Source organism: Flaviflexus sp. (assembly GCF_052087705.1).
Lineage (GTDB): Bacteria > Actinomycetota > Actinomycetes > Actinomycetales > Actinomycetaceae > Flaviflexus > Flaviflexus ciconiae.
Genome location: NZ_JBQCYC010000003.1, coordinates 115,344 through 157,003 on the forward strand (window position 1 = coordinate 115,344; position 41,660 = coordinate 157,003).

Here is a 41,660-nt window from a genome sequence, read left to right on the forward strand (position 1 = left end):
GGCGGCGTTGATAATGCCGACCATCTGGTCGCCCGGCAAAATCGGCCCGCGGCCCAACCAGTGATTCGCACCCGCAGACAACACACCGGTACCCAGGCTCTCATCCCACACCGCTGAATGAACGACCGGCAGATCCGCCGGATCATCACCCGGCACGGCAATGATTCCGCCAGCATCCGGAGCCCTGCCGTTCACGAACTTGGCGCTCGCGGATCCCATCGTCACAAGCGAAGACTGCATGCGGTCATTGGTTGTCCGCACCTGCTCCGTCACCGGACCGGATTCTGTTTGCGCCTTGAACGACACAACCTCGACGGACCAGGAGATCTCATCGTTGTCGAGAACCGGATCGGAAACCGGATAGTCGAAGCTCAGCGCGAAGGAGGCAACCGGAACCGTGTCAAGAGCATTGCCCGCCCCGTCCACGGTCGGTGCGACAACCGCTTCCGGCACCGGGAACGTCAGAGTTACTTGGGTCCCGTCTTCAACGACCGTCACGTCCGGAACCTCGTAGTTCTCGCCGTTTGCCGCCACGCCCGTGACGGTCGCACCGGCCGTCACGGGAACAATTGACATCGAAGCCTTGTTCTCCATGACATCCGGTCCCACGAACGTGTCGACATCAAGGGTGAGCGAGACATTGCCGGTCAGAGGTTCAGCCCCGAACGGCACCGACACCATGATCGGGACCGCTGAGGTTGCCTCAATGGTCTCGTGGAACACGTAGTTGGTTGCGTGGATCGCGGCCGGGACCAACGAAATGTCAATTCCCGACTCTGCCGTGATGTCGAGCTTCCGTGTCGAAGCAACGTTCCCGTGCGGATCGGTGACCGTCAGCGACACTTGGTCACCGGTCGATCCCTGCGCGCGAACAGCAACGGGGAGAGAACCCGCGATTCCATTATCGTCCGGAGTTTCAAGAACGCATTCGATTCGTGTCGGGGTGAGCGAGGAGCCATCCCCACACTGATCCGGCAGCGCCATGAACGCACCCGAATCCACCGTGATGAGGAACGTCGCGGAGGTGGGTTCCGCCTCGTCAATGAACCCGTGGGCGTAGTTCGCGTCCCACTCGACGTTCGCCATGAGGCCGTCACCGGAATGGACAGTATCCGGGGGCCGGTCCCACCTCGCGTTCAGAGTCGCGCTCAGGTCCGCCTGAGCTACGGGAATACCGGCAGCTGACATGAGACCGATCAGTGCCGCCACCGCTAGCGGTTTCTTCATTTGCCCCTCCTTGCTAGGAGAAGGGCGAGCGACGCGATGCCGATGACGAGGAGCGCCACCGGGATCCAGATGCTATCCATGGCTCCACCTCCCGCTGACGGCACTTGCCGCGATTGGTCGACGTGGTTGAAACACGATGAACATGGTTGTCCTCTCTTCTATTTCGGGCACAGCCCGCGAGAACAATCTGCCGATTGGACAACCGCCCCTAAGAGACAGGATCGCCCCCTGTGGAACAGGGGGCGTAGAGAGGAAAGTGGACTAGCGGCCCTTGTGGGCCTCTTCCCAGGCTTCTTCTAATAGTTCGTGGGGCGTGAGCCCGAAACCGCGGGCAATCGCAAGAATGGTCCGCATTTGAGGGTTCGTCATTGCACCCTTTGAGTTAACCCCGTACTCGATGCACTGATAGTTCTTGGGGTCCATCCCAACTTTTAGTGCGAATGCCTGCTGGCTGAGTCCAAGATCGTTACGATTCTCGGCACAAACTACACCGAAAGCTTTAGCGAAGCTGGCATCGGTAATCGGGGAATTATTCACCCTTCTAACCCACCACGAAGCACCCCGGTGGGCAACCGGTTATAACCGGTGCCAGGTGTGACCTTTCACCTAGGAAACCGCGGTATCTTCCCGTTCCTGAGCATCTGCGCAGGTGGGACGCGCACAGGCTAGATAGGCTCCCGGAAAGCCTGCTTCATCTCTTGCGCTATCGCAGGAACTCTCACGAAAATGCTAGGAGATCGTGGCGGCTGACAGTGCGCCGTTGACGGCGTAAATGGCGACAGCGGAGGCGGCTGCCACGTTGAGGGAATCAACTCCTCCCGCCATTGGAATCGTCACTGTCGCCGTGGACTGGGAGGTGGCACGGTGGGATAGCCCGTCGCCTTCCGTTCCAAACAGGAGGGCAACCTTCGAATCGGAACCGAGCCCGTTGCAGAATTCCCGCAGGCTCACCGCGCTATCGGATAGGGCCATGGCCGCGACATCCCAACCGTTTTCGGCAAGTGTGGACAGTCCGCCCGGCCACTGCGTCATCCTGGTCCACGGCACCTGGAAGACAGTTCCCATGGATACTCGGACGGACCTGCGATAGAGCGGGTCGGCACATCCGGGGCTCACAAGAACCGCATCGACACCGAGGGCCGCACACGATCGGAAGATCGCTCCCACGTTCGTGTGGTCAACGAGGTTCTCAATGATTGCGATAAGGCGGGCGTCTTCTAGCAGGTCAAGCGGCTCGGCCAGAACCGGCCTATTCATGGCCGCCATAGCGCCCCTGTGAAGGTGGAACCCGGTAATTGCTTCAAGGACTTCCTCGTCCGCGACGTAGACGGGGGTGTCTCCCCCGTCTGGACTGCCGCAGGCGGCCTCCACCCACGGGGTGATGGAGTCCAGCCACTTGGGCGCGGTGAGGAATGAGCGGGGCTTGTGGCCAGCCTGAACGGCTCTCATGATGACGTTCGTGGACTCCGCCATGTACAGTCCGCGCTCGGTCTCGAGTTTCTTTCGGAGCGCCACATCGGTGAGCGATGTGTAGTCGACAAGCCGATCGTCGGCCGCTGTCAGTTCCACGTACACGGTGGTCCTTCCATGGTGAAGCGGCGGGTACCGAGGCACCCGCCGCTTCACACGGTATTGCTATCTGTTGATAATTTTGGGTCTACTTGTTCTCGTCCGGGTGCGGGCGATCCGGGTCCTGACCCTTGAGGTCGTCGCGGCCTGCCCGGCGGCCGGAGGTTTCGCCGGCCTCGGACGCTTCATCCGTGGCCCGTGCGGCTTCACCCTTCGCGGCTGCTAGAGCATCGTCGATGTCCGGCAGTGCCGTGTTGCGGAGCGCGTCGGCGACGTCGTCCTCGTCCTCGCCAAAGTCGACCTTCGGCTGGTACCCGTTGTCGTCAGTGTCGACGGTGGGCCCGTTCGGCTTGCCGCCGAAGCCCTGGGTAACGGAATTGAGTGCCTCGGTGAGCTCGGTCGGGATGATCCACATCTTCGACGACTCGGAGTCGGCGATCTTCGGGAGCATCTGAATGTACTCGTAGGCGAGTAGCTTGGGATCGGCGTTACCGCGGTGGATAGCGTCAAAGACCTGGAGGATAGCGCGGGATTCGCCCTGTGCGCGGAGAATGGTGGACTGGGCGTCACCTTCGGCGCGGAGAATCGCGGACTGCTTCTCACCCTCGGCGGTGAGGATAGCGGACTGCTTGATGCCTTCGGCGGTGAGGATGGCGGCACGGCGGTCACGCTCGGCCTTCATCTGCTGCTCCATGGCCGACTGGACCGTCGCCGGCGGGTCAATGGCCTTGAGCTCAACGCGATTAACGCGGATACCCCAGCGGCCGGTTGCCTCATCGAGGACGCCGCGGAGCTGACCGTTGATCTGGTCGCGTCCGGTGAGCGCCTGCTCCATGTCCATCGAACCGATGATGTTACGCAGGGTCGTAACAGCAAGCTGTTCAATACCGGCCATGGGGTTCGCGATCTCGTAGGTCGCGGCCTCCGGTCCGGTCACCTGGTAGTAAATGACGGTGTCGATGTTGACAACAATGTTGTCGGACGTAATAACGGGCTGGGGCGGGAACGGAACGACCTGTTCACGAAGGTCGACGCGCTGGCGGATCTGATCGATGAAGGGCACGAGAAAGTGCATGCCCGGCGTCAGTGTCCTGTGGTACTTGCCGAGCCTTTCCACAATCTGGGCCTCGCCCTGCGAGACAATCCGGACGGCCTTGAAGAGGGCCGCGCCGATGAAAAGAATAATAACAAGGAGCAGGATCCAGAGGATGATCTGTCCGGGTTCGAAGTTCTCGGGCATGATTCCTTACCTAGGGTGGACGATGGCGTGGGCACCGTCGATTTTTTGGACAATGACGATCGAGCCAGCCGGGATGACAGCCCCGTAGGTCCGAGCGGACCACACTTCACCGTCAAGCTTGATGCGGCCACCGCGCGCCGTCACATCGGACAGGGCCTCTGCCGGCATGCCGAGCAGAGCAGACGCGTTGGTCGCGGTGTCAGGAGTGGACCGCTGAAGGTGGTTCCTCGCCCACGGGCGCACCGTGAAAAGAAGGAGCACCGAAACTGCGGCAAAGACGAGGACTTGGATCGCCAGATTTTCTGTCAGACCAGCGGCACCCGCAGCGGCGAGTGCGCCGCCCGCCAGCATGAGGAATGTGAAATCGACCGTCAGAATCTCGATGATTCCGAGGACGATAGCGATAATCAGCCAGGCCATCCAGCTCATACTTTTCTCCTCCTGCTTGGGGCACTCCCAGTATAGAGCGACAAAGGTGACCCTCAGGCTACGACAGGTGCGCTCGAGCGGTGTAGCGCTCCCCAGTTTTCTCTAGATCAAGTTTGATGCCGAAGCAGTCTGACAGGTTCTCGCTGGTCAGCACATCGTCGATCGCTCCCGACTCGAGAACCGTGCCGTCCTTGATGAGCAGAACGTGAGTGAATCCTGCCGGGATTTCCTCCACGTGGTGTGTCACGAGAACCATCGAGGGAGCAAAATCGCCGTGAGCAAGCGTCTTCAACGAGCCCATGAGCTCCTCCCTGCCACCCAGGTCAAGACCGGCGGCGGGCTCGTCGAGAAGGAGGATCTCCGGGTCGGGCATGAGAGCGCGGGCAATACCAACGCGCTTCTTTTCTCCGGAGGAAATCGAAACAAACGTGCGGTCCGCGAGTTCCCCGACGCCCATGGTCGCAAGCAAGCCCCTGGCCCTCATGTCATCTTCCTCGTCGTACTTCTCCCGCCAGTGCACGGTCACGCCGTAAGCCCCGGTCCGCACGACGTCGTGGAGGCGCTCGGAACCGGGAATCCTGGAGTCGAGGGCCGAGGAGGCAAGGCCGATCAGAGGATGAAGTTCGGAGGCATTCGTCTTGCCGACCGTCTCCCCGAGGATTGTCACATTCCCCGTGGTCGGGAACAGGCGTGCGCCAGCGAGCTGGATGAGCGAGGTCTTTCCCGCACCGTTAGGGCCGAGAATGACCCAGCGCTCACCCTCGCTCACGGACCAGTCCACGTGGTCCACAATGTTGCGGCCACCACGCCGCACCGTTACCTGCTGAAGTTCTAGAACATCTCCCATGGGCACGAGTTTAGTGCACCTCAGAAACGCTCGAGGACACGGGTGTAGAAGTCCATCGTCTTGACGGCGATCGACTCCCAAGAGAAGTGCTCTTCCACGCGCTTACGTCCGGCGGCTCCCATGCGGGCGGCGAGCTCCTGATCGGAGCAGACCTCGGTGAGCGCCGCTGCAAGATCAGCTTCGAAACGTTCCGGATCCTTCGGGGTGCCCGTACCGTCATCCACCTGGTCAATCGGAACGAGAAGGCCCGTTTCGTCGTGGACGATGCAGTCGGGAATACCACCGGTGTCGGAGCCAACCACGGGAAGCCCACATGCCATGGCTTCGAGGTTCACGATGCCGAGGGGCTCGTAAACAGACGGGGTGACAAAGGTTGTCGACATGGACTGGAGGAAGACCATTTTCTCGTGGCTGAGGTGCTCTTCGATCCAGACGATTCCGTCGCGGTCCTTCTGGAGGTCCTCGACGAGGCCGCGAACTTCATCCGCGATCTCCTTTGTGTCGGGGCGGCCGGCACAGAGAATGACCTGGATTCCCTCGGGAAGCTGGGCGACGGCGCGGAGGAAGTGCGGCACACCCTTCTGGCGGGTGATGCGGCCAACGAAGATGACCGTTGGACGCTCCGGGTCCAGACCGTAGGAACGGAAGTACTCTTCTGCCTCATCCATGGAATCGGGCCGCTTCCAGGCATCGAGGTCGATGCCGTTGTGAATGACCTCGACCTTGTCAGGGTCCACGTTCGGGTAGCTACGGAGAATGTCTTCCCTCATTGCACGGGAAACGGCGACGAGCCCCGCCGCCCCCTCGTAGGCGGTCTTCTCAGCAAAGGACGAGAGTTCGTAGCCGCCACCGAGCTGCTCGCGCTTCCACGGGCGCAGAGGCTCGAGCGAGTGGGCGGAAATGATGTGCGGGATTTCGTACATGAGTCCAGACAGGTGACCCGCAAGGTTCGCGTACCAGGTGTGAGAGTGGGCGATATCGGCACCTTCGACGCCCCCGACCATTTGCAGGTCAACACCGAAGGTCTTGATGGCATCATTGCCTTCCAGCCCGTCGAGATAGTCGTAGCCGTTGACCGTGACGCCGTCGACCAGCCCCGCTTCGCGCGGCCCGTCAAAAGCATGGACGTGGACATCGGCGTGCGCCGCAAGCACCTTGGAGAGCTCAGCAACGTGGACACCGGCTCCACCGTAAATATTGGGCGGGTATTCGCGCGATAGTAAATCAACCCTCATTGGATGCACCTTTCTAGATGTCTGCAACTCCCTCCCCATCGTACCGATGGAAGATAAGAATTTCTGCAAACTCGGTGGTCCCCATCACTGTCTTGGGTATAGTTGTGGTTATGAGATCTAATCCCCGTGTCCTCGCCATTGTCCTCGCCGGTGGGGAAGGAAAACGCCTCATGCCGCTCACAGCTGAGCGCGCAAAACCGGCAGTTCCCTTCGGCGGCATCTACCGACTAATCGACTTCTCGCTATCCAATCTGGTGAACTCCGGGTACCTGAAGATCGTTGTCCTGACCCAGTACAAGTCGCACTCCCTCGACCGTCACGTCGCTAAGACCTGGCCCATGTCGAACCTCCTGGGTAACTATGTCGCCCCCGTCCCCGCCCAGCAGCGCAAGGGCAAGAACTGGTTCCTCGGCTCTGCGGATGCCATCTACCAGTCACTCAACACCATTGAGGACGAACGCCCCGATATTGTTGCCATTCTTGGCGCTGACAACATCTTCCGCATGGACTTCTCCCAGATGATTGAGTCCCACATTGATTCGGGCTTCCCCATGACCGTGGCCGGCATCCGTCAGCCCCTGTCGCTCGCGGACCAGTTCGGTGTCATCGACGCCGATCCGAACAACCCGGTCAAGATGAGGGCCTTCCTGGAGAAGCCGACGGATGCCACCGGTCTTAAGGATTCCCCGAACGAGGTGCTCGCTTCGATGGGCAACTACGTGTTCAACACCGACGTCCTCATCGATGTCCTCAAGGCGGACGCCGAAGATGACAATTCGTCGCACGACATGGGCGGTTCGATCGTTCCGAAGTTCGTGGAAGCCGGCCAGGCCGGTCTCTACGATTTCACCTTCAACGACGTCCCGGGTTCGACCGACAAGGACCGCAACTACTGGCGCGACGTGGGAACGATCGACGCGTTCTACGACTCAAACATGGATCTCATTGCCGTGTCCCCGGTCTTCAACCTGTACAACGACAAGTGGCCGCTCTTCACCGGCTACACGGGCCTTCCCCCCGCCAAGTTTGTGTACGGGCACCACGAGCGGCTCGGGCACGCGCTGGACTCCCTGATCTCCCCCGGTGTCATCATCTCCGGCGGTGAGGTTATGGGCTCTGTCCTATCGCCCCACGTCCGGATTAACTCCTGGTCCTCGGTCCGCAACTCGATCCTGTTCGACAACGTCAACATCGGTCGTAATGCAACGATTTCGAAGGCCATTCTTGACAAGAACGTCAGGGTGGAAGAGGGCGCACAGCTTGGCATCGATCCCGAAGAGGACAAGGCGCGCGGCTACCACGTGACCGAGTCGGGTATCGTCGTCGTTCCGAAAAACACTATTGTGAAGAAATGACGTATCCCAACGAAGGGGACACGGTCCGTCTCGGGCTCGTGTCCCCTCGCCCTTTGTCCCAGGCCTATGTGAGCCACGCCCAGAACTACCTGGCATCCCGCACAACCGGGCTTCGCTTCGAGGAGGTGCCGGTCGAAGGCTTTGCCGCAGCAACCTTCTTCGGTACCGTCACAGGCTCCTTCGAGGGCTGGGAAGATGAGCTTGTTTCCCCTGCCACAGCCCTCCTCATCGACACCGCCCTCACGTGGGGTGATCTCGCCGAGCACGGCCCCGCCCTGATCGTCACCGATGTCGACTCCACCTTTATTCGCGACGAAGTGATCGAGCTCCTTGCCCGCCGGGCGGGCACCGAGGACGAGGTTGCGGCCGTCACCGACCGCGCCATGCGAGGCGAACTGGACTTCGGCGAGTCCCTACGTGATCGCGTGGCAACCCTCAAGGACCTACCGGTCACCGTGATCGATGACGTGGCCAAGGACGTTGTCCTCACCCCGGGCGCCGACACGCTTGTCGAACTCGCCCACGCACGCGGCGCCACATTCGGCCTCGTCTCCGGCGGTTTCACCAAGGTCCTCGACCCGCTTGCGACAAGACTCAAAGTCGACCAGTGGATCGCCAACGAACTTGAAGTAGAAGACAGTCTCCTCACCGGGCGCACCATCGGCCCCGTTGTGGACCGCGAAGCAAAAACCGCGCAGGTTCAGGAATGGGCGGACAGGCAGGGCATCCCGCTCTCCCGCGTTGTCTGCGTCGGTGACGGTGCCAACGATTTGGGGATGCTGGGAGTTGCCGGGCTCGGCATTGCCTTCCAGGCCAAGCCGGTCGTCCGTGAACAGGCCGACGCCAACATTTCCTTCAACCGCCTCGATGCCGTCGGCGCTCTCTTCGGGTGGGCGTAGGCCTCTCACACGCGAGGTCCCACTGAAGCACGCCACGGGCTGCTGACGACAGACATACCGGAACCGGCTCTTCTCTGGGGCCGGTTCCGCTTTCGGTAAGTATCCGAACTAGCGATCATGCTCAGTTCTTGGGCAATTCACGACCGGTTGCCGCCAGTCGTTGGTTCGCGGACCACCGGTTCATGCCGGGATTGTTTGGCGAACGGGAACGAATCTAGTTCGCGAAGATTTCGACGATCTCGGCGGGGCCGTTCCAGTTCTTGAATTCGAGGACGATTGCGGTTGAGGGAGATACTCCCCCGCGGATTTCTTGGGCCCGCTCGCTCTCCGCTCCAAAGATTGCAGCTGCCTGGGAGATCGTGGGTTCGTGACCGACGACAAGAACGGTTTCGGCAGTGTCGGGAAGGGAATTGAGGAGCAGCAGGATTGTCTCGTGGGAACCGAAGTACAGATCGGATTCTTCCCTCACGTCCTCAACGTCGAGCTGGAGGAGTCGGAACGTTTCCTTGGTTCGGGATGCTGCGGAAACAAGCGCAACATCGAATTCGAAGCTGGCGAGGTCCTTGCCTCGGGCCTTGGCCTGTGCCCTCCCCTCGTCATCGAGACGGCGAGCAATGTCGGGCGAGCCACCTGCCGCATTGGCGTGGCGCATGAGAACAAGTTTCATGGGTTCAGCCTAGCGCTTCTCATACCTGCGCTTCTCTCGTTCTCATCGAGGTGGCGTAACCTAGTGGTATGCGTAAACGTGCCGCCAAGATCGTGTCTGTGACATCGGTCCGGCGTGCCCTCGAGGAGGACATTAAGGGCCGGAGCCGACGCTACCTGTTCTCCATGATCGTTCGCATGGTCTGCTTCATTCTTTTCCTGATCATTCCGAGCTGGCCGGTGCGCATTGTTCTTGCGGCCGCCGCCGTTATCATCCCCGCTATCGCCGTCCTCGTAGCAAACGCGGGTCGTGAGAAGGGGCCCGCCCCAACCGTTGTTGAGCAGCAGGGACAGATCGAGCTCTATCGGAACACATCATTGGGGGAAGGAGAGTTCCTCCGATAATGAGCAAATACTCCTTCTTGGCCTCGCCTCGGTGGATCGGCCTCATCATCCTCATGATCCTTGCGTCAATAGTCTGCTACTTCCTTGGTGAGTGGCAGATGGGTCGCTACCACGAGAAGGTTGCGGCAGCCGAGCAGATCAAAGGAACCTGGCACCAGCCCACAACGACGATCGAGCAGGTTGAGGCTGACGAGGACGAGTGGCAGCTGGTGGAGATGACCGGGGAATTCGTACCGGATTCTCAGCTCCTGTTGCGTGGCCGTTCGGTGAGCGGCTCAGCCGCCTACCAAGTCATCAATCTCTTCGTTACCGAGAGTAACGGCGAACCAATCACCGTTATTGTGGATCGCGGATGGATTCCCCGCGTCCAAGCCGACGGCGATGCTGGAGTGGAAGGATTCGTTCCCGAAGCTCCGACCGGAGAGGTGACGATCCAAGCCCGCACTCGACCCTCCGAGGAACCTCATGACAGGGTTCCCGCAGAGGGATACCTATACACGGTCACGCCTGAGAAAGTGGTGGAGGCACTACCGGATTCGGTGACTGCCGGCCTGCCGGAGTTCTTTGATGGTCGGTTCGAACTGTCAGCGGATCAGCCGGGTAGCAATGCCGCGGGTGCACCCCAGCCCTATCCGAAGCCGTCAACCTCGCTTGGCTCCCACCTGGCATACACCTGGGAGTGGCGGTTCTTTGCGGTCGCAGCCCTGGCCGTTGTCCCAATCCTTGCCCGCCGCGAGTCTAAGGAGAACTCGTGGGTGGTTGACGGAGTCGATCTTTCCGAACTTGACCTCACCGATGAGGAGCTGCGGGACCTGGGGCTTCTCAAGGAAACCGAGAGGCCCTCACGCCGCCGTTCCGGCCCGACCGACGAAGAGATCGAGGACAGCATTCTCGACGAGGCCGGTAGCATCGGACGCTGACGACCGCGGCCCCGTCTTTCCACCGTCGTTCTCGACGTCCACGACATCCTCACCACCCACCCCGAGTAACCAGCGCAGTTTCGCGCAACGTTTACTGGTTTTTCGTGCGGGCGGCCCGCTACGTGGCACGGTCAACTATGTAGGAGGGTCGGTCTGTGGCGGACGGAATCAGGCGAGGGCGATGAGTTCCAGGTAGTCGTCCGACCAGAGATCCTCGTCCCCGTCGGGTAGCAGCAGGACCCGTTCAGGGTTGAGAGCTTCCACGGCGCCTTCGTCGTGGCTGACGAGAACAACCGCCCCCTCATACGTGCGTAGCGCACGGAGGATTTCCTCGCGCGAGGCCGGGTCGAGGTTGTTCGTCGGCTCGTCGAGCAGGAGAACATTCGCGGCCGACACGACGAGGGTTGCGAGGGCCAGACGGGTCTTTTCGCCACCGGACAGGACGCCCGCCGGTTTGTTGGCATCATCCCCGGAGAACAGGAACGAACCAAGAACGTTACGAACGTTTGTGTCATCGAGATCGGGGGCGGCTCGCCTCATGTTCTCGTATACGGTCGCACCCGTGTCGATCGTCTCGTGTTCCTGTGCGTAGTAGCCAAGTTTGAGGCCGTGGCCGGGTTGAACCACTCCGGTATCGGCCTCTTCAATGCCTGCCATGATCCGCAGGAGCGTTGTTTTACCTGCACCATTGAGGCCGAGGATGACGACCTTGGAGCCGCGGTCGATCGCCAGGTCCACGCCGGCGAAGACCTCGAGCGAGCCATAGCTCTTCGACAGCTCGTGGCCGGTGAGCGGCGTTTTTCCGCAGGGAGCCGGGGTGGGGAACCGGAGCGCTGCCACCTTGTCGGCAGACCGTTCCGCCTCGAGTCCCTGCAGCATCTTCTGGGCTCGCCTCGCCATGTTCTGGGCAGCCACGGCCTTCGTGGCCTTCGCCCTCATCTTGTCGGCCTGCGCCATGAGGGTTGAGGCCTTCTTCTCGGCGTTGGCCCGTTCTCGGCGGCGTCTCTTCTCGTCCGTCTCGCGCTGTTTGAGGTAGAGCTTCCAGCCCATGGAGTAAACGTCGAGCTCCGCCCTGTTTGCGTCCAGGTGCCACACGTTGTTGACGGTTTCATCGAGCAGTTCGACGGAGTGGGAGATGACAACGAAGCCACCCGAGTAGTTCCTCAGGTAGTCGCGAAGCCACAGGATCGAGTCGTGATCGAGGTGGTTTGTTGGCTCATCGAGGAGGAGCGTTTCGGCCTGGGAGAAGAGGATCCTGGCAAGTTCAACGCGGCGGCGCTGACCGCCGGACAGGGTTTCGAGCGGCTGGTTGATAACGCGGTCGGGAAGACCAAGGGCAGCCATGATCGATGCTGCTTCGGAGTTAGCCGCCCATCCGCCTGCCGCAGTGAACTCTGCATCGAGGCGGACATAGCGTTCCATGGCCTTTTGTTGCTTCGCTCCCGTCATGGTTCCCATGTCGGTTTCGGCCTTGCGAATCCTGCGGATCGTCTCGTCGATCCCGCGGGCGGACAGGACCCTGTCGCGGGTCAGTATGCTCAGGTCGCCGGTGCGGGGATCCTGCGGAAGGTAGCCGATCTCGCCAGAGCGAGTGATGTGCCCCGTGTGTTCAATAACGTCGGAGGTAACGCCCTCCCCGGCGAGGAGGCGGGTCAGGGTGGTCTTGCCTGCACCGTTGCGGCCGACAAGACCAATCCGCATACCCTTGTCGATGCGGAAGTTCGCATCCGTCAGGAGTTCGCGGGTACCGATTCGCATCGAGACGTTCTGGCCAATAATCACCGTGACAGTGTATCCGTAACACCCATCATCCCGCGATCAGGATGCTGGTGATGTGCCGTACCTGTCGGCGGCAGGAACGAGCGCTTCGGTGTTTCAGTACATGGCGGGGGTGATCGCACCGGGGTCGGTGATAGTGGCGTACATGAGTGCCCAGTCGGTGTCTTCGGAGACGGTGAGGACGGCGTAGGGTCGGTCAACGTTGATGATAACGGGCTCTTCCTGGCCCGGTGCAGCACCGGCCTCGCCGATAATTTCGGTGACGGCCGAGGCGGCAATCCCCTCATCGTCAAGCTTGAACGTTGCTTTCTGAACAACGATCTCAACCGAATGCTGCTCCGACTTCGAGAATCCAGCCAGGCCACAACTTTCTTCCTTCGCGTCGATGTTCGGTAAGCCAATATCATCCTTGTACTTAAGGACATCGGTTTGGGCGTCGAAGTCAACCGCGGGAATACGCAGGTGCACATCCGTAGGCTCTCCGGCGTCCTCCAGGTCCCAGTCATCGGCGGTCAGGTCGGCGGGATCGATGACTTCATCCGGGTAGAACACGTAGGTTGTATCGGGTGAGTCCGTTGGCAGTTCCAGGATCGTGCCGCGGTCCGCCTCCCGGGCAGTAACGTTTCCCGGCAGGTAAACTCCGCGCACATCTTCCACCTGACCATCTGAGCTGGTGAACTCGAACGTCGTCTTCGTCGCATCACCCTGCCATTCGGTCTCGTAGTGCATGGCGGTGATGAAACCCGTCGCAGTATTTTCGGGTAGCGGAACGGGTAGCTGGGTTTGGAGGCCGCCGGTTGACTCCTCAACCCACGAGTCAAGGGCAGGCTGGAGATTGGTGAGGGAATCCGAGAACAGGTCCGCATCATAGGATTCGGCAACATTCTCGAGAACGTCCAGCCTCGTATCGGGCACCCCCGTATTGTGTGCAACGGCAGCGCTGAACCCCGTCACGTATTCCTCGCCGCTCTTATTGGCAGGCCGCAAAAGACCCGGATAGATAGTCGACCGCGAGCCGTCCTCCACGCCCAGGAATTCGTTGATTTCGGTGAGTGTCTCGCACTGGGCGCCCTCCCCCGCCATTGCCAACGCATAGCTGAGCGACGCAGGTGAAATGAGGCCGTTGTCCGCGTCTTGCGCCCGCAGGACGTCAATCGAAGATTCCAGCGAGGCATCGGTCGCCCGCTCGTACTCTTCATCAGTGACAACGTGACTGGTTTCGCTATCCGGCGTCGTTGTCTCCTCGCCTTCGGGTTCGTCTGCCGAGGTGCCACATGCGGCAATGGTCAGCAACAGTGCCGTTGGGAGTGCTGTCTTCTTCATCATCTGCTCGTTCCTTTTCGGTCGATCTCGTCTGCTGGTGCCGCGCCCATGCATTGTCCAAACACGGTGCTTGCACGCCCAACGGGTCTGCTTTTGACGTGAGGTATGCCGACTTACGGCAATGCTACCGGCGCGATTTGTTGTTGCGACCTCGATGCGATCTAGTTCCGCACCGTCGGGTCACCGATCATTCCGTAGAGAATCGCCCATCCAGTTTCCTCATCGGCCGTCATCACGGCAAAAGCGCGGTCCACGGCAATGATCTTCGCATTCGTCCCCGACCTATCTGGTGTGAGCGTTTCTCTCCCCGGCTCCACCACATCGCCCACGTGATCGGCTGCGATTCCGTCCACCCCGAACTCGTAGGAAGCATGCTGGCTGGCAAGGCTTCCTACGGCCGAAGCTCCAAAGCCAGGATTCTCGCAACCGGAGGCGAGAAACGATTGGTCCCCAAGATTTTCAACGTTGGTTGTCTCACTTGCGGAAAGGGTCGGGACGGTCAACACAACCTCCTGGCCCTTGCCGGGAATTGCCCAATCGTCGGCCGTCAGATCCCCAAGAGTTCCTGCAACATCCGGATAGTACAGATAGGTGCTGTCGGGTGATGTGGTGGGAAGCTCGAGGATCGTGCCACTATCCGCCTCCCAAGCCAGGGCCGGCAACTCCAGAGCCGGAACCGGCTCCCGCCTGCCGTCCTCAAACTCGAAGTCCAGGGTTGTCACGTCTGCACTCACGCTCCACGTACTCCAGTAAGAAAGATTGAGTAGAACTGAATAGTCGGCAGAAGCCGACAGCGGTGCCGCCAAACCATCGCGACGACCGTCCGACGCATCCAGGGCCCACATGTCAGCCGTTATCCCGATCTCGCTCTCAGGGACCGTCATATGGGATAGGGCGTAGCGTTCCGCGAGATCCGACAGTGCTTCGTTGTCGGCACGTCCCGTCGTCGAATTCGACAGGATCAGCCCGGAGAGCCGTGTCGCATAATCGGCCTCTTCTCGCCCAGCCAGGTCAGCTGCGAGAGACAGGTAGGTGTTTTCCCGCCCTTCAGCGGGTACTCCCAAGGCACTCACCAACGCTTCCTCATTCGTGCAGACCGCACCGGTTCCCGCGATCACCATCGAATAGCTGATCGAAGCTGGTGACACAACGGCATTGCCGCCCTCCTGCCTTCTCTCGTCCACCACTTTCATCGCGTAGTCGAGCGAAGCACGACTAGCGTCGTCCCTAAAGTCTGAGGGGACCTCGGGGTCAGTCGAAGGCGCAACCGTTTCCACAGTCACCGTGACGGTCGGCTCCGGGTCATTGCCACCCGAGCACGCGGATAGGACGACTGTGCTCGCGGCGATCGCCCACACTGCTTGTTTCTTCGACATACCCCTATCTTCACCGCGACAGTCCACTATCGCGACTTGTAACACGTGGACATCTCCCCCGTCCGGTTAGCTGACCGGCGGACGTGGCGGCTCTACTTAGCTGCCACCCACGAAGCAGCACCCTCGCGAAGCCGCAAGGAGAAGCGAGAAGACGACCCTGCGGCCACGCGTGAAGTCTGCACAGGGAAGATGAGCAGTGACCTGATGCTCACCGCGGGCACATTTCCCCGTGTCGCATCACGTTACGAGGGAAAACGGTGCGCACTGTAGCACCTTTGACCTGCGCGACCCACATGCAACCCGTTTTTGCACTTACCCGCAAGGTCGATCCTTCGCACCCAAATCACTGCTTCATACTCGGATCTTTTCGAGGGAAGAAGACACCCAAGCGAGACCCCCCTCCGTTAGCGCGGGTGTTTCGGCCTCGAGCTATTCACCGGTTGGCACGAGACGCGGCACCAGCCGGACAAGGAAGACCATGGCAACGAGTTCGACAAGCGTCTGGGTGACCACGACCAGCGACGCTAGGTCCAAAGCCGGAGGAAGGGCGAGCACAAGCGGAAGTACGACCAGCGAGTTGCGAGTCACCCCGCTGAATACGAGAGCACGCCGACCGGCCACATCCAGACCGGCGACCCTGCCAACGACGGTCCCAACTGCGACCATGATCGCGGCGAAAAGGACAAAGACCGGAACGACGAGAAGGAGGGACCCGAGCCTCTCACTCACCCGCGCTATTTGGGAGGCAACCACGGTGGCTAGCGTGACAACCATCAGCGGCACCATCAAGCCCATGACAGTTGCTCGAACCTTCCCTGCAATCCGCAAGCGGGCCGCAGCAAATTGAGTGAAAGCGGCGGCCGTGAGGGGCAGGGCGATCATGAGGACGAATGCCTCAACGAAAGGCTCGAACTCTACGGAGCCGACAAAGTCCGAGCCAACGAAATGCCACAAATACAGTGGTAGCAGGAACATCTGGGCAATCATGAGTAACGGAGTGGCCGCCAAGAGCCGCTCCGCGTCGCCGCCCGCAAGGCCAGCAAAGACAATAACGTAATCGATGCAGGGGGTTAGGAGCACGAAAAGTACGCCGACAAGGAGGACCTGGTCATTCGCGACAATCTGCGTCAGTGGCCACACAAGGAGCGGAACGAATGCGAAGTTCGTGACGAGAATAGTCGACAGGAAACGCCAGTCTCTGAATGCTCGGCCGATCCGTCCAAATGGAATGCCGAGAAACGTGGCGTAGAGCAACAGCGCCAACACAGGATGGATCGCGAGCTCTGCCGGGTATGCAACCTCGGGCCAGGCCAGCCCGACCAAACCACCGAGAACGAGCCCGGTAATGTAGAGCACAACCTGATGCTCCTCCATCCAGTTCACGACCGGCCGCATGCGCATCCCATCCGATTCTCACTGTATTTACTTGACACTGGTCAATTAAACACTAGGCCTAAGCGTCGATTGCCGGCCATGCCGAGAGCCCTCGCGTTGCCGAACGAACAACGAAGTCACGCAACAAATCTGACTCCGGCACATCCTTTGCGCTCTTATTAACCGGCCCGCGCCCGCTCATCGCAGTAACGTCACAACTCAATCGAGCTCCATGATCCGATCAAGGCCCACGACCCGATCAAGCTCCGCGATCCAATCGAGCACGGCACCCCGGCGACTCCTTGCAGCGCATCCCCCTATCGAAGCTGGCCACCCAGCCCACGCCCGTTCGAAGCACACACCTGCCTCGCCAGGAACCTGCACTGTGGCATGGCGCAAAACCGCAAAGGAAAGGTGGGCAGTGACCTGACGATCGCTGCCCACCCAGGGTACTTTTACCTGCGTCTCGTTACTTCACGAGGGAACGCAGCACGTACTGGAGGATGCCTCCGTGACGGAAGTAGTCGGCCTCGCCGGGGGTATCGATGCGGACAACAGCGTCGAAGGTAACCTCTTCGCCGTTCTCCTTGACTGCGACAACCTTGACGGTCTTCGGGGTCGGGCCATCGTTGATGGCGGTGATGCCCGAGATTGAGAAGGTCTCGGTGCCGTCCAGTCCGAGCGAGTCGGCGGTCTTGCCAGCCGGGTACTCGAGGGGCAGGACACCCATGCCGATGAGGTTCGAGCGGTGAATGCGCTCAAACGACTCGGTGATGACTGCCTTGACGCCGAGGAGGGACGTGCCCTTCGCGGCCCAGTCGCGGGACGAACCGGAACCGTATTCCTTGCCGCCGAGAACGACGAGCGGAACACCGGCCTCGCGGTATGCCTCGGAGGCGTCGAAGATCGACTCCTGCTCACCGGTCAGCAAGTTCTTCGTGTAGCCGCCCTCAACGTTGTCGAGAAGTTGGTTACGCAGGCGGATGTTCGCGAACGTACCGCGAATCATGACCTCGTGGTTACCGCGGCGCGAGCCGTAGGAGTTGAAATCCTTGCGCGCAATGCCGTGGTCCGTCAGGTAGCGACCCGCGGGCGAGTCAGCCTTAATTGCACCTGCCGGGGAGATGTGGTCGGTTGTGACCGAGTCACCCAACTTGGCAAGAACCCGCGCACCGACGATGTCCTCAACCGGCTCGGGCTCGAGGCCCATGCCGTCAAAGAACGGTGCCTTGCGGACGTAGGTGGAGTCGTCTTCCCACACGAAGGTGTTGCCCTCCGGGGTGTCGAGCGAGCGCCAGCGCTCGTCGCCGTCGAAGACCGAACCGTAGTTGCGGGTGAACATGTCGGAGTCGATCGTGGCGTCGATCGTCTGCTGAACTTCTTCCTGGTTCGGCCACACGTCGGCGAGGAACACGTCGTTGCCGAGGTGGTCCTGACCGAGGGGCTCGTTGTCGAAGTCGAAGTCCATCGTGCCGGCCAGTGCGTAGGCAATGACGAGCGGCGGGGACGCCAGGTAGTTCATCTTGACGTCGGGGTTGATGCGACCCTCGAAGTTACGGTTACCGGACAGCACCGACACAACCGTGAGATCTTCCTCGTTGACAACGCGGGAGATGTCCTCGGGGAGCGGGCCGGAGTTACCGATGCAGGTGGTGCAACCGTAGCCAACAAGGTTGAAGCCGAGCGCTTCGAGCGACGGCCACAGGCCGGCCTTTTCGTAGTAATCGGTGACAACCTTCGAGCCGGGAGCCATCGAGGTCTTCACCCAGGGCTTCGACTTCAGGCCCAGGTCAGCGGCCTTCTTAGCAAGCAGCGCCGCCGCCATCATGACCTCGGGGTTCGAGGTGTTCGTGCAGGACGTGATCGAGGCAATGACAACATCGCCGTGATCGAGGGTCGTCTTCGTGCCATCGGGCATCGTAATTGACACCGTGCGGTGCGGACGGGTCGCTGCCTTAACTGCGACCTCGCGGGAGTCACCCTCAACGGAGTGGCCCTCGGGCGAAATTGGATCGGACGCATCCATCGTCGACGCGATCTCGCGGTCGAGCTCGGTCGGCTCCACGCCCTTGCCCGAAATGTAGTCGGGCAAGGTGCCCGCGAAGGATTCCTTCGACTCGGACAGCGGGACGCGGTCCTGGGGACGCTTCGGGCCGGCAATCGACGGAACAACCGTCGACAGGTCCAGTTCGAGGTACTCCGAGTACTCGGACTCAACCGACGGATCGTGCCAAAGGCCCTGCTCCTTCGAGTAGGACTCGACGAGAGCAATCTGCTCTTCGCTACGGCCGGTTAGGCGCATGTACGACAGGGTGACGTCGTCAACCGGGAAGATTGCGGCCGTGCAGCCAAACTCGGGCGACATGTTGCCGATCGTGGCGCGGTTGGCGAGCGGAACCTCGGCCACGCCCTCGCCGTAGAACTCAACGAACTTGCCGACAACGCCGTGCTCACGGAGCTTCTCGGTGATCGTCAGAACAACGTCGGTTGCGGTTGCACCGGTGGGGATCTCGCCCTTGAGCTTAAAGCCAACAACGCGCGGGATCAGCATGGAAATGGGCTGGCCGAGCATCGCTGCCTCGGCCTCGATGCCACCAACGCCCCAACCGAGCACGCCGAGGCCGTTAACCATCGTCGTGTGCGAGTCGGTGCCGACACAGGTGTCCGGGTAGGCAACGGTCTTGCCGTCTTCCTCGGATGCCATCGTCACGCGTGCCAGGTACTCGATATTGACCTGGTGGACGATACCGGTGCCGGGCGGGACGACCTTAAAGTTCTCGAAGGCTCCCTGGCCCCAGCGCAGGAACTGGTAGCGCTCACCGTTACGCTCGTACTCGCGCTCCATGTTGAGCTCGAGAGCCTGATTGGTGCCGAACACGTCAATCTGGACCGAGTGGTCGATGACCAACTCGGCCGGGTTCAGCGGGTTAATCGACTCGGGGTTACCACCGAGCTCGACGACTGCCTCGCGCATGGTTGCCAGGTCGACGACACAGGGAACACCGGTGAAGTCCTGCATGACAACGCGGGCCGGGGTGAACTGAATCTCGTCGGACGGCTCAGCATTCGGGTCCCAGTTTGCCAGGGCATTGATGTGGTCCTTGGTGACGTTCGCACCGTCCTCGGTGCGCAGCAGGTTCTCGCCGAGAACCTTCAGGCTGTAGGGCAGCTTGTCAAGACCGGGAACCGCGTCGAGACGGTAAATATCGTATTCCTTCTCCCCGACGCTCAGGGAGGCTTTTGCTCCAAAACTGTCAACGCTCACGTTAACTCCTCAATCCAAGCGGCCGAAACCGCGATATCTCGATTTCAAGATATCTCATTTGGAGCCCTACGACAACCGAAGACCCGCCGCACTTTGCTCAAGTTACGACATAATCCAGTACTCAAATTGTGCCGGAGGGCCGCTCCTGCCAGTGTTTCACGAGGCTCCCAATGTCGGACACCCTTTGCACAAAACGTGCAGGTACTCCCCCAGTCAATCGCACGTGACCAGACATCAGGAACCGCCTGCCTTTCAGCAACATTGAGCGCACTAATTCAGCTTCGGTGCCCGCCCCGGCTGGGACCGAAGCCCGTCCCAGGTTGGGGCCGATGCCGCGGTTCTACACAGTTCACGCGCACAGTTCACCTAGCCTCAGACCTGTCCGCTTGCCGGGGCCCGCTCATGAGCTTCTGTCTCATGAGTGGACTCCGCGGCTAGCTGAGAATCGTTACCGCCTCGATGTGCATGGTGTGCGGGAATAGGTCGTAGGAGGCAAGCGACTGGACGGTTCGACCTTCTTCGACCATCGCGGAGACGTCGCGTGCCAGGGCTGCGGGATCGCAAGACACAAGAGCAATGGCTTGAGCATCCGATGCTGCGAGTGCCTTGGCCCCTGGAATGCCGAGCCCGGACCGGGACGGATCGGCAATGACAACGTCGGCTCCCCTGGAGCCTTCGGCCAATACCTTGGCATTGATCGGGCTCTGCGTGATCTTCGCATCGGGCGCGTTGCGCTTGGCGTCCCTCACAGCGCCGGCATTGCCTTCCCACATGCGGACCGCACGCGCCTGCTTCGTAAGCGGCAGCGTAAAGAGGCCGGCTCCACCGTAGAACTCGGCAACGCGATCGCTCTTGCGCAGGCGGGCGCCCTTGATGACGGCGTCGAGCAGAGTGACGGGGGCCTTCTCGTGGGTTTGCCAGAAGCCTGTGGCGGTTACTTCCCACGTGTAACCGGCGGCCCTCTCCATCACGCGGGAGGAGGTCTTCTGCCCCGGGGCCCGGTAGACGTCCTTACCGACGGCTACGGCGGGGCCCTGCCCGCTCGGTGCAAGGATGCGGACGCTATCGCCGGGCTGCCAGGTCCCCGTCCAGGCTTCCTGGTCGGCAATAATGTCGTTGATTGCGGGAGCCGCAAGCGGCATGGAATCGATCGGGACCAGGGTGTTGGTGCCGTGCGCATACATGGCGAGCTTGCCGGACTCGTCCACCTCGAGGTCAAGCCGGGTTCTCGTGCCAAGGCCCGGGCCGACCTCGTTGACCTTGACGGTCAGGCCACCCTGCTTGAGGTGGTCTGCGAGGCCTCCCCCAAGGTGGTCGATCGCGTCGTTGAGGACCGCGGTCTTCCAATCGAGTTGCGCGGAGCGCTTGAGGTAGCCAAGCTCGGCGCCGCCGGCAACGTCCCAGATATGAGGGACACGATCGGCGGACGGCTCGTGCACGGCGGTTACCGTGCCGCGCCAGGGCTTTTGGGTGTCATCGATTTCTATTTCGACTTTCTCTCCGGGGGCTGCGCCCTCGACGAGAACGATGCGTCCGTCGATTCTTGCCAGGGTGTATCCCCCGTGAACCGGCTGGCCTGCCTCGATGTCAATTCTCACTGTTCTTCCACGTCTTCCAGCTGGTAGGGGACCTCGGCCACGATCACTCCGGGCTCGAGCTTAAGTTCTGACAATAGCGCCGGAGTCGAGTGCCGCACAAAGAACCGTTGCCAAGCGGCGGATGAGGACACGACTCTCGGGGCATAGATGATGACAATATCGCGCGGAGAGCCCGCGCGGAGCGAGCGAACATGCTCAATGACCGGTCGGCGTGCCGCGCCCCTGGGGGTGCCAAGAATCCTGAGCTCCACCGGCATCTCCGCCTCTGTCCAGTCCCGACTCAATGCCTCGGTCGTTGCCGGGTCAACGTCAACCACAAGACCGGTTAGCGTCGACGGACGGGTGGCGCGGGCGTAGGTGATGGCCTGCAGCGTGGGCCTGTCGAGTCGCTCAACGAGGACGATGGCGTGGACGCGTGTTGGGAGGGTCCTACCTTCGGTCAGGTCGCTGGCCGCAAGGGTTTTGCCGATCTTGCCCCGACCCCGGCGCTGTGCGAGTAGGACAACACTGGGAACCGCAAGAACGAGAACGGCAATGAGTGTGTGCCCCGGTTGCACAACGGCCGAGATGAGGATGATAACAAGCGCCATGACACCGAGGAGCAGGCCCCAGCGGATTGATGCCTTCGCGCCATTGCGTTCGGCGAGAACAGTCGAGTCCCGCCGAACTTTCCGACCCCGTGCCACCAGCGCCGCCATGGTCATCACGAAGCAGGCAAAAAGGATAAGGACGAGGCTCGTTGAAACGCCAAGAGAGGTCTCGGCAAAGTATGCGGCACCGGCACAGAGAACCGCGATGATGGAGACCACGAAGCGCCTCGGCGCCCTCGCATCCGCCGCCGCCATTTGCCTTGGCAGAATCCCGTCGGTAGCCAGGGAACGCAGGAGCAGATTCACTTGCGAGTATGCGGCAAGCCCGATAGCGAGCCCTCCCGCACAGAACGCAATTCCCGCAACGGCAGCCGCCACCCCGCCAAGGAACATCTCCGCCATCACCAGGATCGGTGAAAGCCGGGTCGTGGGTGACAGTGTGGCAATCTGGACGAGGTAGATCGTTGCCGTGATGAGAAGCAGCGTCGGAATAAGGACCTTGAGGAGGGCTCGGACCTCGATCCTTCTCGTGGTCGCCTCACCGAAGGATCGCTCCGTCATAAGCCCAATAAGCGCCGCCGGTAGGCAAGCGCCCAGGGCGGCCTCTCCGAGCGGCCACGACACCCCAGCATTCGTCGACGTCACCGCTATACCGCCCGCGGCGTGGCCTGCGCTATCGATCCCGTCAACGAGCTCGAGGAAGAGCCCGGCAACGAGAACAGCAACGATCGCAAGCGCTGCCGGGACCATGGCAAAAAACAGGGTTCGCGACCGGGGTTGCCAGCCAGCGAAGGACGGGACCGCGAGAACAAGAATGACAATCGACTGAATTACTGGAACCGACGCGGTTTCAAGGTTCAGCAGGTGAACGAACGAGGTCACCGCGAATCCGACGGCCAGCACAACAACGAGAACGTAGCCGACAAGCTTGGCGGCTGCGGCGACGACCGAGAGGTTGTCGGAGACGTAGCGAGCAACCAGCTGGTGGTCGGCGGTGCGCTGCACAACCTTTGTCAGCAGATGGTAGCCGGCACCTATACCGATGAGGACAACCAGTCCGATAGCGAGGGCGCCCCAGTACCGTTCCGACATGGTCGCGCCAAGCCCCGCACGCGTGATCGACAGCGGGGTCTGAATAAGAGCGAGGAAGGCGAGACCGATCGTGGTGACGATCCGGAGCCGCCGGAATTCACTCGGTGCGGATGCGACATTCATAATGGATTCAGGCTACGCCACGCGGCCCGGTGCGGTAGCGTAACATACCGTGCACTACGTCATTATGGGATGTGGTCGGGTGGGTGCCACGCTCGCAATTGAGCTGAGCGAACGCGGTCACTCCGTCTCCATCATTGATCAGGACTCCGAGGCCTTCTCCCGGCTCCCGGACGATTTCTCGGGCCAGCAGGTTACCGGGGTTGGCTTCGACCGCGAAGCTCTCGAAGAGGCTGGTATTGCGGAAGCTGAAGGCTTCGCCGCCGTCTCCTCGGGCGACAATTCGAACATCATCGCTGCCCGCGTGGTACGCGAGACATTCGGCGTATCCAACGTTGTTGCCCGCATCTACGATCCCGAACGAGCCGCCATCTACGAACGGTTCGGAGTGCCAACTGTTCCCACCGTGTCGTGGACAACCGATCAGGTCATGCGCAGGCTTATCCCCCTGCCCGCACAGGTTGAGCTCCGCAATTCCACGGCCGACCTATCCGTCTACCACGTCCAGGTCGGCGAGTCGTGGCTTGGTCGGTCCATCGGAGAGCTCGAAGACCTGCTACCGCTCAGGGTGGCTTTCCTCGTACGCGGCGGCGAGGGAGTTCTCCCCCGCTACGACACCGTTATCCAGCAGGGCGACGAAGTGAGAGTGGCCGCCTCCCCCACTCATATTCGCAGGATCGAAGCGGTCCTCGCGGACGGCCCGTCGGAGGTGACCGAATGAAAGTCATCATTGCCGGAGCCGGATCCGTCGGTCGTTCAATTGCTCGCGAGCTATCCTCCCAGACTCATGACATCACCCTGATTGATAAAGAACGCTCCGCAATGAGAGTGGCCTCCGTTCCTGACGTCGAGTGGCTCCTCGCCGATGCCTGCGATCCGAAGGCGCTCTCGGAAGCCGGGATCGACGAATGCGATGTCATTGTCGCGGCTACCGGAGACGACAAGTCGAATCTTGTGGTCTCCATGCTCTCCAAGCTTGTTTACGGGGTTCCGCGGGTCATTGCTCGCGTCAACAACCCCCGTAACGAGTGGTTGTTCGACGAGAACTGGGGCGTCGACGTACCGGTGTCAACGCCCCGCATCATGACGTCGCTCGTTGAGGAAGCCGTCTCCGAAGGCAACCTGGTGAAGATGGCGAACTTCCACCGGTCGGGGGCTTCTCTTTTCCAGACTAACCTGCCGGACAGCGCACCCGTGGTAGGCCTATCAATCGGTGAAGTAGTCCTCCCGCCGGGAGCCGTTCTCACCACGGTTGTGCGCGACGGTCAGCCGCTCCCAGCCGAACGAGACCTCACCCTGGAAGCCGGCGACCAGGTCCTCATCCTGCTATCCGAAGAGGCCGAGCTCGACCTCGACCTCATCGGTGAACTCATGGGCTCCGGCGGCCCCGACGACGAAGACATCGACGACGAGTAAAGCCCCACCCCGTAGCAACAAGCTCAAGCAATTAAGAACGGCATTGACCCCACGGGACAGAAGACCTGTGGGGTCAATGCGCTGCGTATGGTGTCAATCGTTGGCAGAGCCATGCAGACGACGGTGAAACTTAGCGGTCTCTACGAATTCGGTGCGGAGGATGAATCCGGGTGGTTCGCCGGGTCGCGCGGGGCCTCTTCGACTCGCTCCGAGGCACGATCACCGCGCTCGACGTGCCGAGTATCTGACCCCGCCTCGCGGTGCTCGCCTTCTGCCCGGCCTGCCGTGGGTGCCAGGACCTCGGAAGGTTCGCGACAGAGCATCCAGGTAAGCCAGGCGACGATGGCGAAGAGGAAGGGGCCCATGACGATACGGGCGATGCCGAGGGCACCGACCTGATCGTCAGCAAGGTAAAGCGGTAGCTGCACGGCGAGGCGGAGCCCGAAGAGTCCGACCCAGAGCCAGGTGGCCGTATAGTAGCGGCGCTTCCGGGAGGCCTGTTCGGGGTCCGTGCGCCACGACTGATCCTCGCCACGCAGCAGTGCCACGGCAACGCCGATGAGTGGCCAGGTGGCAATGAGGGAAATGAGAAAGACGGCAAGGTAGGCGCCGTTGGTCCACAGTCCCATCGCAAAATAGTTCTCGGCCTCTCCGGAACGCCACGCCCAAATACCCGAGATGGCAACACCGAAGGCACCGCCAAGAGCGGGCGTGATGTCGATGCGCTGGATCAGGCGGATCGCGAGGCAGATAACGACGACGGCAATGGCCGTGCCAACGGCGGGAACAATTTCACTGGTGACCAGGAAAACGATGACAAAGAGAACGGAAGGCAGGACGGCCTCCGCGAGGCCGCGGACACCGCCGACGGCCTGCCATACCGAGAAGTCCTCGGCAACGACGGAAGCTATGCCCGTCTTTTTGGCCGGCGTTTCATCCGGGACGGTGTTGTCCGGGTTATCTCGCTCGCTCATGAGGCATCCGCTTTCAGCCAGTAGATGGGGTTGTAGATAACGGGGTGGTCACCCGCGACGATCTTGCCACGCGCAGTCATGTGCCGGCCGACCCGGAAGCCCGGGAGGGACCGGTGGCCGACGAAGACGAGGTCGACGGTCAGTTCGTCATTGGCGAGCCGCACTTTGAAGGTGGGATGGAAACCCACTGCCGGGAGTGTCAGCGCCTGGATCCTGCCCGTGATCTCGACCTCACCGGCGATCCTCACGCAAGCTCCGGAAGCTCCGGCCCGCGCGGCTTCTTCACTGGAACCTTGCCGAGCTTCTCTTCGACACGCTGCTGAGCTGCCTCCGGCATATCCAAAGCCAGAAGATCCCGGACGGGATGAGCCTCGGAGCCGCGATCGACCACGACCTTGCGCAGGTAGTCGTAGATGGCTTCGCGAGTCTCGGTGTTCATGACGGCTTGGCCTTCCACCGCAGCGCGGAGGAACCAGCGGGGGCCGTCGACGCCAATGTAGCGGACGTGTCGGACTTCGTTGACGTCCTTCTTTGGAATGGTGGCCTCCACCTCGGGACCAAACGGGCCCTCGCGGAAGTTCGCGCTGCCGCCATCCTTGGTAATGGAGTCAACCATTTCGTCGCGCACGTCGGGCCACAGGCCAGCGGTCTTCGGTGCCGCATAAACGTTGAGGGTCAGCGAGGAGCCGAGCATTTGAACAAGTGCTCCCATGGCTGCACGGGTTCTCTTGTTGATCGTGAACTGGACGCGGACGCCCTGTTGCTTCGGGAGGTAAAGCACGCCGAAATTGTGCATTCCCTCAACGGAGGGTGCCTCCGCAATGTCGAAGGGGCCGTCGGTTGCTGGAGTTTCTACCGCCGACTCCGCCGATTCCTGAGCCGAGTCCGCCACTGCGGGCTCAGCGCTCTGCCTCTTCTTACGAGAGAAAAGTCCCAATGGTCGCGCCTTTCAGTCTTGAACGGTACTACCCTACCAATCAGATAGGTTTGTTGGTGATGCCCGGAGGTGGGATCCTGGAAAGGTGACGTACTTTTCAGAGAAGCTAACCCCGAAGGCTTCCGTTCTTATTTCCGCTGCCGTTATTGCCGGGATGCTCGGCCTTCTTGGGCTCCCGTTTTCGCTGACCGCCACCTACATTGCGATCGTGGCACTCGCCATCATTGTCCCGTTTGTCCTGTGGGCCATGTCCCCCAAGGTCCGGATCGTCCAGGCGGGCAATGGACCGACCGGGATTGCGTTGCAGTGCGGCCGGGCACACATTGACCTCGCCCATCTGGGCGAGGCCTATGTACTAGATGAGGATGGGATGCACGAACGGCTCGGAGTCGAATCCTCCGGCCGGGACTTTGTCTGCTACTCCCCCTGGGTTAAAACCGGGGTCGTGATCGACAACATTGACGACGCAGATCCCATTGAATCCTGGGTGATCTGCTCCCGCCGTCCCGACCGGCTTGTCGAATCTCTTAAGACGCACACTCCGAGCAGATAAGCATTCCGTCCTTCTCGTAAGCCAGCTGGCTACGGTGGTGGACGAGGAAGCACTCTGAGCACGTGAACTCATCGGCCTGTGCCGGGAGAACCGAGACGGACAGCTCAACGTTCGACAGGTCAGCGCCCGGAAGCTCATAGGAATCCGCGGCCTCGGCCTCGTCAACATCAACCGAACCGGACTGCGAGCCCGAGCGGCTGGTCTTCAGCTGCTGGAGGGAATCCTCCTCCATGTCTTCGTCGCGCTTGCGAGGTTCATCGTAATCTGTCGCCATTATCTACGCTTCCAAACCCTAGGTACGCTACCTACTTGGTAGCGGGGACATTATTGCCCCATTGGTGCGAATTATGCAAGTCCCGAAATGGCGGAGTCAAGACAGCCCGCTAGAATGGTGAACACTCCGTGAAGATTGCCCGCTTTTTATGTCCTGAGCTGGCACTCTAGGAGGAGATGTCATCTAGGAGGCCACATATGCTCGAGCTCGAGTTCCTCGGGATTCAGCCCGACGGAAACACCATGACGCTGAACGACTCGGACGGGAACAGGTACTCGTTGCCCATTACCGACGAGCTTCGCGGAGCCCTGCGCCGCGACCGCGTCCCGAGCCCGACGGAGGAGCCAAAGCCCATGTCCCCCAGGGATATCCAGGCCCACTTCCGGGCGGGCCGGTCCCTCGAAGAGCTGTCCGAACTAACAAACATGCCGATCTCCCAGCTCTCCCCCTACGAGTATCCGATTCTCGCCGAACGCGAATACGCGGCGAACCAGGCCCGCGCCTATCGGATCGGTCACGAGATCGGCTCCCTCACCGTCGAGGAACTCGTCACATCTCGCCTCAAGTCTCGCGATGTGAACCCCGAAGCGATCGAATGGGACGCCAAACGCGAAGTTGGAAAGAACTGGGAGCTGACCGCCACGTACACCGTTGCGGGCCGCGAAACAAGGTCCGTGTGGACCATCAACCAGTCGACAAGCTCCCTGACGGCTCTCAACGACGAAGCCCGCTGGCTCTCTGAAACCGAGATCCCCGTCAAGGATTCCCCGTGGCGCCCCCTGGCACCCTCCCCCGCTTCCTCACCTTCCCGCGTGGAAGACGAGGACGTTGTCCTGCAGAGCGCAGAGACCTCACCCGAGGCGAAGGACGACCCCGGAGAGTCCATCGTTTCCATGCTTGACACGCTGTCCGCCCGCCGCGGAACAAAGCAACCGATTGTCATGGAAGATGACGAGTTCCCACCCGCCGCTCATCCCCCGGCTTCCCGCCCTGAGGAAGCGACGGACGCAACCATACTTTCCCTGCCACCGCGCCCGAGCAGAGCCTCTCGCTCCGCCTCCGCCGCTGAGCCGACGCAGGACTCTATGCCGTCGGCAGCCACCGCGCCCGGAGCCGAGGCCGACTCAGAAGTTACGGACAAGCAGGCGGAAGACACCGCGAACGAAACGACCGACGAAGCACAGTCTTCCCAGTCCGCGGCGGAAGCCGAGGCAACGACGGAGACTGCGAAGGAAGAGAACAAGGCAGAGGGCAAGTCCGACGAAGGCGACACTCTATTCTCGGAGTCCACACCGCCCAAGCCCAAGAAGAAGCGCGGCGGCAACCGTCCCGCCATGCCGTCCTGGGATGAGATCGTCTTCGGACACCCCAAGAAGTAGCGCGCCACTCACTCGATCATGTCCCCCTGTGCCTGTCACCGATAGAAACAGGGGGCATTCTCATTCCCGCGGCCAGCAATCACTCACCTTTGCGGACGAGTGGGCACGTTCTGCTGCTTATCCGGGACCGTCATGGGTTAGCGAGAGCACTTAGTCATTCGCGCGCACCATGTGGACGCGTTCAATTAGTGCGTTACCTAGAGAGACGGGCGTTAGCTGGGTATCTCAAAAGTAATGCCGTCGCATGCCAACGAATACCTCAGCCGTTAGGCCTTGAGATCTCCCGCTTTCGATCTCCCCCGCCCGCGCATGATGTGAGCTATCGAGACCGCCTTTCAGGAGTGCCGGGGCTATTCGCCCGGCCCACCGAGCGGCAACGCATCTTCCGTCAGCGCCGTGGCACGAACAGAGGCCGCTGTCATCGCACGGAGGTGGTGCTTTCGGCACAGCACCTCGTAACCAACATTGTCTTTTGAGCCGGTGTCGCCGACGACGATCTGTTCACCCTCGGTCACCATGAGGCCGTTAACGGTTCGAGCATTGTGTGTGGCTCGTGCGCCGCACCAGCACAGGGCTTCAACCTGAAGTCTTTCGACCCTGTCCGCCAGTTCCATCATGCGTGCCGAGCCCGGGAACAGGGCCGTACGGAAATCGGTGGTGATACCGAAACCGAAGACGTCGATATCGATTTCGTCAACGATTCTGGCAAGCTGCTCGACCTGGTCGATCGAATAGAACTGGACCTCGTCGCACACGAGAAAATCGACGCGGTCCCCCGCCATGCGACGATCCGTGATGAGCTTCCAAATGTTGGTGCCGGGACCGACCTCGATCGCTGGGACGTCGAGCCCGAGGCGGGAGGAGAGTCTGCCTTCGCCCGCACGGTCATTGCGGGAGAAGATAAGCCCCTGCAGGCCACGAGCATTACGGTTGTAGGCCAGTTGCAGGGCAAGGGTCGATTTGCCGCAGTCCATCGTTCCCGAGAAGAAGACGAGCTCGCTCAAGAAGTAACCTCCACTAGGCACGGAACATTCATTTCCTCATCGGTTAGCGACCCGTGCAGGCCGATAATGCTGAGGGCTCCCGCGCTCATAAACCGGGAATCTCCGATGCCAAGTCTGCCATGAGAGAAGGCAACGACGTCTCCAATGGCGGAGCGGGTCTGGTCACTTACTCGGCCGAGCAGGCCCGAAGCGATCCACTCTTCCTTCGTGTACACGAGGGCTCGATCACCCAAATATTCTCGCCACCGGCCCGCCACCGCATCCGCTTGTTTCGTGTACACCTGGGTGGCACGTTCCTCACCGGCAACAAGGTCAACGCCCTCGGCAAGTGCCGGGACCGCGGCAATATCGATTCGTTCTTCCACGTCAATCATGCCGTGATCGGCGGTCACAATAATGAGAGTGTCCGCCGGGGCCTGCCGGGACAGTCTGGCCAGCCCTCCGTCAAGCAGTTCGAGCTCTGCGATCCACTGATCGGACTGCCAGCCCTTACCGTGCCCGGTATGGTCAAGCTCGCCCCAGTACAGGTACACCAGATTCGTGGTTGTAAGAGCCGCCAGAGCTCCATCAACGCGGTCGTCGAGGGTTTCACCAACGACGGGGCGTCCGCCCCGCCACGCGGCGTTTGTCAGCCCTGAGCCGACGAACTTGGCGGGTTGGACAACCGCCAGTTCCATGCCCGCTTCCACGAGGCTCTCGGCAATCGTTGGGCGGGTCTGCCAGTCCTCGGCCCTCAAGTCCGTGTTCCAGGAGATGAGGTTGAAGGGCTCGCCCGTGCGGGGGTCTCTTAGCGAATAGCCGGCCATGGCGGTCTGCCCCGGGAAGAGGCCGGTGCCGAGCCCGGTAATGGCAGCTGCGGTTGTCGATGGAGAGACCGTGCGGATGGGATCGGGGCTATTCGCAAGTCGCCGACGCAGGTAGGGCGCGTGCCCCGTTCTTGCAGTCAGGTTTGCGTGCCCGAGGCCATCGACAAGAACAACGATCACTCGTTTTGCATCTGGTAGGCCCAGCCGGGCCTTGGAGGCTGCCGTATCGAGGCCGGGCAGGTTCTGCGCAAGGACGCCGACCGCACCGGCCAGCACATCAGTCACGCGGGGAGTCATGAGAGCAAGCTTAGCGGGTGAAAGTCTCCACGAAGTGAGCGTCGCCTCGCCGGAAGCGGTCCCGCGTCATGGAACAATAGTCGAATGGCAAGAAGCAAGAACACGGGAATACCCACCGATATTGTCGAGAACATCGTCGATATCGACGTGTCGGAAGAAATGAAAGGCTCCTTCCTGGAGTACGCCTACTCGGTGATCTACTCCAGGGCCCTGCCCGACGCAAGGGACGGTTTCAAGCCCGTCCAGAGGCGCATCCTCTTCCAGATGGACCGCATGGGTCTGCGACCCGACCGCGGCCACGTCAAGTCATCCCGCGTCGTTGGCGACGTCATGGGTAAGCTTCACCCGCACGGCGATGCCGCCATCTACGACACGATGGTCCGCATGGCGCAGCCGTTCACGCAGCGCCTGCCACTCATCGACGGCCACGGCAACTTTGGATCACTCGATGACGGCCCGGCAGCCTCCCGATACACGGAGGCGCGCCTCACCGAAGCGGCTCTTGCCATGACCGCAGACCTCGACGAAGACACCGTCGACATGGTCCCCAACTACGACAACTCATACCTGCAGCCGGAGGTACTACCGGCAGCTATCCCGAACCTGCTCGTGAACGGCGCCACCGGCATTGCCGTCGGCATGGCGACAAACATGCCTCCCCACAACCTCGGTGAGGTCATCTCGGGTGCCAAGCACCTTCTCAAGAATCCCGATGCCACACTCGACGACATCATGCGGTTCATTCCCGGGCCGGACCTGCCGGAAGGCGGCAAGATCGTTGGCCTCACCGGAATTCGGGACGCCTACGAGACGGGTCGCGGCAGTTTCAAGACACGCGCCACAACAAGGATCGAGAACGTCACAGCCCGCAAGAAGGGCATTGTTGTCACCGAATTACCCTACCAGGTTGGTGCCGAGAAAGTCATCGAGCGGATCAAGACTGCCGTCCAGTCGAAAAAGATCGAAGGCATCACCGCCGTTCAAAACCTCACCGACCGTCATCACGGCCTCAGGCTCGTCATCGAGCTGAAGAACACGGTTAATCCCGACGCGATCCTCGCGAAGCTGTTCAAGCTGACGCCAATGGAGGACTCGTTCGGGATCAACAACGTTGCCCTGGTAGAGGGAACGCCTCAGACACTGGGTCTCCTTCCGCTCCTGCGAGTATTTGTCAATCACCGCATCAATGTCACAAAACGCCGCACCGGCTTCCGACTTGGCAAGGCAAAGGACCGCCTGCACCTCGTCGAGGGCCTCCTCATTGCGATCCTCGACATCGACGAAGTCATTGCCGTTATCCGGTCGTCGGACGACACTGCGGCAGCCCGTGAGCGGCTCATGGCTGTCTTTGACCTGTCCGAACTCCAGGCCGACTACATTCTTGAACTCAGGCTCCGCAGGCTCACGAAGTTCTCTCGCATCGAGCTGGAAACAGAGCGTGACGAACTTCAGAAGTCCATTGCGGATCTCGAGGAGATCCTGGCGTCCGAGGCTCGTCTTCATGAGCTCATTTCGGATGAGCTAACCGAAGTTTCCCGCAAGTTTGCCACCCCGCGCCGCACGATTCTGCTCGAGTCCGACGGAAGCGAACAGGTCGCTATTCAGGACGTCGAGGTGAGCGACGAACCCTGCCACGTTGCCCTGTCGGTCACCGGCCTTATTGCACGCGCGGCAGAAATCCCCGACTCCCCCGACAGGCAGTCGCACGACGCAATCGTGTCCTCCGTAGCGGCGACCACCCGCGGCCAAATCGGCATTGTCGACACCACGGGCGAAGTCCACCGCCTCGACGTGGTGGACACGCCCGCTTTGCCGCTCGGTAGCCGCTCTCTTGCGGGAGGCGTTCCCATACGTGAACTCATGCCACCCGGCACCGAGCCCGTTGGGCTTATCTCGCTCGCGGAAGATGCGGAGCCGATCGCTCTCGCTACGTCTCTTGGCAAGATCAAGAGGGTAACCCCCACGCATCCGAAGTCGGACACCTGGTCGATCATCACGCTGTCCGAGGGCGACTCCGTGATTGGTGTCTCCCATGCCGCAGATAGCGCCCAGCTTGTCCTCGTCACTTCGGATGCGTACCTGTTGCGCTTCGATTCTTCCGCTGTCCGCCCGCAGGGCAGGACCGGACAGGGTGTTGCCGGCATCAAGCTTGCCCAGGATGCCGTTGTACGCGCCCTCGGTGTCGTCCCGGGAGATCTCCTAGCCGAGGCACGTGTCGTCACGGTAACGGGCTCCTTCGATGCCATTCCGGGAACAGAGACGGGTTCGATCAAGGTCTCACCGCTCGACCGCTACCCGGCCAAGGGACGCGGCACGCTCGGCGTCCGTACCCACCGGTTCCTGCGTGGCGAAGACATGCTGTCACTCGCCTGGGTCGGACTCGACCCGCGTGCCGTCGGCACCGGCGGACAGCCCATTGAGCTTCCCGAGGTCAACGAGAAGCGCGACGCCTCCGGAACCCCGCTGACGACCATCATCGGCGGAATCGGCTAAGCCTGCGATCCGTCACAGCACCTTGCAGTGTTGCTGCTTGGCAATAACTGTTCCGAGTAGCTAATGAGGGGGCGTGCCCAGGATTTTCCTGGGCACGCCCCCTCATTGTTACTGCGGTGAAATTGCCTCGTGGCGATTCTTCGCTGGCAATAGCGAACTAACTGGCGACAGCGATCTCCATGTCGCATGCAGCAATGCCGGCACCTGCTGCTTCCGTGTCGACAACTTCCTTACCGATGTAGTTGGAGCTCATCACGTGCAGGGCACCCATGTATTCCAGTCGGAACGTGATGGTGTCCCCTACCGCGATATCCCTCGGGTTCTCCCCCAGGTCAAGAACAAGCATGTCCGATGCCGCATCGATGATCTTGATCCCCGGGAGTGAGGGAACAATGAAGTCCGGGTTGACGTCGAGGTAGCCAATGTCGACGATCGCTCGGTGCGCGATCCTATCGTCGGTTTCCTCGGCTACGTTACCGAACGGATTAGTTCCCATCGGACCGGACGGTGCCATGGACTTTTCTCGCAGCTCGATAACGTCGGCGTGTAGCTCAAGGACGTCATCATGCCAGCCGTCAAATGTCTTCTCCTCAACAAGATTCTGACCAAAGTAGAGGGCCTCACCGATCCGGAAGTGATTGATTCCGTCGGGCAGGTCGCCGCTTTCCAGAAGCGGAAGCGTCACGGTTGTTCCCGCGCTAATGAGGTCGAGTGTTTCCCCGGTTTCCTTCTCCAGGAGATCCCGGAGCGTCACCAGCTCATCAAGGGCCTCTTCGCTGGGCAGGACGCCGCTCAGACAGTTCAGATTCGTGCCGATCCCCGAAACTCTAATGTGTTGGAATTGCAGGGCTTGTCGATAGAAACCAAGGAGGTCTTCGGGGAGAACTCCCTCCCTTAGATCCCCCATCTCAACCATGATGACGACCTCGTGAGTGGTGCCTTGGCGGCGGGCCTCCCCATTGAGTTCTTCCAGAGTCGACATTTCGGAATGGAAGGAAACATCGGCCCAGGCCACAACGTCAGAAATCGCGGAGTGAGCAGCGGGCTTGATGTAGACCGTGCGAACCTCGGGATGCTGTTCCTTAATTGCCCGGAGATTGGCGATCCTCGAGTCATGAACCTCGGCGATTCCAAGGTCCAGGACTTCTCCGATAAAGGACATGTCACCGCAGAAGAGCTTCGAGACAGCTCCCCAGGAAACGTCCTTCCTCTCAAGCAGATCTTCCAGGTTTTTGTAGTTGGTGCGGAGCTTTGAGCGCGACAATGTCACGCGTGCCATCAGGCGCTCCTCATCTCAAGGTACTTCACGTCAAATCCGCTTCTCTCGTACAGCGATTTGGCAGGATTGTTCTCTTCCACGTGCAGGGCGATCCCGCCTGTTGTCTCGGCCTTCACGGCATTCATCAGGGCGGATCCAACGCCCCTACGGCGAGCATTTGGTGAGACAGCCAGGTAGACGAGAATATTGGCGGGAATGTAGCCGGACATCCCGGTCTCATTCGTCATGCCAACACCAAGCAGTTCGTCATCGTCCACGGCAGTGACTAATAGCCCGCCCCGGTGAGCGGCGTAATCGAAACAAGCCATGACATCATCGAGGGGATCTCCGTACTCCTCGAGGTGATTGTAGAGGAAGCGTGCGTATCTCTCGGTCTCTTCCTTCGTTAATGGGTGGGCGGACAAGTTTTGGGACTGTATGTCCATTTATAACCTCCAGCGCAGAAGCTTACCGAGAACCAAGCGAGAGACCACGATATTCTGGAATAGTGTAAGAATGACTTCGATTATCTGGGACATGGGCGGCACACTCTTCGACACATACCCGCAGATAGACGCGGCGTTCACCAACCTTGTCAAGAGCAAAGGCAAAAACATCGCGCTAAGCGAAACCGCGGCTCTGACGCGTGTCACACGCGGCCACGCCATCAACGTCCTGTCAAAAAAGTTCAGTATCCCCAAGGAAGAATTCGAGTCAGTTTACGAGGACGTGAAGGCCAGCTGGGAGGTGTCTCCCGCACCGCTCATGGATGGCGCTCGGGAGCTGTTCAAGATTTGTCAGGACTCAGGCGGCCGCAATCTCATAGCCACGCACCGCGACCGTGAATCGGCCCAGCAGCTCCTGTCATCGACGGGGCTCCGGTTCGATGACCTCATCTGCCCCGGCGACGGTTTTCCCCGCAAGCCCGATCCCACAATGATGCTTGAAATCATGAACAGGAACGGAGTGGAAGCGGCATCCTGCATTGCCGTAGGAGACCGTCCCATCGACGTGGAAGCGGCTCAGGCAGCGGGCACCACGGGCTTTCTGCTCGTGAGCGACCCCGTGGACTCAAAGCGCGATGGCGTTGTCACCATCACCCATCTGACTGACCTGATCCCGTACCTGGGATAGTCATCGTCGGCGGAGCGGTCAGCTAACTTCCCCGCCCGGGTAAACGGGCTTCGTGTACAGGGTCGTATTCCGCACCGGCTCGTAGCCAAAGTGGGTAAAGAGGTCGAGCATCGGAGACTCCCCCTCCATATCCACGCTGATGTCGAGCCCCGCGTATTCCATACCCGATTCCTGGTAGATATCTGCCGCCGCATTAAGAAGAACGGTAGCAAGATGCAGGCCCCGATAGTCGGGAAGCACGACGAGTTCTTCCGTGTAGCCCTCCGACCATCCAAAGGCGGACCAGTCCTGCTGGTACTTGTGCGACAGGATGTAGGCCGCGAGCTTCGCGCGATCGGACTTGGCGTCGACAACAATGAACGACCATTCGGGCACAAAGAACTGGGACTCCAGTGCGTCGCTGAGCTCGACAAGTTGCTCACGGTACGTCCTGCCGATCTCCGTGTCCATGACATCCGCCCAGGTGTGCAACTGGTAGAAGCCGGGTAGCTCAACCTCGGAGCGAGGCTCGGCCAGGTCCCTGCGGAGCTGAACGTAGCCGCCGCTTGGCTCAAACTCGGCACGCTGAAGCAGATCAATGAGGCTGTCTCGACCCTCGTCGACATGGATTTCCATGATCGCGTTCGGGTTACCGCGTGCAAGCTTCTTCGCGGATGTATCAAAGAACTGGATGACTTGACGTCCGAGACCATACCCGCGGAAGTCTGGATGCGTTCCGCCGGAGCACCGAAGCGGCCCACCGTCACGCGGGACCCGAACGACCCCGTAACCGGCTAGCACGCCATCCACGACAAGACCGAGCGACTCCATCTCCATTGAGGAGTCAAAGTAGTCTTCCAGCTCGGACGGGAGCGTACGAAACGGAGCACGGTCATGCTGCTCAATGGCGGCAACCATGCTGATGAGCTCGGGCAGACGCTCCCGCGTTAACTCAATCCGCATCACATCTCGATCGCGTAGACAATATCGGTCGAGCGGGGGAAAAAGTCCCAGCGGGTCACCCAGCTCTTCGAAGTCTCGTTAAGCTTCGTGTCAATCGAAATCCCAGTTTGTGGTATCGACTGCTCATTGCATTGGCGCAGATGCTCCGACATGAGAGCATCCGCTATTCCGCGGTTACGCCACCCCCGCTCAATCGCAAGGTACTCGATCCATGACTCGTGGCCGTAGTCGCCGTTCTCCACGCGTGCCAGCAGGAAGCCAACAACGATCCGATCACTGTCGGTGACAGCGACGTACGACAGTGCAGGATCGATCTCATCGGCGCGGCGAGCGAAGTCCTCCGCCGGCATCAGCCGCCCGCCCAGGCTCAGCGACTGCGAACGGTTGAACACTGTTCGAACTTCCTCGTTGAGCGACGGATCGAACGGGATGAGAGAAACACCCGCGGCTTCCAGCTTCGCCGCAACGATCGGACTTGGTCCCTCAGAGCCATCCACGGTTCGCACCAGGTATTCGATGGTGCGGTGCGGGCTGAAGCCCGCCGCCGCAAGGAGGCGGCGGCGCTCTGTCAGGTGCGAAACAACGCGGGATTCGATGGACACGGGCAGGTCCCGCCCGTCCTCAGAGATGAGCTGGCGGGCGCGTCCGTCCTGCCAGTCAATGAGTGCGCGGCCGATTCCCCGGCCCCGCCAGGTGGGGTCAACGAACGCTTCAATGGTGCAAACATGCTCGGAATCGGCTCCGGCCATCAGTCCCACAACGCCAACTGCCCGGAGCTCGCCCTGCGAGTCACGACCACCCAGAACCTCGTACCGGTGGGCGGTAGGGGCGAGCCCAAGGATCGGGGCTATTACCTCGAGCCGGCGGAGTGTCGAGGGCCGGTCCACGGGCCTGCATCGCTCGTCAAGAGCGGTGACATCGCCGACGTCTTCTGCTCCGAGCATCCCCCATGACAGGCCCAGGTGGGCGCCCGGGAAATTCATGACGTCGGGTACGCGAAGCCTCTGATCGAGTGAGCCAGCACGCGCAGTCACGCGGTTCGATTCCATGTTCGCCACCTTACCAGTGCTCCCTAAATATCAATCCTTGCCCGGTCAACATCGTCCGAGCCTTCAATAATGAATTCCTTGCGCGGGGCTACCTCGTTGCCCATGAGGAGGTCGAAGACTTCTTCGGCCGCCTTCACCGACTCTTCGTCGGCCATGGACACGCGACGGAGGGTACGGTGCGTGGGATCCATCGTTGTCTCTGCCAGCTGGTCCGCGTCCATCTCGCCAAGACCCTTGTAGCGCTGAATGGGTTCCTTGTAGGAACGACCCTGCTTCTCCAACTTTCTAAGAAGCGCATTGAGCTCGGCTTCCGAGTACGTGTAGATGACCTCGTTCTTTGCCTTCCCTCTGCCAAACACGTCGACGCGGTGAAGGGGCGGAACCGCAGCGTAGACACGGCCAGCTTCCACCAGTGGCCTCATGTACCGGAAGAACAGGGTCAACAGCAGGGTGCGGATATGGGCACCGTCAACGTCGGCGTCGGTCATGAGAATGACCTTCCCGTAGCGCGCCACGTCCAGGTCGAAGGTGCGTCCCGATCCTGCGCCAATCACCTGGATAATCGAAGAGACTTCTACGTTCTTGAGGATATCGGCCGGAGATGCTTTTTGAACGTTGAGGATCTTTCCTCGGATCGGCAGGAGCGCCTGGAACTCGGAGTTGCGAGCCAGCTTTGCCGTGCCAAGAGCCGAGTCTCCCTCCACGATAAACAGTTCGGTGTTCTCGACTGCTTCGGACCGGCAGTCGGACAGCTTTGCCGGCATCGTTGACGTTTCGAGCGCGTTCTTGCGGCGCGAGATCTCCTTGTGAAGACGCGCCGCAACCCTCGCTCGCATCTCCGCCACGATCTTCTCAAGCAGGCGATTTGTCTCATCGCGCTGCGAGCGCTTGGAGGACCCGAGGATCTCCATGAGGCCGTCGCCGATGACGCGGTTAACGATGGAACGGACGGGGCCCGTTCCGAGGATTTCCTTCGTCTGTCCTTCGAACTGCGGCTCCGGTAGCGAGACGGTAACGACGGCGGTCAGGCCCGCCATGATGTCTTCCTTCTCGATCTTGGGATCCTTGGCCGTGATCTTGAGCCTGCGCGTGTTGTTGTCGATGAGCTTGCGAAGAGCGCGCGTGACGCCCGCTTCGAAACCCTGGACGTGAGTGCCACCCACCGGGGTAGCGATGATGTTGACGAACGACTTCATCGTCGTCTCGTAGCCCTGCCCCCACGCGAGAGCCACGTCGACGCGACAGGTTCTCTCCATTTCCTTCGGAACGAGGTGACCGGACTTCTTGTCGAGGGTCTGCACGGTCTCCGTGAACGTCCCGCTGCCCTCGATGTGGAGCGTATGGGTAATCGCCGCATCGGGCGCAATGTCATCGACGAAGTCAACGACACCACCGTCGTAACGGTAGTTCTCTTCAACGGCTTCCTCACCCCGTTCATCGCGAATCACGAGTGTGAGACCGGGAACGAGGAACGCGGTCTGCTTGGCCCTGCCGAGGATCTGATCGAGGTCCATCTTCGTGCCCTCGGGGAAGATCTGCGGATCGGGCCAGAAGCGCACCCGGGTGCCGGTTTTCTTCTTCGCCACCTTGCCCTTGATTTCGAGAGCCGAGTCCTTCGTGAACGGTGTGAACGGGTTCTCCGGGGTGGGCTTGCGCCCATCCTTGTACTGGCCGGGCTCGCCCCGGCGGAATGTCATCCGGTGGGTTTTTCCATCGCGATCGACCTCAACGTCGAGCCGGTGGGACAGTGCGTTAACGACGGACGCACCGACGCCGTGCAGGCCGCCGGAGGCCGCGTAGGAGCCGCCACCGAACTTACCGCCCGCGTGCAGCTTCGTGTACACGACCTCGACGCCGGAGAGTCCCACGCCGGGGACCTCGTCGACGGGAATTCCTCGGCCATTATCTTCCACGACGACAGAACCGTCGGGCAACAGAGTGACGCCGATGCGGTCGGCGTGGCCTTCCAGCGATTCGTCTACGGCATTGTCAATGATTTCCCACAGGCAGTGCATGAGACCACGGGAATCCGTGGATCCAATGTACATGCCGGGTCGTTTACGGACCGCCTCGAGGCCTTCGAGGACGGACAGGTGTCGGGCGGTATATTCAGGCACCGTTCGATATTAGGATAAATCCCGCCAAAACCGCGGTATTCCCTCGCCGATGTGAGAAAGTGCGGACCCATCGTTGATGGGTCCGCACCATGGTCGTGGGGATCGGGCGCGTCTGCACCCGATCTACTAGCTGGACGCGCGGGCGTCCTCGTCGCTAGTTTGTGCTCTCCTCGGTCAGTTTCGACCTTTCGTCGATGACGTTCTTCGCTGTGGGAGCGATCTTCTCGAGGTGCTGGTTCGCGTGGTGTCCGCAGAACAGCAGCGAGCCCGATTCAAGTTCGACGCGCACGTAGGCGCGCGCGCCACAGGCGTCGCAACGGTCGATGGCCGTCAACTTCATGGGTTCTACTACTGATGTACTCACATTTACATACAACCACAGTTCACCCGGATTTCTTCCAGATGTTCGTGTGAGTTCGCTTGCGGCCCAAATCTTGAACTATTCCAGTACAGCTTTGGGACCTACCTCTCATCTTCGGCAATACTTGGGCCGCCACCAGAAATGGGAGAGAATCGGCAGGTGGAGTATGCCGTCGTCGATGTGGAGACAACCGGGCTCGATCCGACAAGGGACCGAGTCATCGATATTGGTATCCTCCTGGTCGACTCCACCGGTTTGGTGCAGGGTGACTGGTCGAGCCTCGTCAATCCGCAGCGTCCCGTGGACGCCACCTTTATTCACGGACTCACGGACGAGGATGTGGAGCCCGCCCCTGCATTCAGTTTGCTGCTTCCCCGCGTTGTTGAGCTCCTTCGGGGGCGCGCAGTCGTTGCGCACAACGCGTCGTTCGATATCGGGTTCCTCAACGCCGAGTTTGCTCGCGCACGATATCCCGTGACGATTCCCCGGGCAGCGGGGGTATGCACGATGGATCAGTCGCGAATCTATCTCCCGCCGGGCCGGCATAACCTTGCCGCCTGTCTGGAACGTGCGGGAATTACGCTGCCCGTGAAGCATCGGAGCATTGCCGATGCCCAGTGTTCCGCTGCTCTTCTTGCCCATTATCTAGAAACCGAGCTGAGCGGCGTACGGTACGCAGACACCGCCCAAGACCGGCACGGCAACCTTGTTCTACCCCGGGAATGGGAACGCGCCGCAGAAGCGGCGCGTTCCATCCAGTGGCTCGACATTGCCGACCTCGGGCCGGCAACCCTTAATTCCTAGTCAAGGTAGTCGCGGAGCACCTGCGACCGGGACGGGTGACGGAGCTTCGACATGGTTTTCGACTCGATCTGTCGGATACGTTCCCGGGTCACGCCGTACTTCTTGCCGATCTCGTCCAGCGTCTTGGGCTGACCGTCATTGATGCCGAACCGCATCGTAATAACGCCTGCCTCACGCTCGGAAAGCGTGTCAAGGACCTGGTGGATCTGCTCCTGGAGCAGGATGTGGGCAACGCGGTCGGTCGGGACAACCGCCTCGGAGTCCTCAATGAGGTCACCGAACTCGGAGTCACCATCCTCGCCGAGCGGCGTGTGGAGGGAGATCGGCTCACGACCGTACTTTTGGACCTCGATGACCTTTTCCTCGGTCATGTCGAGTTCCTTTGCCAGCTCCTCCGTCGTGGGCTCGCGGCCCAGATCCTGAAGCATCTGGCGCTGAACACGGGCGAGCTTGTTGATGACCTCGACCATGTGGACCGGGATACGGATCGTACGGGCCTGGTCCGCCATGGCACGCGTAATTGCCTGACGGATCCACCAGGTTGCGTACGTCGAGAACTTGAAGCCCTTCGTGT

39 protein-coding genes (1 of these 39 only partly in view) are annotated in these 41,660 nt (G+C 60.8%); 11 read left to right on the forward strand and 28 right to left on the reverse strand.

Annotated features, from left to right (window positions below; all coding sequences use genetic code 11):
* From ACTHUY_RS02945 to glgA, 7 genes are all read right to left on the reverse strand, one after another.
* Window positions 1-1,227, reverse strand: the 5' end (the start) of a protein-coding gene (locus ACTHUY_RS02945) for a hypothetical protein (protein WP_441677617.1). 3,030 nt of this gene lie to the left of the window's left edge; only the first 1,227 of its 4,257 coding nucleotides appear in the window; it begins with the start codon at window positions 1,225-1,227; the stop codon falls past the left edge of the window.
* Window positions 1,228-1,488: 261 nt separating this feature from the next.
* Complete coding sequence (locus ACTHUY_RS02950) at window positions 1,489-1,764, reverse strand: helix-turn-helix domain-containing protein (protein ID WP_126703212.1); 276 nt, start codon at window positions 1,762-1,764, stop codon at window positions 1,489-1,491.
* Window positions 1,765-1,956: 192 nt separating this feature from the next.
* Window positions 1,957-2,802 carry a TrmH family RNA methyltransferase gene (locus ACTHUY_RS02955; RefSeq protein ID WP_441677619.1) on the reverse strand — a complete coding sequence of 282 codons (846 nt, stop codon included), beginning with the start codon at window positions 2,800-2,802 and terminating at the stop codon, window positions 1,957-1,959.
* Window positions 2,803-2,884: 82 nt separating this feature from the next.
* Entirely contained in the window at window positions 2,885-4,036 is a 1,152-nt protein-coding gene (locus tag ACTHUY_RS02960) for an SPFH domain-containing protein (RefSeq protein ID WP_441677620.1), read from the reverse strand.
* A 6-nt stretch (window positions 4,037-4,042) separates the two neighbouring features.
* Window positions 4,043-4,465, reverse strand: a complete 423-nt coding sequence (locus tag ACTHUY_RS02965) for an NfeD family protein (RefSeq protein ID WP_126703209.1) — start codon at window positions 4,463-4,465, stop codon at window positions 4,043-4,045.
* A gap of 58 nt (window positions 4,466-4,523) precedes the next feature.
* Window positions 4,524-5,312 (reverse strand): ABC transporter ATP-binding protein, encoded by a 789-nt coding sequence (locus ACTHUY_RS02970; protein WP_441677622.1) that lies wholly within the window; start codon window positions 5,310-5,312, stop codon window positions 4,524-4,526.
* A gap of 20 nt (window positions 5,313-5,332) precedes the next feature.
* Complete coding sequence (gene glgA / locus ACTHUY_RS02975; protein ID WP_441677624.1) at window positions 5,333-6,547, reverse strand: glycogen synthase; 1,215 nt, start codon at window positions 6,545-6,547, stop codon at window positions 5,333-5,335.
* 110 nt (window positions 6,548-6,657) lie between these two features.
* Between glgA and glgC the strand changes: the two genes are divergently transcribed.
* Together glgC and serB are read left to right on the forward strand one after the other, a co-directional pair.
* Window positions 6,658-7,902 carry a glucose-1-phosphate adenylyltransferase gene (gene glgC / locus ACTHUY_RS02980; RefSeq protein ID WP_441677626.1) on the forward strand — a complete coding sequence of 415 codons (1,245 nt, stop codon included), beginning with the start codon at window positions 6,658-6,660 and terminating at the stop codon, window positions 7,900-7,902.
* Window positions 7,899-8,801: a phosphoserine phosphatase SerB gene (gene serB / locus ACTHUY_RS02985; RefSeq protein ID WP_441677628.1), complete on the forward strand. Its 903-nt coding sequence runs from the start codon at window positions 7,899-7,901 to the stop codon at window positions 8,799-8,801. The genes glgC and serB overlap by 4 nt, the downstream gene beginning before the upstream one ends.
* 214 nt (window positions 8,802-9,015) lie before the next feature.
* Here the strand turns inward: serB and ACTHUY_RS02990 are convergent, their stop codons facing one another.
* The gene (locus ACTHUY_RS02990) at window positions 9,016-9,468 is read right to left on the reverse strand and encodes a SixA phosphatase family protein (RefSeq protein WP_441677630.1); all 453 of its coding nucleotides are present in this window, start codon (window positions 9,466-9,468) and stop codon (window positions 9,016-9,018) included.
* A 68-nt stretch (window positions 9,469-9,536) separates the two neighbouring features.
* On the opposite strand from ACTHUY_RS02990, the gene ACTHUY_RS02995 reads away from it, so the two are divergent.
* Window positions 9,537-9,851: a DUF3099 domain-containing protein gene (locus ACTHUY_RS02995; RefSeq protein ID WP_126703204.1), complete on the forward strand. Its 315-nt coding sequence runs from the start codon at window positions 9,537-9,539 to the stop codon at window positions 9,849-9,851.
* Window positions 9,851-10,771 (forward strand): SURF1 family protein, encoded by a 921-nt coding sequence (locus ACTHUY_RS03000; RefSeq protein ID WP_441654213.1) that lies wholly within the window; start codon window positions 9,851-9,853, stop codon window positions 10,769-10,771. Before ACTHUY_RS02995 ends, ACTHUY_RS03000 begins: the two co-directional genes overlap by 1 nt.
* A 168-nt stretch (window positions 10,772-10,939) precedes the next feature.
* Here the strand turns inward: ACTHUY_RS03000 and abc-f are convergent, their stop codons facing one another.
* The 7 genes from abc-f to ACTHUY_RS03035 all read right to left on the reverse strand — a co-directional run bounded on the left by abc-f (window position 10,940) and on the right by ACTHUY_RS03035 (window position 23,291).
* The gene (gene abc-f / locus ACTHUY_RS03005; RefSeq protein ID WP_323052623.1) at window positions 10,940-12,553 is read right to left on the reverse strand and encodes a ribosomal protection-like ABC-F family protein; all 1,614 of its coding nucleotides are present in this window, start codon (window positions 12,551-12,553) and stop codon (window positions 10,940-10,942) included.
* A gap of 93 nt (window positions 12,554-12,646) precedes the next feature.
* Entirely contained in the window at window positions 12,647-13,876 is a 1,230-nt protein-coding gene (locus ACTHUY_RS03010; protein ID WP_441677632.1) for a serpin family protein, read from the reverse strand.
* A gap of 158 nt (window positions 13,877-14,034) precedes the next feature.
* A complete protein-coding gene (locus ACTHUY_RS03015; RefSeq protein ID WP_441677634.1) occupies window positions 14,035-15,249 on the reverse strand; it encodes a hypothetical protein in 1,215 nt (404 codons plus the stop codon).
* A gap of 429 nt (window positions 15,250-15,678) precedes the next feature.
* Entirely contained in the window at window positions 15,679-16,650 is a 972-nt protein-coding gene (locus tag ACTHUY_RS03020; protein ID WP_441654210.1) for an arsenic resistance protein, read from the reverse strand.
* Window positions 16,651-17,092: 442 nt separating this feature from the next.
* A complete protein-coding gene (acnA, locus tag ACTHUY_RS03025) occupies window positions 17,093-19,888 on the reverse strand; it encodes an aconitate hydratase AcnA (protein ID WP_441677636.1) in 2,796 nt (931 codons plus the stop codon).
* 434 nt (window positions 19,889-20,322) lie between these two features.
* Window positions 20,323-21,486 (reverse strand): class I SAM-dependent RNA methyltransferase, encoded by a 1,164-nt coding sequence (locus ACTHUY_RS03030; RefSeq protein WP_441674969.1) that lies wholly within the window; start codon window positions 21,484-21,486, stop codon window positions 20,323-20,325.
* Complete coding sequence (locus tag ACTHUY_RS03035) at window positions 21,483-23,291, reverse strand: hypothetical protein (RefSeq protein ID WP_126703198.1); 1,809 nt, start codon at window positions 23,289-23,291, stop codon at window positions 21,483-21,485. Before ACTHUY_RS03035 ends, ACTHUY_RS03030 begins: the two co-directional genes overlap by 4 nt.
* 49 nt (window positions 23,292-23,340) lie before the next feature.
* Here ACTHUY_RS03035 and ACTHUY_RS03040 point away from each other — a divergent pair, with 49 nt between their 5' ends.
* Both ACTHUY_RS03040 and ACTHUY_RS03045 read left to right on the forward strand, forming a co-directional pair.
* Window positions 23,341-24,009 (forward strand): potassium channel family protein, encoded by a 669-nt coding sequence (locus tag ACTHUY_RS03040; protein ID WP_126703197.1) that lies wholly within the window; start codon window positions 23,341-23,343, stop codon window positions 24,007-24,009.
* Window positions 24,006-24,704 (forward strand): potassium channel family protein, encoded by a 699-nt coding sequence (locus tag ACTHUY_RS03045; RefSeq protein ID WP_126703196.1) that lies wholly within the window; start codon window positions 24,006-24,008, stop codon window positions 24,702-24,704. The genes ACTHUY_RS03040 and ACTHUY_RS03045 overlap by 4 nt, the downstream gene beginning before the upstream one ends.
* 140 nt (window positions 24,705-24,844) lie before the next feature.
* Here ACTHUY_RS03045 and ACTHUY_RS03050 read toward each other — a convergent pair whose 3' ends face one another.
* The 3 genes from ACTHUY_RS03050 to ACTHUY_RS03060 are packed head-to-tail and all read right to left on the reverse strand — an operon-like array spanning window position 24,845 to window position 26,615.
* Window positions 24,845-25,678: a DUF3159 domain-containing protein gene (locus ACTHUY_RS03050; protein ID WP_441654206.1), complete on the reverse strand. Its 834-nt coding sequence runs from the start codon at window positions 25,676-25,678 to the stop codon at window positions 24,845-24,847.
* A complete protein-coding gene (locus ACTHUY_RS03055; protein WP_441654205.1) occupies window positions 25,675-25,926 on the reverse strand; it encodes a hypothetical protein in 252 nt (83 codons plus the stop codon). Before ACTHUY_RS03055 ends, ACTHUY_RS03050 begins: the two co-directional genes overlap by 4 nt.
* A complete protein-coding gene (locus tag ACTHUY_RS03060; RefSeq protein WP_441654204.1) occupies window positions 25,923-26,615 on the reverse strand; it encodes a DUF3710 domain-containing protein in 693 nt (230 codons plus the stop codon). The genes ACTHUY_RS03055 and ACTHUY_RS03060 overlap by 4 nt, the downstream gene beginning before the upstream one ends.
* An 85-nt stretch (window positions 26,616-26,700) precedes the next feature.
* Between ACTHUY_RS03060 and ACTHUY_RS03065 the strand changes: the two genes are divergently transcribed.
* A complete protein-coding gene (locus ACTHUY_RS03065) occupies window positions 26,701-27,168 on the forward strand; it encodes a DUF3093 domain-containing protein (protein ID WP_441674970.1) in 468 nt (155 codons plus the stop codon).
* Here ACTHUY_RS03065 and ACTHUY_RS03070 read toward each other — a convergent pair.
* Entirely contained in the window at window positions 27,143-27,442 is a 300-nt protein-coding gene (locus tag ACTHUY_RS03070) for a DUF4193 domain-containing protein (protein WP_441654202.1), read from the reverse strand. The genes ACTHUY_RS03065 and ACTHUY_RS03070 overlap by 26 nt on opposite strands.
* A 197-nt stretch (window positions 27,443-27,639) precedes the next feature.
* On the opposite strand from ACTHUY_RS03070, the gene sepH reads away from it, so the two are divergent.
* Window positions 27,640-28,821, forward strand: a complete 1,182-nt coding sequence (gene sepH, locus ACTHUY_RS03075) for a septation protein SepH (protein ID WP_441674973.1) — start codon at window positions 27,640-27,642, stop codon at window positions 28,819-28,821.
* Between the two features lie 350 nt (window positions 28,822-29,171).
* Here the strand turns inward: sepH and ACTHUY_RS03080 are convergent, their stop codons facing one another.
* Window positions 29,172-29,825: a thymidine kinase gene (locus tag ACTHUY_RS03080; RefSeq protein ID WP_126703190.1), complete on the reverse strand. Its 654-nt coding sequence runs from the start codon at window positions 29,823-29,825 to the stop codon at window positions 29,172-29,174.
* Complete coding sequence (locus ACTHUY_RS03085) at window positions 29,822-30,928, reverse strand: alkaline phosphatase family protein (RefSeq protein ID WP_441674975.1); 1,107 nt, start codon at window positions 30,926-30,928, stop codon at window positions 29,822-29,824. The genes ACTHUY_RS03080 and ACTHUY_RS03085 overlap by 4 nt, the downstream gene beginning before the upstream one ends.
* 84 nt (window positions 30,929-31,012) lie before the next feature.
* Between ACTHUY_RS03085 and ACTHUY_RS03090 the strand changes: the two genes are divergently transcribed.
* Entirely contained in the window at window positions 31,013-33,421 is a 2,409-nt protein-coding gene (locus ACTHUY_RS03090) for a DNA gyrase/topoisomerase IV subunit A (protein ID WP_441654199.1), read from the forward strand.
* A 157-nt stretch (window positions 33,422-33,578) separates the two neighbouring features.
* Here ACTHUY_RS03090 and ACTHUY_RS03095 read toward each other — a convergent pair whose 3' ends face one another.
* Entirely contained in the window at window positions 33,579-34,700 is a 1,122-nt protein-coding gene (locus tag ACTHUY_RS03095; RefSeq protein WP_441674978.1) for an alanine racemase, read from the reverse strand.
* The gene (locus ACTHUY_RS03100; protein ID WP_441677639.1) at window positions 34,700-35,104 is read right to left on the reverse strand and encodes a GNAT family N-acetyltransferase; all 405 of its coding nucleotides are present in this window, start codon (window positions 35,102-35,104) and stop codon (window positions 34,700-34,702) included. The genes ACTHUY_RS03095 and ACTHUY_RS03100 overlap by 1 nt, the downstream gene beginning before the upstream one ends.
* Before the next feature lie 91 nt (window positions 35,105-35,195).
* Between ACTHUY_RS03100 and ACTHUY_RS03105 the strand changes: the two genes are divergently transcribed.
* On the forward strand, window positions 35,196-35,813 hold the full coding sequence (locus tag ACTHUY_RS03105; RefSeq protein WP_441674981.1) for an HAD family hydrolase: 618 nt from the start codon (window positions 35,196-35,198) through the stop codon (window positions 35,811-35,813).
* 18 nt (window positions 35,814-35,831) lie between these two features.
* On the opposite strand, the gene ACTHUY_RS03110 is transcribed toward ACTHUY_RS03105, so the two are convergent.
* The 4 genes from ACTHUY_RS03110 to ACTHUY_RS03125 all read right to left on the reverse strand — a co-directional run bounded on the left by ACTHUY_RS03110 (window position 35,832) and on the right by ACTHUY_RS03125 (window position 40,261).
* Window positions 35,832-36,755: a GNAT family N-acetyltransferase gene (locus ACTHUY_RS03110; RefSeq protein WP_126703184.1), complete on the reverse strand. Its 924-nt coding sequence runs from the start codon at window positions 36,753-36,755 to the stop codon at window positions 35,832-35,834.
* Window positions 36,755-37,804 (reverse strand): GNAT family N-acetyltransferase, encoded by a 1,050-nt coding sequence (locus ACTHUY_RS03115; RefSeq protein ID WP_441674982.1) that lies wholly within the window; start codon window positions 37,802-37,804, stop codon window positions 36,755-36,757. The genes ACTHUY_RS03110 and ACTHUY_RS03115 overlap by 1 nt, the downstream gene beginning before the upstream one ends.
* Before the next feature lie 23 nt (window positions 37,805-37,827).
* Complete coding sequence (locus tag ACTHUY_RS03120) at window positions 37,828-39,921, reverse strand: DNA gyrase/topoisomerase IV subunit B (protein ID WP_441654194.1); 2,094 nt, start codon at window positions 39,919-39,921, stop codon at window positions 37,828-37,830.
* A 154-nt stretch (window positions 39,922-40,075) separates the two neighbouring features.
* Window positions 40,076-40,261 carry a DUF7455 domain-containing protein gene (locus ACTHUY_RS03125; RefSeq protein WP_441677641.1) on the reverse strand — a complete coding sequence of 62 codons (186 nt, stop codon included), beginning with the start codon at window positions 40,259-40,261 and terminating at the stop codon, window positions 40,076-40,078.
* Window positions 40,262-40,441: 180 nt separating this feature from the next.
* Here ACTHUY_RS03125 and ACTHUY_RS03130 point away from each other — a divergent pair, with 180 nt between their 5' ends.
* Entirely contained in the window at window positions 40,442-41,086 is a 645-nt protein-coding gene (locus tag ACTHUY_RS03130; RefSeq protein ID WP_441674985.1) for a 3'-5' exonuclease, read from the forward strand.
* Here the strand turns inward: ACTHUY_RS03130 and ACTHUY_RS03135 are convergent.
* A partial coding sequence (locus ACTHUY_RS03135) for an RNA polymerase sigma factor (RefSeq protein ID WP_441677643.1) occupies window positions 41,083-41,660 on the reverse strand: 578 nt, incomplete at its 5' end. The two genes, ACTHUY_RS03130 and ACTHUY_RS03135, sit on opposite strands and share 4 nt — an antisense overlap.

What these genes read in the sequence shown, in the direction of transcription:
- ACTHUY_RS02960 (WP_441677620.1), bottom strand. Translation starts at nt 4,036, where the DNA reads ATGCCCGAGAACTTCGAACCCGGACAGATCATCCTCTGGATCCTGCTC.
- ACTHUY_RS02965 (WP_126703209.1), bottom strand. Translation starts at nt 4,465, where the DNA reads ATGAGCTGGATGGCCTGGCTGATTATCGCTATCGTCCTCGGAATCATC.
- ACTHUY_RS02970 (WP_441677622.1), bottom strand. Translation starts at nt 5,312, where the DNA reads ATGGGAGATGTTCTAGAACTTCAGCAGGTAACGGTGCGGCGTGGTGGC.
- glgA (WP_441677624.1), bottom strand. Translation starts at nt 6,547, where the DNA reads ATGAGGGTTGATTTACTATCGCGCGAATACCCGCCCAATATTTACGGT.
- glgC (WP_441677626.1), top strand. Translation starts at nt 6,658, where the DNA reads ATGAGATCTAATCCCCGTGTCCTCGCCATTGTCCTCGCCGGTGGGGAA.
- serB (WP_441677628.1), top strand. Translation starts at nt 7,899, where the DNA reads ATGACGTATCCCAACGAAGGGGACACGGTCCGTCTCGGGCTCGTGTCC.
- ACTHUY_RS02990 (WP_441677630.1), bottom strand. Translation starts at nt 9,468, where the DNA reads ATGAAACTTGTTCTCATGCGCCACGCCAATGCGGCAGGTGGCTCGCCC.
- ACTHUY_RS02995 (WP_126703204.1), top strand. Translation starts at nt 9,537, where the DNA reads ATGCGTAAACGTGCCGCCAAGATCGTGTCTGTGACATCGGTCCGGCGT.
- ACTHUY_RS03000 (WP_441654213.1), top strand. Translation starts at nt 9,851, where the DNA reads ATGAGCAAATACTCCTTCTTGGCCTCGCCTCGGTGGATCGGCCTCATC.
- ACTHUY_RS03010 (WP_441677632.1), bottom strand. Translation starts at nt 13,876, where the DNA reads ATGATGAAGAAGACAGCACTCCCAACGGCACTGTTGCTGACCATTGCC.
- ACTHUY_RS03015 (WP_441677634.1), bottom strand. Translation starts at nt 15,249, where the DNA reads ATGTCGAAGAAACAAGCAGTGTGGGCGATCGCCGCGAGCACAGTCGTC.
- ACTHUY_RS03020 (WP_441654210.1), bottom strand. Translation starts at nt 16,650, where the DNA reads ATGCGCATGCGGCCGGTCGTGAACTGGATGGAGGAGCATCAGGTTGTG.
- ACTHUY_RS03035 (WP_126703198.1), bottom strand. Translation starts at nt 23,291, where the DNA reads ATGAATGTCGCATCCGCACCGAGTGAATTCCGGCGGCTCCGGATCGTC.
- ACTHUY_RS03045 (WP_126703196.1), top strand. Translation starts at nt 24,006, where the DNA reads ATGAAAGTCATCATTGCCGGAGCCGGATCCGTCGGTCGTTCAATTGCT.
- ACTHUY_RS03050 (WP_441654206.1), bottom strand. Translation starts at nt 25,678, where the DNA reads ATGAGCGAGCGAGATAACCCGGACAACACCGTCCCGGATGAAACGCCG.
- ACTHUY_RS03070 (WP_441654202.1), bottom strand. Translation starts at nt 27,442, where the DNA reads ATGGCGACAGATTACGATGAACCTCGCAAGCGCGACGAAGACATGGAG.
- sepH (WP_441674973.1), top strand. Translation starts at nt 27,640, where the DNA reads ATGCTCGAGCTCGAGTTCCTCGGGATTCAGCCCGACGGAAACACCATG.
- ACTHUY_RS03085 (WP_441674975.1), bottom strand. Translation starts at nt 30,928, where the DNA reads ATGACTCCCCGCGTGACTGATGTGCTGGCCGGTGCGGTCGGCGTCCTT.
- ACTHUY_RS03090 (WP_441654199.1), top strand. Translation starts at nt 31,013, where the DNA reads ATGGCAAGAAGCAAGAACACGGGAATACCCACCGATATTGTCGAGAAC.
- ACTHUY_RS03095 (WP_441674978.1), bottom strand. Translation starts at nt 34,700, where the DNA reads ATGGCACGCGTGACATTGTCGCGCTCAAAGCTCCGCACCAACTACAAA.
- ACTHUY_RS03105 (WP_441674981.1), top strand. Translation starts at nt 35,196, where the DNA reads ATGACTTCGATTATCTGGGACATGGGCGGCACACTCTTCGACACATAC.
- ACTHUY_RS03110 (WP_126703184.1), bottom strand. Translation starts at nt 36,755, where the DNA reads ATGCGGATTGAGTTAACGCGGGAGCGTCTGCCCGAGCTCATCAGCATG.
- ACTHUY_RS03115 (WP_441674982.1), bottom strand. Translation starts at nt 37,804, where the DNA reads ATGGAATCGAACCGCGTGACTGCGCGTGCTGGCTCACTCGATCAGAGG.
- ACTHUY_RS03125 (WP_441677641.1), bottom strand. Translation starts at nt 40,261, where the DNA reads ATGAAGTTGACGGCCATCGACCGTTGCGACGCCTGTGGCGCGCGCGCC.